At 56.5% G+C, this 57,168-nt stretch carries 53 protein-coding genes and 2 pseudogenes (1 of these 55 only partly in view); 19 read left to right on the top strand and 36 right to left on the bottom strand.

Annotated elements, in window-relative coordinates; translation table 11 throughout:
• Positions 1-982, top strand: the 3' portion of a protein-coding gene (locus VGM55_RS21890) for an acyltransferase (protein ID WP_154187331.1). The gene continues 14 nt to the left of window position 1, outside the view; the window shows 982 of its 996 coding nt (coding positions 15-996); the start codon falls outside the window, past its left edge; it ends in the stop codon at positions 980-982.
• Here the strand turns inward: VGM55_RS21890 and VGM55_RS21885 are convergent.
• The 5 genes and pseudogenes from VGM55_RS21885 to VGM55_RS21865 all read right to left on the bottom strand — a co-directional run bounded on the left by VGM55_RS21885 (position 979) and on the right by VGM55_RS21865 (position 5,391).
• A complete protein-coding gene (locus VGM55_RS21885; RefSeq protein ID WP_331636685.1) occupies positions 979-1,902 on the bottom strand; it encodes a GlxA family transcriptional regulator in 924 nt (307 codons plus the stop codon). The genes VGM55_RS21890 and VGM55_RS21885 overlap by 4 nt on opposite strands.
• Positions 1,899-2,441, bottom strand: a complete 543-nt coding sequence (locus tag VGM55_RS21880) for an isochorismatase family protein (protein WP_331636684.1) — start codon at positions 2,439-2,441, stop codon at positions 1,899-1,901. Before VGM55_RS21880 ends, VGM55_RS21885 begins: the two co-directional genes overlap by 4 nt.
• A 213-nt stretch (positions 2,442-2,654) precedes the next feature.
• On the bottom strand, positions 2,655-4,109 hold the full coding sequence (xylB, locus tag VGM55_RS21875; protein ID WP_331636682.1) for a xylulokinase: 1,455 nt from the start codon (positions 4,107-4,109) through the stop codon (positions 2,655-2,657).
• 45 nt (positions 4,110-4,154) lie between these two features.
• Positions 4,155-4,352 (bottom strand): annotated as a pseudogene (locus VGM55_RS21870) (xylose isomerase); the annotation flags it as partial.
• A 202-nt stretch (positions 4,353-4,554) separates the two neighbouring features.
• Positions 4,555-5,391: a protein bax gene (locus tag VGM55_RS21865; RefSeq protein ID WP_154187327.1), complete on the bottom strand. Its 837-nt coding sequence runs from the start codon at positions 5,389-5,391 to the stop codon at positions 4,555-4,557.
• Positions 5,392-5,738: 347 nt separating this feature from the next.
• Between VGM55_RS21865 and VGM55_RS21860 the strand changes: the two genes are divergently transcribed.
• From VGM55_RS21860 to avtA, 4 genes are all read left to right on the top strand, one after another.
• Positions 5,739-6,494 carry a hypothetical protein gene (locus VGM55_RS21860; RefSeq protein WP_154187326.1) on the top strand — a complete coding sequence of 252 codons (756 nt, stop codon included), beginning with the start codon at positions 5,739-5,741 and terminating at the stop codon, positions 6,492-6,494.
• A 118-nt stretch (positions 6,495-6,612) separates the two neighbouring features.
• Entirely contained in the window at positions 6,613-8,643 is a 2,031-nt protein-coding gene (locus tag VGM55_RS21855) for an alpha-amylase (RefSeq protein ID WP_331636681.1), read from the top strand.
• A 325-nt stretch (positions 8,644-8,968) separates the two neighbouring features.
• Positions 8,969-9,172 carry a hypothetical protein gene (locus VGM55_RS21850; protein ID WP_331636679.1) on the top strand — a complete coding sequence of 68 codons (204 nt, stop codon included), beginning with the start codon at positions 8,969-8,971 and terminating at the stop codon, positions 9,170-9,172.
• Positions 9,173-9,418: 246 nt separating this feature from the next.
• The gene (gene avtA / locus VGM55_RS21845; protein WP_154187324.1) at positions 9,419-10,672 is read left to right on the top strand and encodes a valine--pyruvate transaminase; all 1,254 of its coding nucleotides are present in this window, start codon (positions 9,419-9,421) and stop codon (positions 10,670-10,672) included.
• 40 nt (positions 10,673-10,712) lie between these two features.
• Here the strand turns inward: avtA and VGM55_RS21840 are convergent, their stop codons facing one another.
• The 13 genes from VGM55_RS21840 to hycA all read right to left on the bottom strand — a co-directional run bounded on the left by VGM55_RS21840 (position 10,713) and on the right by hycA (position 24,846).
• Positions 10,713-11,735 carry a HoxN/HupN/NixA family nickel/cobalt transporter gene (locus VGM55_RS21840; protein ID WP_154187323.1) on the bottom strand — a complete coding sequence of 341 codons (1,023 nt, stop codon included), beginning with the start codon at positions 11,733-11,735 and terminating at the stop codon, positions 10,713-10,715.
• Complete coding sequence (hypF, locus tag VGM55_RS21835) at positions 11,713-13,971, bottom strand: carbamoyltransferase HypF (protein WP_331636678.1); 2,259 nt, start codon at positions 13,969-13,971, stop codon at positions 11,713-11,715. Before hypF ends, VGM55_RS21840 begins: the two co-directional genes overlap by 23 nt.
• Positions 13,972-14,024: 53 nt before the next feature.
• Entirely contained in the window at positions 14,025-16,175 is a 2,151-nt protein-coding gene (fdhF, locus tag VGM55_RS21830; protein ID WP_331636677.1) for a formate dehydrogenase subunit alpha, read from the bottom strand.
• Between the two features lie 37 nt (positions 16,176-16,212).
• Entirely contained in the window at positions 16,213-16,758 is a 546-nt protein-coding gene (gene hydN / locus VGM55_RS21825) for an electron transport protein HydN (RefSeq protein ID WP_154187514.1), read from the bottom strand.
• 145 nt (positions 16,759-16,903) lie between these two features.
• On the bottom strand, positions 16,904-17,383 hold the full coding sequence (gene hycI, locus VGM55_RS21820; RefSeq protein WP_154187321.1) for a hydrogenase maturation peptidase HycI: 480 nt from the start codon (positions 17,381-17,383) through the stop codon (positions 16,904-16,906).
• Positions 17,376-17,786: a formate hydrogenlyase maturation HycH family protein gene (locus tag VGM55_RS21815; protein WP_331636676.1), complete on the bottom strand. Its 411-nt coding sequence runs from the start codon at positions 17,784-17,786 to the stop codon at positions 17,376-17,378. Before VGM55_RS21815 ends, hycI begins: the two co-directional genes overlap by 8 nt.
• Positions 17,786-18,550, bottom strand: a complete 765-nt coding sequence (locus tag VGM55_RS21810) for an NADH-quinone oxidoreductase subunit B family protein (RefSeq protein WP_331636675.1) — start codon at positions 18,548-18,550, stop codon at positions 17,786-17,788. Before VGM55_RS21810 ends, VGM55_RS21815 begins: the two co-directional genes overlap by 1 nt.
• Complete coding sequence (locus tag VGM55_RS21805; RefSeq protein WP_038477388.1) at positions 18,550-19,092, bottom strand: formate hydrogenlyase complex iron-sulfur subunit; 543 nt, start codon at positions 19,090-19,092, stop codon at positions 18,550-18,552. The genes VGM55_RS21810 and VGM55_RS21805 overlap by 1 nt, the downstream gene beginning before the upstream one ends.
• Before the next feature lie 136 nt (positions 19,093-19,228).
• Positions 19,229-20,938, bottom strand: coding sequence for a hydrogenase large subunit (locus VGM55_RS21800; protein ID WP_331636674.1), 1,710 nt, complete (start codon positions 20,936-20,938; stop codon positions 19,229-19,231).
• Between the two features lie 17 nt (positions 20,939-20,955).
• Positions 20,956-21,882 (bottom strand): respiratory chain complex I subunit 1 family protein, encoded by a 927-nt coding sequence (locus VGM55_RS21795; protein WP_331636673.1) that lies wholly within the window; start codon positions 21,880-21,882, stop codon positions 20,956-20,958.
• A 9-nt stretch (positions 21,883-21,891) separates the two neighbouring features.
• Positions 21,892-23,700: a formate hydrogenlyase subunit 3 gene (gene hycC / locus VGM55_RS21790; protein ID WP_331636671.1), complete on the bottom strand. Its 1,809-nt coding sequence runs from the start codon at positions 23,698-23,700 to the stop codon at positions 21,892-21,894.
• The gene (locus VGM55_RS21785) at positions 23,697-24,302 is read right to left on the bottom strand and encodes a 4Fe-4S dicluster domain-containing protein (RefSeq protein ID WP_331636670.1); all 606 of its coding nucleotides are present in this window, start codon (positions 24,300-24,302) and stop codon (positions 23,697-23,699) included. The genes hycC and VGM55_RS21785 overlap by 4 nt, the downstream gene beginning before the upstream one ends.
• A gap of 88 nt (positions 24,303-24,390) precedes the next feature.
• Entirely contained in the window at positions 24,391-24,846 is a 456-nt protein-coding gene (gene hycA / locus VGM55_RS21780; protein ID WP_331636668.1) for a formate hydrogenlyase regulator HycA, read from the bottom strand.
• Between the two features lie 312 nt (positions 24,847-25,158).
• On the opposite strand from hycA, the gene hypA reads away from it, so the two are divergent.
• The 6 genes from hypA (at position 25,159) to flhA (ending at position 30,950) form a co-directional block, all read left to right on the top strand.
• Complete coding sequence (hypA, locus tag VGM55_RS21775; protein WP_331636667.1) at positions 25,159-25,521, top strand: hydrogenase maturation nickel metallochaperone HypA; 363 nt, start codon at positions 25,159-25,161, stop codon at positions 25,519-25,521.
• On the top strand, positions 25,514-26,377 hold the full coding sequence (gene hypB, locus VGM55_RS21770; RefSeq protein ID WP_154187315.1) for a hydrogenase nickel incorporation protein HypB: 864 nt from the start codon (positions 25,514-25,516) through the stop codon (positions 26,375-26,377). Before hypA ends, hypB begins: the two co-directional genes overlap by 8 nt.
• Positions 26,368-26,628 (top strand): HypC/HybG/HupF family hydrogenase formation chaperone, encoded by a 261-nt coding sequence (locus VGM55_RS21765; protein ID WP_038477365.1) that lies wholly within the window; start codon positions 26,368-26,370, stop codon positions 26,626-26,628. Before hypB ends, VGM55_RS21765 begins: the two co-directional genes overlap by 10 nt.
• Positions 26,628-27,749: a hydrogenase formation protein HypD gene (gene hypD / locus VGM55_RS21760; RefSeq protein ID WP_154187314.1), complete on the top strand. Its 1,122-nt coding sequence runs from the start codon at positions 26,628-26,630 to the stop codon at positions 27,747-27,749. The genes VGM55_RS21765 and hypD overlap by 1 nt, the downstream gene beginning before the upstream one ends.
• Positions 27,746-28,756 (top strand): hydrogenase expression/formation protein HypE, encoded by a 1,011-nt coding sequence (gene hypE / locus VGM55_RS21755; RefSeq protein WP_154187313.1) that lies wholly within the window; start codon positions 27,746-27,748, stop codon positions 28,754-28,756. Before hypD ends, hypE begins: the two co-directional genes overlap by 4 nt.
• Before the next feature lie 109 nt (positions 28,757-28,865).
• Positions 28,866-30,950, top strand: coding sequence for a formate hydrogenlyase transcriptional activator FlhA (flhA, locus tag VGM55_RS21750; RefSeq protein WP_331636666.1), 2,085 nt, complete (start codon positions 28,866-28,868; stop codon positions 30,948-30,950).
• 39 nt (positions 30,951-30,989) lie between these two features.
• Here flhA and VGM55_RS21745 read toward each other — a convergent pair whose 3' ends face one another.
• Positions 30,990-31,772, bottom strand: coding sequence for a metallophosphoesterase (locus VGM55_RS21745; protein ID WP_331636665.1), 783 nt, complete (start codon positions 31,770-31,772; stop codon positions 30,990-30,992).
• 79 nt (positions 31,773-31,851) lie between these two features.
• Between VGM55_RS21745 and VGM55_RS21740 the strand changes: the two genes are divergently transcribed.
• The 4 genes from VGM55_RS21740 to VGM55_RS21725 all read left to right on the top strand — a co-directional run bounded on the left by VGM55_RS21740 (position 31,852) and on the right by VGM55_RS21725 (position 35,169).
• A complete protein-coding gene (locus tag VGM55_RS21740) occupies positions 31,852-32,865 on the top strand; it encodes a type IV toxin-antitoxin system AbiEi family antitoxin (protein ID WP_331636664.1) in 1,014 nt (337 codons plus the stop codon).
• Positions 32,819-33,622: a nucleotidyl transferase AbiEii/AbiGii toxin family protein gene (locus VGM55_RS21735; protein ID WP_154187309.1), complete on the top strand. Its 804-nt coding sequence runs from the start codon at positions 32,819-32,821 to the stop codon at positions 33,620-33,622. Before VGM55_RS21740 ends, VGM55_RS21735 begins: the two co-directional genes overlap by 47 nt.
• An 81-nt stretch (positions 33,623-33,703) precedes the next feature.
• Positions 33,704-34,051 (top strand): HNH nuclease YajD, encoded by a 348-nt coding sequence (gene yajD / locus VGM55_RS21730; RefSeq protein ID WP_008457693.1) that lies wholly within the window; start codon positions 33,704-33,706, stop codon positions 34,049-34,051.
• 149 nt (positions 34,052-34,200) lie between these two features.
• Positions 34,201-35,169 (top strand): chemotaxis protein, encoded by a 969-nt coding sequence (locus VGM55_RS21725; RefSeq protein ID WP_154187308.1) that lies wholly within the window; start codon positions 34,201-34,203, stop codon positions 35,167-35,169.
• Positions 35,170-35,200: 31 nt separating this feature from the next.
• Here VGM55_RS21725 and rhaM read toward each other — a convergent pair whose 3' ends face one another.
• The 5 genes from rhaM to rhaB all read right to left on the bottom strand — a co-directional run bounded on the left by rhaM (position 35,201) and on the right by rhaB (position 40,303).
• On the bottom strand, positions 35,201-35,515 hold the full coding sequence (gene rhaM / locus VGM55_RS21720; protein ID WP_331636663.1) for an L-rhamnose mutarotase: 315 nt from the start codon (positions 35,513-35,515) through the stop codon (positions 35,201-35,203).
• A complete protein-coding gene (gene fucO, locus VGM55_RS21715) occupies positions 35,512-36,660 on the bottom strand; it encodes a lactaldehyde reductase (protein WP_154187307.1) in 1,149 nt (382 codons plus the stop codon). Before fucO ends, rhaM begins: the two co-directional genes overlap by 4 nt.
• Before the next feature lie 10 nt (positions 36,661-36,670).
• Complete coding sequence (gene rhaD / locus VGM55_RS21710) at positions 36,671-37,495, bottom strand: rhamnulose-1-phosphate aldolase (RefSeq protein ID WP_154187306.1); 825 nt, start codon at positions 37,493-37,495, stop codon at positions 36,671-36,673.
• An 82-nt stretch (positions 37,496-37,577) separates the two neighbouring features.
• Complete coding sequence (gene rhaA, locus VGM55_RS21705; RefSeq protein ID WP_331636662.1) at positions 37,578-38,834, bottom strand: L-rhamnose isomerase; 1,257 nt, start codon at positions 38,832-38,834, stop codon at positions 37,578-37,580.
• A complete protein-coding gene (rhaB, locus tag VGM55_RS21700) occupies positions 38,831-40,303 on the bottom strand; it encodes a rhamnulokinase (RefSeq protein WP_154187304.1) in 1,473 nt (490 codons plus the stop codon). Before rhaB ends, rhaA begins: the two co-directional genes overlap by 4 nt.
• Before the next feature lie 310 nt (positions 40,304-40,613).
• Between rhaB and rhaS the strand changes: the two genes are divergently transcribed.
• Positions 40,614-41,450, top strand: a complete 837-nt coding sequence (rhaS, locus tag VGM55_RS21695; RefSeq protein WP_154187303.1) for an HTH-type transcriptional activator RhaS — start codon at positions 40,614-40,616, stop codon at positions 41,448-41,450.
• 73 nt (positions 41,451-41,523) lie between these two features.
• Entirely contained in the window at positions 41,524-42,366 is an 843-nt protein-coding gene (rhaR, locus tag VGM55_RS21690) for an HTH-type transcriptional activator RhaR (protein ID WP_331636661.1), read from the top strand.
• Positions 42,367-42,374: 8 nt separating this feature from the next.
• Here rhaR and rhaT read toward each other — a convergent pair whose 3' ends face one another.
• Positions 42,375-43,409, bottom strand: a complete 1,035-nt coding sequence (rhaT, locus tag VGM55_RS21685; RefSeq protein WP_154187302.1) for an L-rhamnose/proton symporter RhaT — start codon at positions 43,407-43,409, stop codon at positions 42,375-42,377.
• A 408-nt stretch (positions 43,410-43,817) separates the two neighbouring features.
• Here rhaT and sodA point away from each other — a divergent pair, with 408 nt between their 5' ends.
• Together sodA and yiiM are read left to right on the top strand one after the other, a co-directional pair.
• On the top strand, positions 43,818-44,438 hold the full coding sequence (sodA, locus tag VGM55_RS21680; protein WP_038477349.1) for a superoxide dismutase [Mn]: 621 nt from the start codon (positions 43,818-43,820) through the stop codon (positions 44,436-44,438).
• A gap of 73 nt (positions 44,439-44,511) precedes the next feature.
• Entirely contained in the window at positions 44,512-45,189 is a 678-nt protein-coding gene (gene yiiM, locus VGM55_RS21675; protein ID WP_331636660.1) for a 6-hydroxyaminopurine reductase, read from the top strand.
• 98 nt (positions 45,190-45,287) lie between these two features.
• Here yiiM and phoU read toward each other — a convergent pair whose 3' ends face one another.
• The 11 genes and pseudogenes from phoU to VGM55_RS21620 all read right to left on the bottom strand — a co-directional run.
• Positions 45,288-46,013 carry a phosphate signaling complex protein PhoU gene (gene phoU / locus VGM55_RS21670; protein ID WP_008457720.1) on the bottom strand — a complete coding sequence of 242 codons (726 nt, stop codon included), beginning with the start codon at positions 46,011-46,013 and terminating at the stop codon, positions 45,288-45,290.
• Positions 46,014-46,025: 12 nt separating this feature from the next.
• On the bottom strand, positions 46,026-46,799 hold the full coding sequence (pstB, locus tag VGM55_RS21665) for a phosphate ABC transporter ATP-binding protein PstB (protein ID WP_008457722.1): 774 nt from the start codon (positions 46,797-46,799) through the stop codon (positions 46,026-46,028).
• 47 nt (positions 46,800-46,846) lie between these two features.
• Positions 46,847-47,737: a phosphate ABC transporter permease PstA gene (gene pstA / locus VGM55_RS21660; protein WP_038477343.1), complete on the bottom strand. Its 891-nt coding sequence runs from the start codon at positions 47,735-47,737 to the stop codon at positions 46,847-46,849.
• On the bottom strand, positions 47,734-48,696 hold the full coding sequence (pstC, locus tag VGM55_RS21655) for a phosphate ABC transporter permease PstC (RefSeq protein ID WP_038477339.1): 963 nt from the start codon (positions 48,694-48,696) through the stop codon (positions 47,734-47,736). The genes pstA and pstC overlap by 4 nt, the downstream gene beginning before the upstream one ends.
• Before the next feature lie 64 nt (positions 48,697-48,760).
• Positions 48,761-49,801 carry a phosphate ABC transporter substrate-binding protein PstS gene (gene pstS / locus VGM55_RS21650; RefSeq protein WP_016538819.1) on the bottom strand — a complete coding sequence of 347 codons (1,041 nt, stop codon included), beginning with the start codon at positions 49,799-49,801 and terminating at the stop codon, positions 48,761-48,763.
• Between the two features lie 239 nt (positions 49,802-50,040).
• Positions 50,041-51,870, bottom strand: coding sequence for a glutamine--fructose-6-phosphate transaminase (isomerizing) (gene glmS, locus VGM55_RS21645; RefSeq protein WP_154187298.1), 1,830 nt, complete (start codon positions 51,868-51,870; stop codon positions 50,041-50,043).
• Positions 51,871-52,239: 369 nt separating this feature from the next.
• Entirely contained in the window at positions 52,240-53,610 is a 1,371-nt protein-coding gene (gene glmU / locus VGM55_RS21640; protein WP_331636658.1) for a bifunctional UDP-N-acetylglucosamine diphosphorylase/glucosamine-1-phosphate N-acetyltransferase GlmU, read from the bottom strand.
• A 296-nt stretch (positions 53,611-53,906) separates the two neighbouring features.
• Positions 53,907-54,326: a F0F1 ATP synthase subunit epsilon gene (locus tag VGM55_RS21635; protein ID WP_154187296.1), complete on the bottom strand. Its 420-nt coding sequence runs from the start codon at positions 54,324-54,326 to the stop codon at positions 53,907-53,909.
• Between the two features lie 19 nt (positions 54,327-54,345).
• Positions 54,346-55,728: a F0F1 ATP synthase subunit beta gene (gene atpD / locus VGM55_RS21630; RefSeq protein ID WP_154187295.1), complete on the bottom strand. Its 1,383-nt coding sequence runs from the start codon at positions 55,726-55,728 to the stop codon at positions 54,346-54,348.
• Between the two features lie 156 nt (positions 55,729-55,884).
• Positions 55,885-56,748, bottom strand: a complete 864-nt coding sequence (gene atpG / locus VGM55_RS21625; protein ID WP_045784450.1) for a F0F1 ATP synthase subunit gamma — start codon at positions 56,746-56,748, stop codon at positions 55,885-55,887.
• A 51-nt stretch (positions 56,749-56,799) separates the two neighbouring features.
• Positions 56,800-57,168, bottom strand: a pseudogene (locus VGM55_RS21620) (F0F1 ATP synthase subunit alpha); the annotation flags it as partial.

Here is a 57,168-nt window from a genome sequence, read left to right as displayed (position 1 = left end):
TAACTGGATTGATAACCTTAGGGGCATTGCCTGCCTGATGGTCGTGATGATCCATACAACGACCTGGTACATCACCAATCCGCACAGCGTGACCGATTTTAGCTGGGATTTTTCAAACGTTTTGAACTCAGCCTCACGCGTCAGCGTACCGCTGTTTTTCATGATTTCCGGGTACCTGTTTTTTGGCGAGCGCAGCGCCCAGCAGCGCCACTTTCTTCGCATAGCCAGCTGCCTGCTGTTTTATAGCGCCATTGCGCTGCTCTATATCTGGCTGTTTACCCCGATAAGCGTCGGCCTTGCGCTGCGCTACATCCTGGTAAAACCGGTGTTCTATCACCTGTGGTTCTTCTTCGCGATTATGGTGATTTACCTGCTTTCGCCGCTGATACAGGTGAAAAAGGTCAGCGCCGTAACAATCCTTGGGCTGATGGTGCTGCTCGGCGTGGTGGCCAACCCCAACACGGTACCGCAGACGTTGGGCAATATGCGCTGGCTGCCCGTTAACCTCTATATTAATGGCGACACCTTCTATTACGTGCTTTACGGGCTTTTAGGCCGGGCGATTGGCATGCTCGATACCCAAAGAAAAGGCGTCAGTGGCCTGGCGGGCGGCCTGTTTGTGATTTGCGTTATTTCCATTGCGCTCGGCACTCATCGGCAATTGGAGATTAACCAGAACTTCGCCGAGACTTTCTACGTCTATTGTGGCCCGCTGGTGTTTATCGCCGCCATCAGCCTGCTGGTCGTCGCGAAGAACTGCCTGAACCAGCGTCCGCTGCCCGGCCTGACGTTTATCTCACGCTACTCGCTGGGTATTTATGGTTTTCATGCGCTGATTATCCATTACCTGCGCACCCATAATATTGAGCTGACCCACTGGCCGGTGCTGGATATTCTGTGGATCTTCGGCGCAACGCTGGCGGGAAGCCTGCTGCTGGCCGTTGCCGTTGGAAAGCTCGACCGCAAAAAACTGGTTAGCTAAGCGCCGCGCATTCTGCCCCGCGCCCGATGCAGCTGTCGCGGGGAGGAAAACCCGGCGGCGCTGGCCGCCTGCTCCAGCCGCTGCCCCTGCTGTAGCCGCTGTTCCGCTACCGCAAGCCGCAGCTGTTCCAGATAGTCGCGCACGGATATGCCCAGATGCTGCTGAAACAGGCGGGATAAATGCCGGGGGCTGACGTGAACCCGGTCGGCAATTTCCGGTACCGGCCAGGGCGCTTCAGGCGAGGCGGCAAGCAGATCCTGCGCACGGTGCACGGCAGGATGAATATGGTTCCGGTAGCGAAGCCAGGGCGATAGCTGCGGGTCGTCGCCGGAACGGCGGAACCAGACGACCATTTCTCGGGCCACTTCAAGCGCCACCCGCGGGCCGCAGTAGCGGTTAATCAAATGCAGGGAAAGATCGATCCCGGAGGTGATCCCGGCGCTGGTCCAAATCCCCCGGTCTTCAACAAAAATCCGGTTGTCTTTGACCTGCGCGCCGGGGGCCGCCGCTTTCAATCGCTCAAGGACGTCATGATGCGTTGTGCACTGAATGCCGTGCATCAGCCCAGCCCGCGCCGCCAGCAGCGCCCCGGAGCACACGCACATCAGATTAAGCTGTTGGCTGTGGATTTGCGGCTGTAGGCGGGTTAACCAGCGCCTGACCTCTTCCGCCTGGGGCGTGGCAAAAAATCGGTTTGAGTCGCATACCCCAGGCAGCACCAGCAGGCTCCCGGCGGGAAGCTGTTCCGGTAACGGCTGAATGCCGCTGAAGGTCAGGCCGATGGAGGTTTCAACCTGAGGGTCCGGGCCAATGTAGTGCAGGTCAAAAGCCTTCCCGGCCAGCCCCAGCGTTTCCGCCGGGCCGCTCAGGTCGAGGGACAAGACCCCCGGCAGCACCACAAACCAGACCCCTATACTCATTCCAGCGACTCCAGACATTCGGCTACGGTTTGTATTTCGGCGAACCGCCCGGCCAGCACGGTTTCAGTGCGGTGGCGCAGGGTGGCTGCGTCCAGCGTAACGCCTTTCCAGGTCATCGGGAAGGTGAGCATGGCTTCGCTCACGAAAGAAACCCGGTAACCCAGGTCAGAGGCAACGCGCGCGGTGGTCTCACAGCATTGCTCGGTGCGGATCCCACAGATAATCAGGTGGTTGATGTCACGGGCGCGAAGCCAGCGATCGAGCCCGGTATCGGTAAAGGCGTTATGAATGTGCTTCTGAAAACTGACCGCCGCCTGATGCTGTAAAAACGACATCGGCGTAACAAATCCGGAAGCCAGCGAAAAGACATCATCTTCATCCACGTGGAAGATATCCACCACCGGCACACCTTTCTGCTGGCAGCCCGTAATAAGCGTCAGCATCGCCTGCTGAAACGCAGGGACATCGTCCTCTTGCCAGTAATTCCGGTGGAAGAAAGACTGTTGGGTATCGATGTTAATCAGCGCCGTACGTGACATATTCGGACTCCTCATTGGTTTGCTTAAAACCATTCTGACAAGGGATTCCGCAGACGCTAATACCAAAAACGGACAGGATAGTGTTGGTTTGAGACGATGCCCTTCAGCCACAACGTCGCGGCTTGTTTTACCCTCACCCTGGCCCTCTCCCTAAAAGGAAGAGGGAATAAACAAGGTTCCCCGTCGCCTGTGTCTACCCTACTCTCACGGTCATCAGGACATCAGCGGCAACAGCTGCTGATAGAGTTGGTTGAATACCTGCCGTCTACCGGCATAGCGCTGGTGCAGCGCAAAATCCGGCCGATGCCGCTGCTCGAGAGGCAGCTGAGGCAGCAGCGCCTGCAAAGACTGACCCGGTGAAAGCGCTATTTGCGCCAGGCGAGCCGCACCGAGCGCGGGCCCAACGTCGCCGCCGGTGCGGTAGTCCAGCACCTGGCCGCTGATATCGGCCAGCATTTGCCGCCAGTACGGGCTACGGGCGCCACCGCCAATCAGCGTGACGCTGTCCGGCGTAATGCCGCATTCATGAACAATATCCATGCCGTCCGCCAGCGCATAACCCACGCCTTCCAGCACCGCACGGGCAAGCTCGGCGGGGCCATGTTGATGGGTCAGACCAAAAAAGGTGCCTTTAGCCTGTGGGTTGTTGTGCGGAGTCCGTTCACCGGAAAGATAGGGCAAAAACCAGACGACACCCGCATCCCGATCCGCCTGTTCAGCCGCAGCCAGCAGAGCCGGAACGCTGCCCAGGCCGGTGAGTTTTGCCGCCCAGTCAAGGCAAGAGGCCGCGCTTAGCATGACCGACATCAGGTGCCAACGGTTGGGTAACGCATGGCAAAAACTGTGTACCGCGCTTTCCGGCTTACTGCGAAAACCGTCGCTTACGGCGAAATAGACGCCGGAGGTGCCGAGCGAGAGCATGGCCTGCCCGGCGTCCACCATCCCGACGCCGATAGCCCCGGCGGCATTATCACCGCCGCCCGCCACCACGGGCACCGCAGGCATATTCCAGCTTTCGGCGACATCGCGCTTCAGCACGCCGGTGATTTCGCTGCCCTCAAACAATTCGGGCATATGCTGGCGAGAGAGGCGGCAGGCATCGAGCATGGTGTCGCTCCAGTCCCGGCGGGCCACATCCAGCCACATCGTACCCGCCGCGTCGGACATATCACTGGCAAATTCACCGGTCATCCTCAGGCGCAGGTAGTCCTTCGGCAGCAGCACTTTATCAATTTGCGCAAAAATATCGGGCTCGTGTCGCTCGACCCACAGCAGTTTCGGCGCGGTAAAGCCCGGCATCATCAGGTTGCCGGTTATCGCTCTGGACTCTTCGACATTACTTTCCAGCAGCGCACACTCCTCGCCGCTGCGGCCATCGTTCCAAAGAATGGCCGGGCGAAGCACGCGCTGTTTGCTGTCCAGTAACGTCGCGCCATGCATCTGGCCGGCAAGCCCAATCGCCTTTACGCCGCTAAAAGAGCGTTCCGCCCCTAGCGCACGCATCGCGCGGTCTGTGGCCTGCCACCAGTGTTCGGGATCCTGCTCGGACCAAAGGGAGTGAGGCCGGGAAACGGTCAGCGACTCGCTGTGTGCAGCCACCACCTCGCCTGCTTCACTCAGCAGGATTACCTTCACGCCCGACGTGCCAAGATCGATGCCGATATACATGGTAGCTCCTTAATATCGCGCCGCTTTTCGGCGGCGCAGGCAAGTTTAGTTATCGAACAAATAGTGGTTAATCAGGTTTTCTAAAAGCTCCTGATGCCCGCTCTGATGCTGCGGGGCCAGCTTGTGCTGCTCAGCGTACTGCGCGCGCTGCGCGAGGGATATCTGGCCTTTAAGAATTTGCTGGCCCAGCTCACTATTCCACCCGGCGTAACGTTTAGCGACACGTTTATCAAGCCTGAGGTCAGATAGGAGAATCGCTGATGTGATGGTTTTTTTACAAGAGAGTGTGATGCAGAATTAAGTGAAAAGACGGAGGAACCGATAATATCGATAACGTTAGTTTTTAATAAAAACCATCGCCGTAAAAATCAATTTGCGTTTAAAACCATAAATAACAATGCCCTCCGAAGAGGGCATTGAAATAAATGTACGATCAAAATCAGAATTAATTCGGCAGCATGAAACGCTGGTTACTCTGATACATCGCGAAAAGAAAATTATTATAGCTGGAGCCTTTGGTCGAATACCCTTTCAGCTTGTGGATCATATTGTTGGCCGTCACTTCCTGATCCGCTTTGCGCAGCTTGGCGCGCTCTTTACGGAACGAAGAATAGGCCGGATGGGTATTCAGATTAGCAACGTAGGCATTAACGCCTTCATTCAGAGAGCCGTAATGCAGGTAGCCTTTCACTTTACCCGGCTCGCTGTTGCAGTGGCGCTTCGTACACTTCATGCCAAACAGGTTGTTGTTGCTGCGGGCAAGCTTAGAGGTGCCCCAGCCGCTTTCCGCCGCCGCCATCGTCGCCACCATATTGGTAGGGATAATGTCGACTTTCTCCAGCAACGTGTTCCACGGCACACGATTAGTGTTGCCGCGCCATGCCACCTTATACCGCTGGGTGATTTCTTTCAGGCGCGTACGCTCGCTCGGCGACCAGCGTTTCTCGTACTGTTTTGAAATCAACCAGTTACGATCGGCGGTAATCGCGGCATTTTGGCGGGTAATATATGGCATGACCGTCCGGAGAAACGCTTTTTTCCTTGGTGTCCCGGAAGGGTATTTTCGCAAATCAGGAAGCGAACCATTTTCACTATTGCGAGAATACTCTTTTTTACTACTTGCCAGCTTACTACTTACCGCTTTTTTACTGCTTACTTTCGTTATATGGGCCTTGGTGTGCGATTTGGGCTCATGTTTACTGGCGAACGCGTGACTTGAAAAGCCCACGGTCAGCAGCATGAGTATCGCGGCCCCGAATCGTCGGAATGGGGGTGATATCATTAGCTCTCCTGGTCGGATCGATCGTTTCCAGTGCCTTATTTTATAAAAGGTTTTAGAAAAATAGACGCGAATTATACCAAAAATAACCGCTCAGAGCACCTTTAGAAATAGTACTATTCCGAAACAATGTCACCAATGAACTTCTTATGGTGGCAAAAAGTATTGTAAAATTCGGGGGTTAATCACAGTTCATGCGGCAGGAAAAAAATGAACTGCTGAGGGTTATTCCCGCGTTTAGAGAGTGAGATTATTGGTTATATTTTAGGATGGCGGCGGCGATGACCAGGGCGGGGTGTAACCGGGGTTAAGGCGCTCAGATAACATTTTAATACAGGAAAACTGGCAACATGAGCCTGGTGCAAAACCTGATAAAAAAAGCCTTTGCTACTGCGAACGCTAATGAAGCCGCAAGCTTCCTGGCCAGCGCCTGTAACCGAATGAAATTGCATAACAAAGAGCAAATTCAGGCCGAGGTCAGCGCAGCATTAGTGAACGTCAATCTTGTCCGCATCAGTGAAAAACCGCCGCAGACCAAAACGGTCTATCAGGACTCACCGGAAACCCTTCGTCGCCTGAAAGACGCCGAGTCACTCTCAGCCAGCCTGCTTATCCAACTGCGTGAAGCACAGCAACGTTACGCTCAGAGCGACACCGCGGAAACCACCACGCGCCTGCATAAATTTGAAAAACAGGTCACAGAGCTCCAGAAAGCGCTGAATATTAGCCAGGAAATGCACCTCAAAGAATCGGCATTGGTGCGCAGCGTGATGCAGCGAGAAATCGACGAGCTAAAAAGCCTGCTGAACCGGCAGAAAGAGTCTGGATCCGGGCTTGTTGAAATTCATCAGCGCGAAAAAGCCGAGCTGCATCAGCGCCTGGAAGCCGCAGACGAGCTGATAAAAACCCAGCAGGAAGCGCGCTACAAAGCAGAAGCGGAAGTCACCGTGCTACATGAAAAACTCGAAAGCCTGCGCGCCGACAACCACTACAGTTTTGAGCAATGCGAAACCCTGAACGCCCGTCTCACCAAAACTATTGATGAGCTGCTGGCCACCCGCAATACGTTGAGCGCCCACTTCGGCCACTGGCTGACGAATAAATAAAAACGTTAACGCCGTCACTCACCCCTGCGGCTCCACCCTGCATAACGTAGGCGCAGGATGAGCGAATCCCCCCGGGACGGTGGCAAACTGCGCAATAAATCCCCGCTGGATGATGCGTATGAAACGGCTTTCTCTCTGTCTTTTACTCACACCCTACCTCGCGTACGCGGGCTGGAGCACACCGGGACTGCCTCCTTTTCAGGAAACGGGCCCGGGCCTGTTCACCAGCGCCGCTCACCTCGATAAAGGCTCGCTGCCGCTTAATCTGAAGCTAGATAACCAATGCTGGCAGCCCTCAGAGGCCATCAAACTGAATCAGGTTCTGTCCCTTTCGCCTTGCGCCGGGGACGCCCCGGCGTGGCGGCTTTTCCGCGCCGGAGAGTACCAGGCGCAAATAGATACCCGCAGCGGGACGCCAACGCTGATGTTGAGCCTTCAGCCGGAGGCCAGCAGTCAGCCTCAGCAAACAGTGGCGCAGTGCCCGAAATGGGATGGAAAGCCGCTCATCGTCGACGTCAGCAGTACCTTCCCGGAAGGCTCACTGGTGCGGGATTTCTATAGTGGAAACACGGCCAAGGTTGAGCAAGGCCATATCACGCTGATGCCCGCGGCCGGAAGCGACGGTTTACTGCTGCTGGAGTCCGCAGCCGTAGAAAAGCCAGCCCCGTTTAGCTGGCAAAATGCGACGGTCTATTTCGTTCTCACCGACCGTTTTGAAAACGGCAACCCCGCAAACGACAACAGCTATGGCCGCCACAAAGACGGTATGCAAGAAATTGCCACCTTCCACGGCGGCGATCTCGCCGGGCTGACTAACAGGCTGGATTACCTGCAGCAGCTTGGCGTTAACGCGCTCTGGATAAGCTCCCCGCTGGAGCAAATTCACGGCTGGGTGGGCGGCGGCACCAAAGGCGACTTCCCGCATTACGCCTACCACGGTTACTACACCCAGGACTGGACGAAACTTGACGCCAACATGGGTAACGAAGCCGATCTCCGCCAACTGGTGGATGAAGCCCACAGGCGCGGGATCCGCATTCTGTTTGACGTTGTCATGAACCACGCCGGCTATGCGACGCTTGCCGACATGCAGGAATATCAGTTTGGCGCGCTGTATCTTAAAGGTGACGAACTCAGGAAAACGCTCGGCAAGAACTGGACGGACTGGAAGCCTGCGCCGGGCCAAAGCTGGCACAGCTTTAACGACTACATCAACTTTAGCGACAAAGCCGCATGGGATAAGTGGTGGGGCAAAGCCTGGATCCGAACGGACATTGGCGATTACGATAATCCAGGCTTCGACGACTTAACTATGTCGCTCGCCTTCTTGCCCGATTTAAAAACCGAAGCGACCGCTCCGGCAGAACTCCCGATATTTTACCGCCACAAGCCGGATACGGCCGCGAAAGCGATAGCAGGCTACACCGTTCGTGATTACCTGACCCACTGGCTTAGCCAATGGGTACGTGACTATGGCATCGACGGCTTCAGGGTTGATACCGCAAAACACGTTGAAAAAGCGGCCTGGCAGCAATTAAAAACGCAGTCCAGCGCGGCATTAGCCGAATGGAAACGGGCCAACCCGGACAAAAAAATCGATGACGCGCCGTTCTGGATGACGGGCGAAGCCTGGGGCCACGGCGTGATGAAAAGCGATTACTACGCCAGCGGCTTCGACGCGATGATCAACTTCGACTACCAGGAACAGGCGGCCAAAGCGGTGGAGTGCCTGGCCACGATTGACCCCACCTGGCAGCAAATGTCAGAGAAGCTTCAGCAATTCAACGTGCTGAGCTATTTATCCTCTCACGATACCCGCCTGTTCCGGGAGGGCGGGCAAAAAGCGGCAGAACTGCTGATGCTGACGCCGGGCGCGGTGCAGATTTTCTACGGCGATGAAACCCAGAGGCCGTTCGGCCCCACGGGTTCTGACCCGCTGCAGGGAACCCGCTCGGACATGAACTGGCAGGATGCCGCCGGGAAGGAAGCCGCCACGCTTGCCCACTGGCAGAAGCTGAGCCAGTTCCGCGCCCGCCATCAGGCCATCGGCGCAGGAAAACAAACGACGTTGAGCGTCGCACAGGGCTATGCTTTTAGCCGGGTCAGCGGCGATGACAAGGTGATGGTGGTGTGGGCGGGGAATCGATAGTCGTCATATCGACTATTTAAGTTCGGCTAAGGTTCCGTTCACTTCCAGTTCGGTTTCATATGTCACCACCGAACCGGTGAACGACTCGGGGAAGTCACCGTCACTTCCCCGAGAACCCGGACTCCCGGCCAAATAAATCGACCACTAAAGCGGCAGACCTCCGTTTTATCTCCCAGTCCTGGGTCGGCTGAGATGCGTTCCCGACGCTCTCAGCCTCCGGCCAGTCGGAGAGAAAACGGAGGCGATTTAAGCCGGAACCGAGCCTCGCTTCAAATCCGCAGCTACACAGAGCGTCACAGTCGCTGTAAGCCTCACAGCCACGCCCTTGTTCCCGGCTCTCATCGCCCCCGGTTATGACCCAACTCAGGCGGGGTGGAGCTGCCGGGAGCAGCGAAAGAGAGCGATCGTCGGGAACGAATCGCGAACGACCCCGAATGTTTGGGTGATGGCCGGTGGGTTTACCGCTTCAGCGGCGATGAGCTCGCCGGGCGCCGGGGGTCGTCAGGGGGCATGGCGTAATGCCACCTGACACGTTCACCGTCTCTGAACGTACAGAGAAAATAGATCTACAGGTGAACGGAACTTCATCCGTTTCCCCATAGAAAATATCATAAGAGCCAGCATCAATGATGCCGCCACCATTCAACATATCCTGCTACACCGCACAAATCCCACAGCATATTCGCCAATAGTGGCTATGCTTACCGGGTTTGCACGGCGTAATTTGTAGCGCTATGGTTAGCCTCTTTTCAAAAGTATTCAGCAGACCCACGTTATGACGTTTTCACTTTTCGGCGACAAATTCACCCGCCATGCAGGCATCACCCGCCTGATGGAGGATCTCAACGACGGCCTGCGCACGCCCGGTGCCATCATGCTTGGCGGCGGTAATCCTGCGCAAATCCCGGCGATGAACGACTACTTCCAGCAGCTGCTTTCCGAGATGCTGGCCAGCGGCAAACTGACCGACACGCTATGCAACTACGACGGTCCGCAGGGGAAAAGTGAACTGCTAAAATTGCTTGCCGGCATGCTGCGCAATGAACTGGGTTGGGACATCGAACCACAGAATATTGCACTGACAAACGGCAGTCAGAGCGCGTTTTTCTACTTGTTTAACCTTTTCGCCGGACGTCATGCGGATGGCCGCACCAAAAAGGTGCTTTTCCCACTGGCGCCGGAGTACATCGGCTACGCGGATGCCGGGCTTGAAGAAGATCTGTTTGTCTCCACTCGCCCGAACATCGAGCTGCTGCCGGAAGGCCAGTTTAAGTACCACGTTGACTTCGAACATCTGCATATCGGCGAAGATACCGGCATGATCTGCGTTTCACGCCCAACGAACCCGACGGGCAACGTGATAACCGATGAAGAGCTAATGAAGCTGGACGCGCTGGCCAACCAGCACGGTATTCCGCTGGTTATCGATAACGCTTACGGCGTACCGTTCCCCGGCATTATCTTTAGCGAAGCCCGCCCGCTGTGGAACCCGAACATCATCCTGTGCATGAGCCTGTCCAAGCTCGGCCTGCCGGGCAGCCGCTGCGGAATAATCATCGCTAACGAGAAAATCATCTCCGCCATCAGCAACATGAACGGCATCATTAGCCTGGCACCGGGCGGGATTGGCCCGGCGATGGCCTGCGAAATGATTAAGCGTAACGATCTGCTGCGCCTGTCCGAGACGGTTATCAAGCCGTTCTACTACCAGCGCGTGCATGAAACTATCGCCGTTATTCGCCGCTACCTGTCGCCGGAGCGCTGCCTGATTCACAAACCGGAAGGCGCTATCTTCCTGTGGCTGTGGTTTAAAGACCTGCCGATCACCACCGAACTGCTGTACCAGCGCCTGAAAAAGCGCGGCGTGCTGATGGTGCCGGGCGATTACTTCTTCCCCGGGCTGGACAAGCCGTGGCCGCACACGCACCAGTGCATGCGCATGAATTATGTGCCGGAGCCGGAAAAGATTGAGGCGGGGGTGAAAATCCTGGCCGAAGAGATTGAGCGAGCGTGGGCGGAAGCCGAGTAACAAGTAGCAATAGAAAACGGGGCTCAAGGCCCCGTTTTTTTTATCTCACCACTAAAGCGTCGTACCCTTTCCAGCGGTAGTTCAGCATCGAAATTCCCCAGCAGGCGATAAACAACCCGACGACGACAAATCCGGCATTGCCGAGGTTATCGTTGAGCGCGCCAACCCACTGCCAGATCCCGCCCTCAAGCCCGAACTTGTCCGCCAGCAGGCCCAGCGCCTCAAGGCCGCCGATAAACAGCGCCACTACCACAGACGTTCCGGTAATCGTCATGTTGTAGTAGAGCTTGCGCTGCGGCTTGTTAAACGCCCAGCCGTAAGCGCCAACCATGATCACGTTGTCGAGGGTATCCACCAGCGCCATGCCGCTGGCAAACAGCGCCGGGAACACCAGAATCGACCAGATCGACATCCCGCTGGAGGCGCTGGCGGCAGAAATGCCCAACACGCCAATTTCGGTCGCGGTATCAAAGCCCAGACCGAACAGGAAGCCGACCAGGTACATATGCCAGCTTTTGCCGATCAGGCGGAAAACCGAGTTAAACAGCCAGCTCATCATACCGCCGCCGGTCATTTCCGTCGCATCTGCGGACAGCGGCTCACCGCGCTTAAGCTGGCGGAAGTTACGCCACACGCCGCGCAAAATAACGAGGTTTACCAGCGCCATTGCCAGCAGGAAGCAGGCAGAGACGGCGGTACCGATAACGCCGCCAACGTCATGGAACCAGTCCATTTTTTGCTGGAAAGCCGCCGCCGTCGCCGCAATGGCGACCGAGGCCAGAATAACAATGCTTGAGTGGCCCAGCGAGAACCAGGCCCCCACGCCAAACGGGCGCTTTCCCTGCTGCATCATTTTGCGGGTCACGTTATCAATCGCGGCAATATGGTCGGCATCTACCGCGTGGCGCAGGCCATAGCACCAGGCCAGCAGGCTTGCTGCCATCAGCGCCGAGCTGTGGTTAAACGCCACCAGCGCCCAGGCCCATGCGGCAAAGTTAGCCGCCACTAAAACCGCCAGCAGCAGGCCGGCTCGTGGGTTGTCACGAAGAACACGCATTAACATCTTTTTTATCCTTGTGGTGATTCAAATAGCGGGCAGCGGCAACCACTGCCTGCCCCAGGGAAAGTGCCCCGTCGCCGGCCGGAAGCCGCATCGGGAAGAGAGTTTTAAAATCGGAGAGGTAGAACGCGAGGCGCTCACGCAGCAGGCGGTTGTGCAGTACGCCGCCACAGCAGGCCACGGTGGTCACACCGGTCAGCAACGCATGATGGCGAACCAGCTCAGCAAGGCCTTTCGCCAGCGCATCGTGGAACGCCCAGGCCCGCGCGCCGGCCTCGCTCTGCCAGCCAAACCACTGCCGCCAGAACGCCGCGAGATCGAGATGACCGTTCACCAACGGCAGCGTGACAGGATGTGAGCAGGGGCCAGCGTCCAGCGCCAGGGCTTCAAGGCGGCAGGCGGCTTCACCCTCATAGCTTTGTTGCCAGGGCGCGCAGTTAAGCGCGGCGGCAACCGCGTCAAACAGTCGCCCGCAGGAGGAAGCCAACGGAGCGTTAACCCGCCGCGCGACGGCTTTTGCCAGCGGCTGCCAGTTTTGCGCCCTGACAGCTTTCGTTTCGGGATAGCACTGCCAGCCGGGTACAAACGCCTCGCACTGCGCCAGCAGGTTGCGCCACGGCTGCACGGCCGCCAAATCGCCACCCGGTAGAGCCACGGCAGGCAACCCGCTAAGGTGTACGCTGCGCAGGTAGTTCACCAGCAGGCATTCCCCACCCCAAAGCTTGCCGTCCTCACCATAACCAATGCCGTCCAGCGCAAGGGCAATCACCTTGCCGCCGTTCAGCGGCCAGCCGTGTTCGGCCAGGCAGGCCGCCGCATGGGCGTGGTGATGCAGCACTTCGGTGACCGGCAGCGCCATGTCACGCCCCAGCTGCGAGCTGTGGTATCCGGGGTGAGCGTCGAGCGCGACATGTTCAGCTGTAAAGCCGTAGATCTCGCCCATCAGCGCCAGCGAACGCTGCCATTGAGCCTCCACGCCTTCCTGAGTCAGATCGCCAAGGTGCTGGCTGAGCACCGCCTGCCCGCCGCGAACCAGGCAGAAGGTATTTTTGAGATCGCCGCCCAGCGCCAGAATCGGCGGCAGGTCTTTAAAGCCCGCAGGCAAAGGCAGTGCATCGGGCACAAAGCCCCGTGCACGACGCAGCATTTCGCCGCTGGGGCGCACAACGGAGTCGTCCATGCGCTGAAGAATGTCGCGGTTATGCAGCAGAAAGCCGTCGGCAATAGCCTCAAGATCCTGAAGAGCCTGGGCATTATCAACAGCTGGCGGTCTGCCGTTCAGGTTGCCGGAGGTCATCACCAGCGGGCCGCTGAAGTCCTGCGCCAGCAGGTGCTGGAGGGGATTGGCGGGCAGCATCACGCCGATTTCATTCCGCCCCGGCGCCACGGCAGCACTCAGCCCATGCAGGCAGTTGCTTGCCACCAGCACTACCGGCGCAGCGGGAGTTGAAAGCAGCGCCACGGCCTGCTCGGGCAGTCCTTCGGTCGTGGCAATCATCACCGCCAGCGGTTTGGCAGGCCGCTGCTTACGCGCCCGGAGGCGTTCAACGGCGGCGTGATTACCGGCATCCACGGCAAGATGAAAACCGCCAAGGCCTTTCACCGCTACGATTTTACCCTCACGCAGCGCCGCGACGGCCTGTGCAAGCGCCAGCTCGCCCTCGAGTCGTTGTTCTCCCTGCTGCCAGAAGATCTGCGGCCCACAGCCCGGGCAGGCGACAGGCTGCGCGTGAAAACGCCTGTCCATCGGGTTGCGATACTCTTCATCGCAGGCGGCGCAAAGCGGAAACGCCGCCATCACCGTGGACGGGCGGTCATAAGGCATCGCCCGGATGATGGTGAAGCGCGGCCCACAGTGGGTACAGTTGATAAACGGGTAGCGATAGCGGCGGTCGGCAGGGTCGTTAAGCTCGCGCAGGCAGTCGGGGCAGGTGGCGGCATCCGGCACGATTTGGGTGTCCATCGCGCCGCTGCCGCTGTGGCGAATGCTGAAGTCCTCAGGCAGAGGATCCCAGTACATTGGCTGCTGCTCTACGCTGTCGATGCGAGCCAGCGGCGGACAGTGTTGGTAAAGCTCGCTCAGGAAGGCTTCCGGGCTGGTCGCCAGGCGAACCACAACGCCTTCGCCGTCGTTGCAGACATCGCCCACCAGCTTCAGCCGCTGTGCGATTTGCCAGACAAAGGGGCGGAAGCCAACGCCCTGCACTTTGCCGCGAATGCGCAGTTCGGTGCCCCTCACCCTAACCCTCTCCCCGGAGGGGCGAGGGGACAGATCGGGGGTGAGGGTAAAAATCACGCTTCCACCGCTTCGCGCAGCCGCGCCTTCATGTTGTTGTAGGTCGTTTGCGCGTAATTCTCGGCCCAGGCCTGATCCTCAATCGCGCTAACCTTCACCGCACAATACTTGGTTTCCGGCGTTTTGGAGATCGGGTCGAGATTGTCCTGCGTCAGCTCGTTACAGGCGCCAATCCACCACTGATAGGTCATGTAGACGGAGCCTTTGTTAATGCGCTCGCTCACGTCCGCGCGGCTGATAACCTTGCCGCGACGCGAACTTACCCAGACCAGCTGCCGGTCTTTGATGCCCAGCGCTTCCGCATCCAGCGGGTTGATTTGCATAAAGCCGGGCTCGTCGGCGAGAGTTTGCAGCGCGGCACAGTTACCGGTCATCGAGCGGCAGGAGTAATGCCCAACTTCACGCACGGTGCAAAGCACCAGCGGGTAGCTGTCGTCGGGAACTTCGGCTGGCGCGCGCCATGCGGCGGCAAACAGCTGACCTTTGCCTGTCGGCGTGTCGAATTTGCTCCCCTTGTAGAGATACGGCGTGCCGGGATGATCGAGCGTCGGGCAAGGCCACTGCACGTGCCCCATATCGCCCATTTTTTCGTAGGTCACGCCATAAAACAGCGGGCACAGCTCGCGCAGCTCATCCCAAATTTGCTGGTTGTTTTCGTAGTGCATCGGGTAGCCCATCGCCGTCGAAAGCAGGCTGATGATTTCCCAGTCGCGCTTCACGTTGTACTTCGGTTCAATGGCTTTCTCAAAACGCTGGAAGCCGCGATCGGCGCAGGTAAAGACGCCGCCGTGCTCGCCCCAGGAAGTCGCCGGCAGCAGTACATCCGCCACTTCGGCGGTTTTGGTCATGAAGATATCCTGCACCACCACAAAGTCGAGCGCCTCAAACCCTTTGCGCACCAGCCCCAAGTCCGCTTCGGTCTGGAGCGGATCTTCGCCCATGATGTAATAGGCTTTAACCTTGCCCTCTATCGCCAGGTGCGGCACTTCGGTAATACGCACGCCAACGTTGTCATCCATTACCGCCGGATCGATACCCCAGGCTTTAGCGAACTTCGCGCGAACCTCGGGATCAACCACATCCTGGTAACCGGGGAACTGATTAGGCAGCACGCCCATATCGCAGGCACCCTGCACGTTGTTCTGCCCGCGCACCGGGCCAACGCCGACGTTTTCACGCCCAAGGTTTCCGGTCAGCAGCGCCAGGCTGGACAGCCCTTTTACCACGTCTACGGCCTGGCCAAACTGGGTCACGCCCATGCCCCACATGATGGTGGCAGAAGGTGCCGCGGCGAAGGTGCGCATCGCCTGGCGAACCTGCTGAGCCGGAACGCCGGTTAGATGCTCGACGTCCTCCGGCGCATAGTCCTTCACGGTTTCACGGTAGGCATCCAGCCCTTCGGCATATTTGGCGACGTACTCTTTGTCGTACAGCTGCTCTTCCAGCAGCACGTAGCCAAAGGCGTTCACCAGCGCCATATTGCAGCCGTTTTTAATTTGCAGATGCTGGTCGGCAATGCGGGCGGTTTCGATGCGACGCGGGTCACAGACGATAATTTTGGCGCCGTTGCTTTTGGCCTTAATCACCCGGCGCGCCACGATAGGATGGGAGTCGGCGCAGTTATAGCCCACCACCAGCAGGCATTTGGAGTTTTCGATATCGCCGATAGAGTTGCTCATCGCCCCATTACCCAGCGTCGCCTGCAGCCCGGCAACGGAAGGGCCGTGGCACACGCGGGCGCAGCAGTCGACGTTGTTAGTGTTCAGCACCGCACGGGCGAATTTCTGCATCACGAAGTTGGTTTCGTTCCCCGTTCCGCGCGAGGAACCCGTGGTCATAATGGCGCGTGGGCCGAACTGCTCTTTGATCGCCTTCAGGCGTTGAGCGGTATAGCTAATCGCCTCTTCCCAGCTGACCGGCTGCAGCTTGCCGCCCTTCTTGTAGCGGATCATCGGCTGCGTAAGACGAGGGGTCAGCAGCCTGGTGTCGTTAAGAAAATCCCAGCCGTAGTAGCCTTTCAGGCAGAGTTCGTTTTGGTTAGTCACGCCCTCGGCCGCTTCGGCGCGAAGTATTTTATTGTTCTCAACGACCAGTTTCAGTTTGCAGCCCGCGCCACAGTAAGGGCAGACGCTGGTAATTTTTTTCATCAGTAACAGACCTGTTAAAAGTTGAAATTCAAAGGGATTAGAACGTCAGAGCCGCAGGGGCATCTAACGCGGCACGGCGGCGTTTTTCCGCGCTCATTTGTTCCAGCCGGTTGCGATCAACGCACAGAATCGCGTTGGTCGGGCAGGCTTCCAGGCAGGCCGGTCCAGCCTCGCGGTGGTAGCAGAGGTCACATTTGTTGGCCTCGGCTTTTTCCGCCATCACGTTCAGCCCGGCACCGCTGTTACGAATAACCGGGCGCACGACGACCTCCATCGCGCCATAAGGGCAGGCGACGACGCAGGTTTTGCAACCAATACAGCGTTCCTGCATCACATGGACAAAGCCTTTGTCTCTACTAATGGCACCGTTAGGGCAGACGTTCGCGCAGGGCGCGTCCTCGCACTGGCGGCACATGGTGGCCGTAGAGACGTTCACGCCTTTAATGACGTGAATGCGCGGTAAGAAAGTGTGTGGGGTCAGCGCCGAGCAGTCCTGGCTCTCCTGGTGGGAGACAACGCAGGCCACCTCGCAAGTCCGGCAGCCGATGCATTTGCTCGAATCGGTAATGATGAAGCGGTTCATCATAAACTCCTGCAATAAGTGTGTTATCGCGAAGGCTTATTCACAAACCGTGCCAAAAATTAAAAACCAATAATTTCAATGCATTGAATTAAAATGAGCAATGAAAGAAGATGACATCGACACTAATGACGATGTCATTAGTGACTTACAGGCCTTCTGTTTCTTCCGCCGTCAACTGGGCATACCCACCGTAACCGGACCACGTCGCCAGCCGCTGGTAAACCTGCTCCACCGCCGCTTTTACCACCTCCGTCATCGGGTAGTAAAAGCCGACGATATCCGGCTGAATACCGAGGAACACCACTTCACCGACATCTTCTTTAAGCTGATCGATAAGATAGTTGAGCGGCATGTTATGGGTGGTCATCATAAACATCTCGGCGATGTCGTCCGGGTCGATGACGCGAATCTCGCCGGGATTGAGCATCATGTCGGTGGCATCCACAATCAGCAGCAGTTCCGGGTGCAGCTCGCGGATAGCGACGACGTCGTTTTCAGGCGCGCTGCCGCCGTCAATAACGACCCAGTCGCCCTGCGGGGAGGCCTGGCATTTTTCGGCCAGCAGCGGGCCTGCGCCGTCGTCACCCATCATGCTATTGCCTACGCAAAGCAGCACCTTAGTCATAGCGTCTCCTTACCATCAGGTAGATGGCGGGTTCCTGTTGAATGGCCTGAAGCATATCGAGCAGCGCCTGGCTCCAGCCCTGCTGTTCAGCCGTTTGCGTCGGCTTTGCCGCATCAAACGCGCGGGCCAGCATCACCACGTGGTTCTGGTCGATAACGATTTCACCGTAGCGCGGCACGCCGTTCATTTTGCGCCGGGCCTCGCCGTCGGCCTCAAGCGTAGCTACCCACGCCTGATAAGCTTCAAGCGGGCAAACCAGGCTCTCTTTCAGGCAGTCGATCACCCCCAGATGGTGGCCAATCGCCAGGCTGTAGTAGACCACCTGCTGGGCGTCAGCCGGGGTATTGTCGTTTTCGTCGACAAACTTGCGGCTGAGCTGACAGAACACCACCGACTCGCTCATTACACGCGCTCCTGATGGACCAGATGCTCAAGATTAGTGACGATTTCCGTCAGGCGCGGATCGTTTTCCGCGCTCAGCCACTGCTGAACGGCGTCGCTTCCCGCCGTCAGGTTAGTCATGTAGCTGTCGGCGATCTGGCGTCCATAGCGGTAGCCCGCCAGGCGACGAGCGGCGCGGTCAATGCGCACGCGCAGCGGCTGCACCATCTCCGGATGCAGGATTTTTGCCGGTTCTACGTCCAGCTCGCTTGCCGGACGGGCGTGGATCTTTTGTTCCAGCAGGCCAAGCGCCATCGCGAAGCCGTACAGCGTGGCGGCAGGCGTTGGCGGGCAGCCGGGGATGTAAACGTCGACCGGCACGATTTTGTCGGTACCGCCCCAGACGCAGTAAAGATCGTGGAAAATCCCGCCGCTATTGCCGCAGGCACCGTAAGAGATGCAGATTTTAGGATCGGGAGCCGATTCCCAGGCACGCAGTGCCGGAGAGCGCATCGCGCGGGTTACCGCGCCGGTAAACAGCAAAATATCGGCATGGCGGGGGGACGGAACAACTTTAATGCCAAAGCGTTCTGCGTCGAACAGCGGTGAAAGCGTAGCGAAAATCTCGATTTCGCAGCCGTTACAGCCCCCACAGTCCACGCGGTAAACGTAGGCGGAGCGTTTGATGTTTTTCAGCAGCGATGCCTTCATGCTGGCGATAGATTCGTCCACCGTCATCGGCACCGGCATGCCGTTTTGGTCACGTGGCCCCAGTAGGTTACTCATTAGCTGGCCTCCCTCATCTGACGGCTAAAGTCGATCCGGTCGGAAGACACCAGGCTTTGCTGGCGCTTGCAGTCCGGGCAGGTTTCAAATGCCCCACGGCGGCTTTCCGCGCGGGAATCGCCGTTGTGCTCAAGCAGCGCAATGGCGTAGTCGATCTCTTTTTGCACGGCGAACGGGCGGCCACACTCGCGGCAGTTGCACAGCGGGAAGCTGGCCTGCTGCAGGAAGTCGGCTTTATTCCATACCGCCAGCTCGTACTGCTGCGAAAGCTTGATGGCGGCAGTCGGGCAAACCTCTTCGCAGCGCCCGCAGAAGATGCAGCGCCCGAGGTTAAAGCTCCACTGCAGTTGCCCGGCGGCAAGATCGGTCTCAACGCTCAGCGCATTGGACGGGCAGGCGTTAACGCAGGCGGCACAGCCGATGCACTGCTGCGGGTTGTGTTCGGGCTTGCCGCGAAAATTCGGGTCCACGGCAATGGGCTGGAGCGGATAAGACTCGGTTGCCACGCCGCCCTTGATGGCTTTTTTGATGAAGTTAAACATGCGTTTTCCTTGTTTGCCTGGTCTTAGTGATTGACCCTCTCCCTGAAAGGGAGAGGGGGAAAGCTAGCTCGATCCAGTTCCCTCTCCCCTTTGGGGAGAGGGTTAGGGGCTGCTCATCACCGACCAGACATCAAAATTATTTCAGCGGCGAATTGGTGCGCTCAATGCTGTAGCGCTCCAGCTCTTTGTACGGCACCACCTGGCTTTTCTTCTTGCGCACGTCCACCACCGTCATGCGGTCGGTGCAGGAGTAGCAAGGGTCAAGGCTGCCGATAATCAGCGGGGCATCTGACACCGTGTTGCCGCGCAGCATGTAGCGCAGCGTTGGCCAGTTGGCGTAGGTCGCCGCCCGGCAGCGCCAGCGGTAAAGCTTCTGGTTGTCGCCGGTCATGCTCCAGTGGATATCGTCCCCGCGCGGCGCTTCCGAAAAGCCCAGCGCAAAGCGGTTTGGAATGTAGGTAAAACCGTCCACGGCGAGCGGGCCGCCAGGCAGGTTATCCAGCCCGAAATCAATCATGTTTAGCGCGGTGAAGACTTCGTTGATGCGCACTTTCAGGCGGGAAAGCACGTCGCAGCCGTCGAGGCTATGCACTTCCATCGGCAGCAGGCCGTAGCCCACAAACGGATGGTCGGCGCGGGTATCGCGGGCGTGGCCACTGGCACGAACCATTGGGCCGACGTTGCTGAAGTCACGGGCGATTTGCGGGTCGAGGCGGCCAATGCCCACGGTGCGCTGCTCGATGTTCGGCGTGCTCAGCAGAATATCCACCAGGTCTTTCACTTCCCGGCGCATCTGCTGGGCGAGCTGGCGGGTCTGGATCATGTCGTCTTTCAGCAGGTCACGGCGGATGCCGCCGATCAGGTTCAGACCGTAGGTTTTACGCGCCCCGGTCAGGATCTCCGCCATCTTCATCGACATTTCGCGCACGCGGAAGAACTGCATAAAGCCGGAGTCGAAGCCCACGAAGTGACAGGCCAGGCCGAGGTTCAGCAGGTGGCTGTGCAGGCGCTCAACCTCCAGAAGGATGGCGCGAATCATCTGCGCGCGCTCCGGGACCACAATCCCCATCGCGTTTTCGACCGAGGTGGTATAGGCGGTGCTGTGGGCAAAGCCGCAAATGCCGCACACACGGTCGGACAGGAAGGTGACTTCGTTGTAGCCCATGCGGGTTTCCGCCAGCTTCTCCATGCCGCGGTGGACGTAGAACAGGCGATAATCGGCGTCGATAATGTTTTCGCCATCGACGAACAGGCGGAAGTGGCCCGGTTCGTCAGAAGTAACGTGCAGCGGGCCAATCGGCACCACGTTGTTCTTTTTCGTCCCCAGTTCGTTGATGAACTCGTAGGTCTCTTTGTCGGTGGTCGGTGCCGGGCGCTGGCGATAATCCATGCTGTCTTTACGCAGCGGATAGAGATCGTCAGGCCAGTCGTCCGGCAGCACCAGACGGCGTTCATCGGGCAGGCCAACCGGCTGCAGGCCGTACATATCGCGGACTTCGCGCTCGCCCCAAACGGCGGCAGGAACGCGCGGCGTCACGGACGGGAACTCCGGTTTGTCGGCGTCCACTTCCACACGCACGGTGATCCAGCACTTGACGCCGCTTTCCATCGACAGCACGTAATACACCGCATAGCTGCCGCACAGCTGGCGTTCATCGTTCCCAAACAGCACCGAAAGCCAGCCGCCCTGCTGGTAGTAAAGCCATTCCACCACGTCCGGCAGCATGTTGAGCTTCACGGTGACGGTGATTTGATCTTTCGTCTGCCAGGCTTCGTCGAGCACGGCATTCGGGAATTGCTGATGCAGCGCGGCAAGATACTGTTGACCCATTTTTTCTTCAGACATCGATAAATTCTCTTAAATCACGCCGCCAGCAAGGAGACGAAGGCTAAAAAGGCAAAGCCAAAACCGGCCCAGGTAATGCGCGAGGTTTCAAGCCAACGCAGGCGCGCCATGCTGTTTTCAAACAGCGCGATAATCAGTACGCCCGCCACCAGCTTGACGACGGCCAGCGCCACGGCGAGAACAAGTCCACCCCAGCTAAAGGCGCTCATTTGCCCCCACGGCAGGAACACGCCGACAAACATTTGCAGAACAACCAGCTGCTTGAGGGAAATACCCCACTTCAGCACCGCAAAACCCGCGCCGCTGTATTCAGACAGTGGCCCTTCCTGCAGCTCCTGTTCAGCTTCGGCGAGGTCAAACGGCAGCTTGCCCATTTCAATGAAGGTCGCAAAAGCGCAGGCGACGAAGGCCAGCCCCAGCGTCAGGCTTTGCGCCACCGGCCAGGCGTGAATAGCCCCGGCGATATTGCTGATGTGCGTGCTGCCCGCAACCTGAGCGGCCACCCACAGGCTAAGCAGCAGAATCGGCTCGACCAGCACGCCGAGCATCGCTTCACGGCTCGCGCCAATCCCGGTGAACGGGCTGCCGGTGTCTAACCCGGCGATGGCGAAGAAGAAGCGGGCGATGGCGAACAGGTAAATTAAGGTGATCAGGTCACCTAATGACGGCAGCGGCGAGGCAATCGTCACCACCGGCAGCGCGGTGGCGATGGTCAGCATCACGCCAACCATCACGAACGGCATCAGGCGGAAAACCCAGCCGGACGCGGCGGGCGCCACGCTCTGGCGACCCAGCAGCTTGAACAGATCCCGGTATTCCTGCAGCACGCCGGGGCCACGGCGGTTATGCAGGCGGGCTCGCGTCACGCGGGTAATGCCGGACAGCAGCGGCGCGGCAAAAAACAGCGCCAGCGCCTGGATCAGGGCAAATAAAAACGTAGTCATATCAGTTCCTCAGGCAACCATCGCCACCAGTAAGACCACCAGCTCAACCATCGCCAGGCGGCGGAACGTGCCGGACAGGCACTCGCACTGCCAGCCGGGCATCCATTTCCCTGGGTTCAGGGTGTGGCGCAGCTTAAGCAAAGGCGCGAACGCCGCTTTTACCGGCTGGGCAAAGCCCGTCGCGGTGATCACCATCGCCTGTTCGTGGTCGTAGCCGCAGACCCATGCCGAGCCGCGGGAGCGGTTTGGCAGGCGGTCGCCACGGAAAACAATCATCAAAATAAACGGCAACAGCGGAGAGGCGACCAGCAGCAGCGTCATCATCGGCTGAGAAACAGCGGTATGCGCCGTTTGCAGCGGCAGCGGCACGGCGTGCTGAAGCAAAGGCAGCAGCCACGGCGAAGCCACACCAGCCACAACGCAGCACGCGGCCAGTAACGCCACGCTCACGTTCATCAGCCACGGCGCAGAGGTGGCGTTTTCTGCTTCTTTGGTGCGCGGCGCACCCAGGAAGGTGACGCCATAAACCTTCGCCATGCACATCACCGCCAGCGCACCGGTAATCGCCAGCCCAACGGCCAGCAGCGGCCCGATAAAGCGGCCGACAAACAGCGGCAGGCTGCCGAGACGGAAGAACGACTGATAGATAACCCATTCCCCGGCAAAGCCGTTCAGCGGCGGCAGCGCGGCCATCGCCATCAGCCCGACCAGCATCGCCAGCGAGATAACCGGCATGCGTTTACCGATCCCGCCCAGTTTCTCGATGTCGCGGTGCCCGGTACGGAACCAAACCGCGCCAGCCCCGAGGAACAGGGTGGTTTTAAACAGGCTGTGGTTGAACAGATGATAAAGGCCGCCGGTCATGCCCAGCGCCACCAGCACCGGTTCATTCAGCGCAATGCCGATCAGGCCGCAGCCCAGGCCCAGTAAAATAATGCCGATGTTTTCAAGGGAGTGATAAGCCAGCAGGCGGTTGATGTTGTGCTCCATCAGCGCGTAAAGCCCGCCGATAAACGCGGTGATCATGCCGACCACCACCACCAACACGCCCCACCACAGCGGCAACACGTTGCTGATAAGCGAGAAGCACATGATGCCGTAAAGGCCAATCTTCAATATCACGGCGGAGAACAGCGCGGCTGCCGGAGCAGAGGCATTCGCATGCGCCTGCGGCACCCAGCCGTGCAGCGGGATAATCCCGGCAAGCAGCCCAAAGCCGAGCAGCGCGAGGATCAGCACCGATGTCGGCAGCGGCGCACCGGCAATAAGAGGACGCAGCTCACCGTAACCCAGCGTGCCGTAGCGCTGCCACAGCAGCCAGCAGGCTATCACCAGTAGCACCGTACCAAGCCGGCCAAGCACAAACCACAGCTGCCCGGATTTCTGGCATCCGGTCAGGAAGTAACCTGCCAGAGAGATGATTTCCGCCATCGCCACCAGGGTGACAAAGTTGTCGGCAACCAGCGCCGCAACGCTTGCCGCGAGAATTAAGTTAATCAGCAGGCCGTTGGCTTTTATCGCAGGGTGGCGGTGCCAGGAACAGTTAAACAGGGAGATAAACAGGCCGCTGAGCGCCACGGTGACCAGCCAGACGCCGTTAAAAGCGTTGAGCTGAAAATGCCAGCGCCAGATTTGCGTGTCGCCGCTGAAGCCCAGCAGCGCCTGAACGCCCGCGACAAGCAAAAGCACGGAGCTGATTGCGCCGCCAACGCCGGCGAAAAAGCCGCTCAGCGGCTTAGAAAATGCCAGAACTCCGGCTAACACGGCGCTAACGACAAACCCCAAAAGCGCCCAGTGAATCAGTAGAAAAGCATTCATTTTCTCGCCTCTGGCTGGGTAAACAGGGTCAGGTCGCCGAGCGTCGCACCGAGCGTCAGCTCGCGCTTACGCTTGCTGGCCTGGGCGATGTCTTTGTTGTCGATAAGCCGCAACGCCTTGGTCGGGCAGGTGCGAACGCAGGCCGGGCCGCTTTCATCAAAGCTGCACAGATCGCATTTCACCGCGATAGCGCGAACGCCGGGAACCCAGTCGAGCAGCGGGCTAACGCGAGCCGGCGCCGGAGGTGCAGGCGGCGCTTTCGGGCTATTAACGTTGGCGGGAATATGCAGCGGACGGCTACCGGAAAATTCAATGGCGCCGAACGGGCAGGCAATACCGCAAAGTTTGCAGCTTACACACAGGCTCTCATTCAGCTGCACGGCCCCGTCCACGCGGGTAATAGCGTTAACCGGGCAAACCCCGGCGCAGGGTGCGTCTTCGCAGTGGTGGCACATCTGCGGCGCAGATTCATTCAGGTTGCGCATGACTTTCAGGCGCGGCAGGGACTGCAGACCATGCAGACGGTGCGTCTCGGCGCAGGCCGCTTCGCAGGTATGGCAGCCCATACACAATTTTGAGTCAGCGATTACAAAACGGTTCACCAGCTCTTCCTCAGGTGACGATCGTCATTTTTGACGAAAATATGCCGAAAAGCTGCCGGTTCGACAGTTCTCGACACCCCAGATCTCTTCATGCCACGGTGGACTGCTGAAGCAGCGTCATGGACAGCGGGGTGTTTTGCTGCACGGCCAGATAAAGGCTGTCGTAGACCGGGCGGATTAGCTCCAGGTAGTGATCGAGTACTTTCGCGCGGTCGCGGTTGCTGATGGCGTTATCAATACGCCCGTCATCATCAATTGTTGCTTTTGCAATCAGTACCTTATCGCTACCGTCACGCAGCTCAATGGCGTACTCGATGGTGTGGCTGTTAAAGCCTTCGGCGAGGTTTATCTGAATCACGAAGTGATCAAATAAAAAGAAACGCAGACTCTCGTCCGGGTTACAGCCCACGGCGTGGTGCAGCTTCGCTTTCGATAAGGTGATCCCCTGAATCAAGGTGTTGCCGTACTGGTGCCACTGCGAAAGCAGGCGCTGGTGCTTGTCGGCGATATACTCGGCTTTTTCGCTCAGTTCCCAAATGTTCATGTTTTATTCACTCTGTTAGTGCTTGTCCCTCCGTAAGGCACATTTCGTGCCAAAGTTTTAACTATCTGTATTTAAATGTTTTTTTGTTAAATCAACGTCAGGATAGTGCCGAATGACATGTCATTTCGTCATCTTTGACTTTTTGTGACGGGATTTTTTTACCCTCACCCTGGGAGGGAGAGGGGATAAATCATTCCCTTTCCTTTAAAGAACTCCCCCTCGCCCCTTCGGGGAGAGGGCCGGGGTGAGGGGCAAAAAAAAAGCCTGGCACCGTCTTTGCATTACCTGCCCCAGTTAACCCCCGGAGGCCCCATGCACGAAATCACCCTTTGCCAGCGCGCAGTCGAACTTATCGAAAGCCACGCCCGCCAGAACAACGTCCGCCGCGTAACCGGCGTCTGGCTGGAAGTCGGCGCCTTCTCGTGCGTGGAAACCAGCGCCCTGGAGTTTTGCTTTGACCTGGTATGCCGCGGCACGCTGGCGGAAGGCTGCGAACTTCATATTCACCAGCAGGAAGCCGAATGCTGGTGTCATGACTGCCAGCGGTTCGTCACCCTGCTAACCCAACGCGTCAAGTGCTGCCCAAACTGCAGCGGCAGCAACCTGCGCATCGTGGCGGATGACGGCATGCAGATTAAGCGTCTGGAAATCGATCAGGAGATAGCTCATGTGTAGCACTTGCGGTTGCGGTGAAGGCAACCTGTATATAGAAGGGGACGAGCGTAATCCTCATTCAGGCTTTCGCAGCGCCCCGTTTGCTCCGGCGGCACGCCCGCTGCAAAAGATAACCGGCGTGAAGTTCGCCCCAACCGCCGACGAACAGGGCGACCTGCATTACGGCCACGGCGCGGCGGGCACCCACGCGCCGGGCATGACGCAGCGCAAAATGCTGGAGATTGAGTTGAACGTGCTGGATAAAAACAACCAGCTCGCCGCCCATAACCGCGAACGCTTCGCCAGCCAGAATCAGCTGGTGCTGAACCTGGTTTCCAGCCCAGGCTCCGGCAAAACCACCCTGCTCACCGAAACGCTAAAACGCCTGAATACCAAAGTGCCATGCGCGGTTATCGAAGGCGATCAGCAAACGGTGAATGATGCGGCGCGCATCCGTGAAACCGGGACGCCAGCCATTCAGGTCAATACCGGCAAAGGCTGCCACCTTGATGCCCAAATGATCCGCGATGCTATGCTGCGCCTGCCGCTTGAGCAGGACAGCGTGCTGTTTATCGAAAACGTCGGCAACCTGGTGTGTCCGGCGAGCTTTGATTTAGGGGAACGCCACAAGGTCGCGGTGCTGTCGGTGACGGAAGGGGAAGACAAGCCGCTGAAATACCCACATATGTTCGCCGCAGCGTCTTTGATGCTGCTGAACAAAATCGATTTGCTGCCGTACCTGCAGTTCGACGTAAACAAATGCCTGGCCTTTGCCCGAGAGGTTAATCCGGATATCAAAATTATTCTGGTTTCCGCGACCAGCGGGGAAGGAATGGACGAGTGGCTTAGCTGGCTGGAGGCGGAACGATGTGCATAGGCATTCCCGGCCAGATTGTCGAGCGGCTGGCCGACGGCAGCGCAAAAGTGGACGTCTGCGGCGTGCAGCGCGACGTGAATTTAACCCTGGTCGGCGACGCCGCCGTGGGGCAATGGGTTTTGGTTCACGTCGGTTTCGCCATGAGCATTATTGACGAAGCCGAAGCGCGCGACACGCTTGATGCCCTGCAAAATATGTTCGAGGTGGAGCCGGACGTCGGCGCCCTGCTCTACGGCGAGGAGCATCGCTGATGCGCTATGTCGACGAATATCGCGATCCAGACCGCGTGATGCAGCTGATTGAGACGCTGAAAGCACGCGCCCCGCTGCTGGACTACACGGCAACCCGCCCGTTGCGCATCATGGAGGTTTGCGGCGGCCATACCCACGCTATTTTTAAATTCGGCCTCGACCAGCTGCTGCCGGATAACATCGAGTTTATCCACGGCCCAGGCTGCCCGGTTTGCGTGCTGCCGATGGGGAGAATCGACAGCTGCATTGAGATAGCCAGCCACCCGGAAGTGATTTTCTGCACCTTTGGCGATGCGATGCGCGTGCCGGGAAAAAACGGTTCGCTGATGCAGGCCAAGTCGCGCGGCGCGGACGTCAGGGTGATTTACTCGCCAATGGACGCACTGACCCTGGCGCGCCAGAACCCGGATCGCAAAGTGGTGTTCTTCGGGCTCGGCTTTGAAACGACCATGCCCGCCACGGCGATAACCCTGCAGCAGGCAAAATCGCAGGGCATCGATAACTTTTATTTCTTCTGCCAGCACATCACGCTGATCCCGACGCTGCGCAGCCTGCTTTCCCAGCCTGATAACGGCATCGGCGCTTTTCTCGCACCGGGGCACGTCAGCATGGTGATTGGTACCGAAGCCTATGACTTTATCGCCTCTGAGCACCAGCGGCCGCTGGTCGTCGCCGGTTTTGAGCCGCTCGACCTGCTGCAGGGCGTGCTGATGCTGGTGGAGCAAAAAATCCAGCAGCACAGCCTGGTGGAAAACCAGTACCGCCGCGTAGTGCCGGAAGAAGGCAACGGGCTTGCGCAAAAGGCGATAAGCGAAGTGTTTACCGTGCGCGGTGAGGCCGAATGGCGAGGCCTGGGCGTTATCAGCGAATCCGGCGTGCAGCTAACCGAAGCGTACCACCAGTTTGACGCCGAAGACCATTTCCAGCCCGAACCTCAGCAAGTTTACGACGACCCGCAAGCACGCTGCGGCGACGTCCTTACCGGGCGCTGCAAACCGCAGCAATGCCCGCTGTTCGGCAGCGGCTGCAACCCGCAAAACGCCTTTGGCGCACTGATGGTCTCCTCCGAAGGAGCCTGCGCGGCATGGTATCAGTACCGTTCTCAGGAGTGTGAAGTATGAAAACCGTTGAGCTAGCCCACGGCAGCGGCGGCCAGGCGATGCAGCAGCTTATCGCCAGCCTGTTTATGCGGGCCTTCGATAACCCGTGGCTTGCGGAGCAGGAAGATCAGGCCCGACTTTCCCTGGCGGAGCTAACCGCCAGCGGCGACAGGCTTGCGTTTTCCACCGACAGCTACGTTATCGATCCGCTGTTTTTCCCCGGCGGCGATATCGGCAAGCTGGCCGTGTGCGGCACGGCGAATGACGTCGCGGTGAGCGGCGCTACGCCACGCTGGCTGTCGTGCGGTTTTATCCTTGAAGAAGGCTTGCCGTTTGAAACGCTTGAGCACGTGGTCACCAGCATGGCAAACGCCGCCCGCACGGCAGGTATCGCCATCGTGACTGGGGATACCAAAGTGGTACCGCGCGGTGCGGCAGACAAGCTGTTTATCAATACCGCCGGGATCGGTGTAATTCCGACTGGTGTTAACTGGGGCGCCGCTCAGATTGCCGCCGGAGATCGGCTCATCGTCAGCGGTACGCTCGGTGACCACGGCGCAACCATCCTCAATCTGCGCGAGAAACTGGGCCTGGACGGTGACCTGCAGAGCGACTGTGCGGTGCTGGCGCCGATGATTGCTCCGCTTCTTCAAATCTCCGGCGTAAAAGCGCTCCGGGATGCCACGCGCGGCGGCGTGAACGCCGTCCTGCATGAGTTTGCCGACGCCAGCGGCTGCGGCATGGAAATCACCGAAAACCAGCTACCTCTGAACCCGGCGGTGCGCGGCGTCTGCGAGCTGCTTGGGCTCGATGCGTTAAATTTTGCTAATGAAGGCAAGCTGGTCATCGCCGCGTCACCCGAGTCTGCTCCGGCCATTCTGCAGGCTTTGCAGCAGCATCCGTGCGGCAAACAGGCCGCGATCGTTGGTGAGGTCGTTGAGCGGAAAGGCGTGCGCGTGGCGGGGCTTTATGGCGTAAAACGGACCCTCGATTTGCCGCATTTCGAGCCCTTACCGCGCATTTGTTGACCTGCACCAGTACGTATTCACGCAACGCTGACTAAACTTAAACAATATTTATATTAATAATATCTTTTAGCCCTGCGCCCGCCGCAGGGTATTTCAATGGAAAGCAAAAATGTCATACACGCCGATGAGCGATCTCGGGCAGCAGGGGTTATTTGATATGACCCGAACGCTGCTGCAGCAGCCCGATCTCAACGAACTCGCCAGCAGCCTGACGCAGCTGGCGAAACAGGGCGCGCTGGCCGATCGCGTAAACATCCTGCTTTACCATCCCCTCCATCAGCGGGTGAGCTTTTATGGCAAGGATAAGCACGGCAAAGGACTGCACTACGAAGATGAAATGGCGCTGGCCAACGGCCCGGTTCGCCGCATACTGTCACGCCCGGAAGCGCTGGTTTGCAGCCAACAGGAGTTTGATGAAACCTGGCCGCAAATGGCGAGCCTCGATTTGTATGCCCCTTTTGGCCGTTATTGCCTTTTGCCGCTGGCTTCTGAAGGGAAAATTTTCGGCGGCTGTGAGTTTATCCGCGACAGCGCAGACGGCTGGACCGAAAAAGAACTAAACCGGCTGCATACTCTGGCGCAAATTGTGGGCCTGGTTACCGAACAGATTCAGAGCCGGCTCAATTCCAGCCACGACCACCAGCTGCTGTGCCGCGAGCGCGATGACTTCCGTATTCTGGTGGCCGTGACGAATGCGGTGCTGTCCAAGCTGGATCTGGACGAGCTGATAAGCGAGATCGCCCGCGAAATTCATTATCACTTCGCCATTGATTCCATCAGTATCGTGCTAAAAAGCAGCCGCAAAGCGCGGCTTACGCTTTATTCCACCCATTTTGTTGATGAAGCCTCGCCGATTCACGATCAAAGCGACGTCGTTGAGGACGGTACGCTTTCAGAGCGGGTCTTTAAAAGCGGTGAAATGCTGCTACTAAACCTCTGCCCTGGCGACAAGCTGGCACCGTATGAACGCATGCTGCTGGAGATGTGGGACAACAAGCCGCAAATGCTTTGCCTGCTACCGCTAAAGTTTGGCAACAATATGTTGGGCGTACTGAAACTGGCTAAATGCAGTGAACACGGCTTTACGCCAGCCAACCTGAAGCTGCTGCGCCAGATTGCCGAGCGCATCGCCATTGCGGTAGATAACGCTCTGGCCTATCAGGAAATTAATCGTCTAAAAGAAAACCTGGTCGATGAGAACCTCTACCTCACCGAACAGATTAATAACGTCGACAGCGATTTTGGTGAAATTATCGGGCGCGGCGAAGCCATGTCTATCGTACTTAAACAGGTAGAGATGGTCGCCAGCAGCGACAGTACCGTGCTGATCCTCGGCGAAACCGGGACAGGTAAAGAATTGATTGCCCGCGCGATCCATAACCTGAGCGAGCGCAACAGCCGCCGGATGGTGAAGATCAACTGCGCCGCAATGCCCGCCGGGCTGCTGGAGAGCGATTTATTCGGCCACGAGCGCGGCGCTTTTACCGGGGCGAATAATCAGCGCATCGGCCGCTTTGAACTGGCAGATAAAAGCTCGCTGTTCCTGGATGAAGTCGGCGATATGCCGATCGAGCTTCAGCCTAAACTACTGCGCGTACTCCAGGAGCAAGAGTTCGAACGCCTCGGCAGCAATAAAGTCCAGGAAGTGGACGTGCGCCTGATCGCCGCCACCAACCGCAACCTGAAAGCGATGGTGGCCGACCGCGAGTTCCGCAGCGACCTTTACTATCGGCTGAACGTTTTCCCTATCACCCTGCCGCCGCTGCGCGAGCGCCCGGAGGACATTCCTCTGTTGGTGAAATCCTTCACCTTTAAAATCGCCCGTCGCCTGAATCGCAACATAGATAGCATTCCGGCGGAAACGCTGCGCGCCCTGAGCCGCATGGAATGGCCGGGTAACGTGCGTGAGCTGGAAAACGTGATTGAGCGCGCCGTGCTGCTGACGCGCGGCAACGTGCTGCATCTTTCGCTGCCGGAGGTGGACTACCACCCGCCGGTTGAGCGAGTGCGCTCCGCCGTCGCCAGCGAAGAGATACGTGAAGACGAAGACGAGTATCAGCGCATTCTGCGCGTGCTGAAAGAGGCCAACGGTGTAGTCGCCGGACCTCGCGGAGCGGCTCAGCGCTTAGGGCTGAAGCGAACCACGTTACTTTCGCGGATGAAGCGTCTGGGGATTGATAAAGACGCACTTTAGCCGGAAACTACGAAAACAGCCCTGGTTTATCCAGGGCTGTCAGAGAAAAGCAGCGCCTTCATGCAAGATGATTTCACCCTGACGATGAAGATAAAGATGCTGTGTGGAAAGCTCCATCAACCCAAGAGCACTACCATAGCATTCTACTCCAGCGCCAAAATCAAGAATCAGTGAGTTACCGTAGCGTATCTTAGGAAATTGCGAGGGTGAATGTCCTGCCAGGATATAATCAATGCCGCTGACTACCGTCGTAGATCTGGCCAGTTTTCGCCGTCTTCCCCATAGGCATGAAGAAACCGCCTGCCTATCGACCTCTATCAGTCTGTCGATAAAATCATGAAAATCGTCCACTTCAGGTGGAATTTCCGCGTGCAAAATGGCGTACTGATAACCACCTGATTCAACAATAACCACCATCGGAAGTTGTTCAATTAATCGCACGCAACGGGATTGTTGTTCTGGGGGAAGAGAAAAGAACCATTCCCCACCTTCTTCACACCAGCGCTGTTCAATACTATGTCGTTGTTCTGTCGTTGCGAGATCCCACTCCTGCATCAAACCCTCATGATTCCCACGCACCGAATAAAACCATTCTGAATGAAGGAGCTCAAGGCAAAGCAGACTGTCTTTACCGCGATCGATAAGATCGCCAACAGCAATGACCCGATCATGATGTTCATCAAAACCAACATGCTGCAGTAAAGCGTTAAACGCTTCATAACTGCCATGGAGATCGCCAACAACAAAGTCACGACCAACCTTGTTCTCTTTCAAAGAGATAATCACAACTTGTTGCCTCTCCAGCCGCATATTCTTTTTCATCAGTATGTTGCACAACTACTGTGTTGTTCATAAAATAAAACTGTTCATACATCATGAACACTAAAAAGGTGTGAACACAATGTATAGAGAAGAACAACTATTCGAAGAACTATCCCAAAACCTTCCTGAAGGTTTAGCAATCACTGTACATACTAAGGCTAACTCATTGTCTGATGAAGGCTATGATGGCTTTATCGATATCAATATGCCCGACGGTCGGGCATTTCCTTTTGTGTTTCAAATACGCTTTCGTCCACGTAAAGAGCAGCTTCTTTTTTGGGAAGAGATACAGAATAAAAAAAATTTCTCACAGCCCGGGCTACTGGTTTGTGACCGCATGACTCCGGCTCTTGAAAAGTATTGCATCGAGAGGGGTATACATTTTCTCGATAGTGCCGGCAATGCCAGTATCACTGTACCTGGGTTGTTCCTGAGAGTCTCAGGCCGAAAAAACAACGCCTTTAATGAAGAACCCAGCAGGATGTCATCCGGCGTAATGAAGTTACTGTTTGTTTTGCTCTCCGAGCCCGGCACCATCAATACCAATTACCGCCAGTTAGCCACTTTAGCCGGAATATCTTTAGGAATGGTGAGCAAGGCTTTCGACTACCTGGAATCAAAGCGTTTATATCGCCAGTCAAAGCAGGGGCGCCGCCTCACCGACCCCGAAACCCTGACAGCACAGTGGATCCGTGAATACGCCGTTGAATTACGCCCTAAGTTAAAAACGCTGGTTCTGGAGGAAAATGACAACTGGCGTAAGCGCCATCTTGAACCCGGCGAGTGCTGGGGAGGAGAGGCCGCCGCCAACATATTAAGTGACAGCTATCTTCATCCTGAACACATACAACTCTTTACTCCTCTTCCGCTCTCTTACCGTAAAGAGAGTCTGGGTCTTCGATCCCATCCGAAGGGGAACTTTCATCTCACCTCCGCATTTTGGGGCGAAGACTTTACACCGACGACACGAGGCATTGTTTTGTTAAGTATCGCCGAATTAATGGCCTCGCAGGATGACCGAAATATTGAAACCGCAGGGCTACTGAATGACAGATATTTACAGCTTAAAACAGCCACTCTCTTCGGGCACTGAAACATTACTTGAACGCATAGCTCAGAGCTGTACTGAACCCAGGATTGAATTTTTCGTAGCTGGCGCAACGGCCAGAGAAGTGATTTTGACGCATCTACATGGCAGAAGAAGCGGTCGCCATACGCGGGACATCGATATTGCCATTTTCATCAAAGACTGGCAGCAGTTCTCAGCGCTTAAGCAGGTCATTCTCGCCCAAGGAGCAGAGGAAATTAAAGGTAACGCCCATCGACTGGTATGGGAAGGAAATGAACTGGATATCATTCCATTCGGTGAAATAGCCGAAGAAAATGCAATAGCATGGCCACCAGACAGAGATTTTGTTATGTCGGTAGACGGCTTCCAGGAAGCGTTTAAAAGCGCTATATCCATTCAGCTGAGTTCCGGTACTGTGATCAGATTTTGCTCTCTGCCGGGTTTGCTATTGCTGAAACTCTTTGCCTGGCGAGATCGAGGTGCAGAGGTATCAAGAGACGCTGTCGATATTTTTAACATTTTAAAAGAATATAGCGCGGTTGAAGAAGATCGCTTGTATGACAATGATAAATGGGGTGAACAAGTCGACTGGAACCCTGACAGGTTAGGTGCCAGACTTGCCGGAAGTGATACGGCCCTGATCTCATCACCAGAGCTTCGACAAGCGGTATTAGCCCTGGATAAAGAGCGGCTGAAGGATACCATTACACGACATACATCCGGCAGTACCTCGGAAGATATCGATATGATGATCGACGACTTCTGGGCAGCGTTCTCATAAGCACTGCCGTGGTAGTTGCTAAAGACGCGCTTTAGCCGGAAACTGGGGATAACCCTACATTTTTTGTCTGGAACCTGAATTATGGCGATTATTCCCAAAAACTATACGCGGCTGGAGAGCGGCTATCGCGAAAAGGCGCTGAAGCTTTTTCCGTGGGTGTGTGGACGCTGCTCGCGCGAGTTTGTGTATTCCAATCTGCGTGAGCTGACGGTTCACCATATGGATCACGATCATACCAATAATCCGGAAGATGGCAGCAATTGGGAGCTTTTATGCCTGTATTGCCACGATCATGAGCATTCGAAATACACCGAGGCGGACCAGTACGGCTCGACGGTGATTGCCGGTGAGGATGCGCAAAAGGACGTGGGGGAAGCGACTTACAATCCGTTTGCCGACTTAAAAGCGATGCTGAACAAGAAGAAGTAAGCGCTATCCGTTTAGAGGGAAATGGTTCCCTCTAAACGAAATCATTTCGCCTTCTCCCTTCATTTTTTCCTGTTGCTGCCGATAACTTATACAGAGCATTCACTCCGTACGGTTGGGTTCTGTAGGCCGGGTTATCACTTGAGGTTAAAATGGATAGTTTTCAAAAAGATATCGATGAAAGGGCCAACCTGGCGTTATCCAACAAGTTTGAACTTCTGCTGTTCCGCTTAGGCACGGGCCAGCACGACAGCAAGTCCGAGCTGTACGGTATCAACGTCTTTAAGCTACGTGAAATTGTGCCGATGCCGAAGATTAACCGCGCCGCAGGCATGGAGTCGCCGCTGCTGGGGATGGCCAATATTCGCGACCAGATTATCCCGGTCATCGACCTTCCCGCCGTGACCGGCTGCACGCCAACCACCGGCTTAAATTTATTACTGATCACCGAATATGCCCGCAGCACTCAGGCCTTTGCCGTGGAGTCGGTGGAAAACATTATTCGCCTCGACTGGAGCCAGGTACACGCCGCCGAAGCCGGGGTCAGCAGCCGCAATATTACCAGCATCGCCAATATTGACGATCCGCTGACCGGAAAAGACCTGGCGCTGGTATTGGACGTGGAGCAGATCCTTTATGACATCATCCCGTCCGGGAGAGATGTGAATATCGCGGCGATCGAAGAGAAAACCTACACCCTGAAGCCGGGCGCGGTGGCTATCGTTGCCGAAGATTCTAAAGTCGCACGTTCGATGCTGGAGCAGGGCCTGAAGGGGATGGGCATTCCGGCTATCATGCACGCGACCGGCCTGGAAGCCTGGGAAAAAATCAAACTTATTGCCGCCGATGCCAAAGCCTCCGGCACGCCGATCACCGATAAAATCGGCCTGGTACTGACCGACATCGAAATGCCAGAGATGGACGGTTTTACCCTCACCCGCAATATCAAAACCGAGCCAACGCTCAAGCATATCCCGGTGGTTATTCACTCCTCGCTTTCCGGCAGTGCCAACGAAGATCACGTACGCAAAGTCGGCGCCAACGGCTATGTCGCGAAGTTCGACGTGGCGGAGCTCTCTTCGGTTATCCACAAAGCGCTGGAAGACGCCGCCACCCGCTAAATAATAAGGCCCGGAAGCGGGCCCACTCACTCTATTTAAGCCAGAACACTTCTTTTAGCGCCTGGCTAACCGGGCTGCCGTCCGGGTTGCTCGGCATGATATCGCGCATATGTTGCCACCAGCGCTGGCAAACGTCGGTGTCAGCAACCGCATTCCAGCGTGCTTCGGACTCGATCTCCACCGTGGCAAACAGCAGGTGACGCTGTTCATCAAGATAGATCGCATAATGATGGGCTCCGTGCTGCTTAAGCACTTCTTCCAGCTCGGGCCAGATGGGCGTGTGGCGGCGCTGATACTCTTCGTGAGCATCCGGGTTAACCTGCATCACAAAAGCTTTTCTTATCACAGCGCCTCCAGATAAAGCTGACGGATCTCTTCGCGCGAGGCGGTTCTTGGGTTACACGGCGCGCACGGATCGGCCAGCGCCTTGTCTAGCCAGCCTTCAATATCGGCAGGCGCAACGCCAAGCTTACGAAAGCCGGACGGGATGCCAACCCTGGCGGACAACGCGCGAATCGCCTCAATGGCCTTGAAACTTGCCTGCTCTTCGCTGATTCCTTGAGTATTTACCCCCATCGCCTGCGCTACGCTTGCGAAGCGGGAAACCGCATTGGGCCGGTTAAAGGCTTCAACAACCGGCAGCAAAATCGCATTACAAACGCCGTGCGCCAGGTTATGCGTCGCCCCAGGCTGATGCGCCATCGCATGCACCAGACCCAGCCCTGCGCTGTTAAACGCCATACCCGCGAGATATTGCCCGTAGGCCATCATTTCACGCGCGTCGAGGTTATGCCCGTCGTCTACGGCTGCGGGTAGCCAGGTACTTATCAGACGGATTGCCTCGAGCGCATTAGCATCGGTCAGCGGATGAGCGCCGACGGAAACGTAGGCTTCAACGGCGTGCGTTAGCGCGTCCATTCCCGTTGCGGCGGTGACGGAGGGCGGGATGTTCAGCATCACGCTGGCATCATCGACGGCAATATCCGGAATAAGGTTGGTATCAATGATGACTTCTTTCACCTGCCGTTCGCTGTCGGTTATCACCGCATTGCACGTCATTTCTGCGGCCGTGCCCGCCGTGGTGTTAATCGCCACGAGAGGCACGCCGGCATTTTTCACTTTCCCCACCCCGGCGTAATGCACCGAGCGCCCCGGATTGGCGGTCAGTATTTTCACCGCTTTGGCCGTATCAATCGGGCTGCCGCCGCCGAAAGCGATAAGATAGTGACAGTCGGCCTGGCGAAACGTTTCTATCCCTTTTTGCACCAGCGCCTCGGTTGGGTTTGGGAAGACCTCGTCAAACAGTTCGTAAGGCTGGCTATGCGCGTCAAGCGCCGTAAGCAGGCTGTCCAGCAGCCCCATTTTCACCAGCTGTCCGTCGGTCACGACCAGCGCTTTGCCCCAGTTTTTCCCGGCAATCAGCCCGACCATATCGCCAATTGCGCCCGCCCCATGCAGGCTGATTTTGGGTAGTGCCAGCATAAAACTCATCTTTAGCTCCTCAATCCTTAAGTGCTTCTGCAAGAGGGGAAACGCCGAAACGCTCGCCAAGCGCAACCAGTTCCACGCGGGTGATAGTCTGCTTCATGCCGCCCATTGCATAGACTTTCACCAGGATCTCCGACGATTTCTCGGCGGTGTCTATTAGCCCAAAGGCGTCGTCGAGCGTCGGCCCGGTGCCAAAGATGCCGTGATGCGGCCACAGCACGAGGCTGTGAGAGCGCATTTGCTCTGCGGTGGCGCTGCCAATGTCGTCAGTGCCTGGCACCTTCCACGGCACGATGCCGATACCGTCCGGGAACACTACCAGGCACTCGGTACTGCCTTCCCAAAGCTTGCGGGTGAAGGTCGCGTTATCCAGCGGCAGGACGTAGCTCAGCGCAATCAGGTTGGTGGCGTGGCAATGCATGATGACCCGATCTTTTCCCTGGGAGACCTGCTTACGCACCGCGTGTGACTGGAAATGCGCCGCCAGTTCTGAGGTTGGCAGCCCGCCGTCTATCAGACCCCAGTGAATGCGGTAGGCCATACCATCGTCGCTTATCTGCAGCAGCGCCAGGTTATCCGCCGGATCAAGCTGGACGTTGCGGAAAAACTTGCCGGATCCGGTCACCAAAAACCAGCCTCCCGCCAGCGCTTCTGCAGGCTGACTTAACGCTACGAAGCGCGGCGTTTGGCTCAGTTCGCTGCGATAAGGCTCAACGTCTTCGGCATCCAGCCTCAGGCTGATATTGCCGCCGTTGCGCTCGTCCCAGCCTTTCAGCCACATATCGCCGGTGGCCTTCGCCATGCCCTGAATAAACCATGAGTTGAGGATGTTCTGCATTGTTTTGTGTTCCTTAGATTGCGGTGGGAATGGCCCCTAACCCTCTCCCCAAAGGGGCGAGGGGGTGGAATCCACCAGCCTTTTAGCGCCGGGTTAAAACGTGCTGTTCATACTGGCGAACGGCGGTCAGCCAGCCGGCATCGGCCGGCGTGTCGTGGCGCATGCAGTACATCTCCCAGACGGCCTGCCACGGCAGACATTTCTGCTCTTCGAGCAGCGCCAGGCGAGCGGTATAGTCCCCTTCAAGCTCCAACCGGCGAAGCTGTGCGGTTGGCTCGAGCAGCGCCCGCAGCAGGGCTTTCTTCATGTTGCGCGTGCCGATGACCCAGGCCGCGACGCGGTTAATTGAGGCATCAAAGAAATCGAGGCCGATATGGACGCGGTCGAACAGGTCATGGCGGATAATTTCGCTGGCGATAGCCTGGGTTTCGTCATCCAGCAGCACAACGTGGTCGCTGTCCCAGCGCACCGGGCGGCTGACGTGTAGCAGCAAGCGCGGGACATACAGCATGGCGCTGGAGATTTTGTCGGATATCACTTCGGTTGGATGGAAGTGACCAGCATCGAGACACAGCGCGGTCTGGCGGCTGGTGGCGTAGCCGAAGTAAAACTCATTGGAGCCGACGGTGTAGCTTTCCGCGCCGATGCCGAACAGTTTGCTTTCCACCGCATCAATGTGGTGTGCCGGGTTTAACTTTTCGGCAATGGCCTCATCCAACGCCGCCGCCAGACGCTGACGCGGGCCAAGGCGATCGACGGTGACATCCTTCATTCCGTCCGGGATCCAGATATTCATGACCGAAGGCGTTCCCAGCTGTTCGCCGAAATAAGCCGATATTTTGCGGCAGGCTTTCACATGATCGATCCAGAATTGGCGGATGTCGTCGTTGGCGTGCGAAAGCGTAAAGCCGTCCGCGCTTAGAGGATGAGAGAAACAGGAAGGATTAAAATCCAGCCCCATCTGGTGGCGCTTAGCCCATTCAACCCAGTTTTTGAAATGCTCCGGCTTGATGCGGTCACGCGAAACAGGTCCGTCAGACTCGAGATAAATCGCGTGCAGATTCAGTCTTTTTGGCCCAGGAATCAGGCTCAGAGCACGGTCCAGGTCAGCACGCAGCTCGACCGGATTACGCGCTTTTCCCGGATAATTACCCGTGGCCTGGATACCGCCGCTAAGTTCTCCTTCCGGGTTTTCAAACCCGGCTACGTCGTCGCCCTGCCAGCAGTGCATCGAGACGGGCAGGCGGTCGAGCTGACGTAAAGCTTCCTCCGCATCAACCCCTACCGCGGCAAAACGCTGTTTCGCCAGTTCCCAGGCCTTTTCGATTTGAGTCGTCATGCGTAAAACTCCTTACGTGTCTGAATGTTTTGCCGTAACTGCACGATATAGCGGCTAATTTCGCTATCGGGATCCGGCATGAAGGAAATGAGTTTGCTGTTCAGGCGCACCAGGCTGCGGAAGGCATCGACGTCCGGGATAACGTCCAGCGCCATCAGCTGGCAGCCAATATTGCCCAGCGTGGAAGCTTCTACTGGCCCGGCAACAACGGGGATCCCGCAGGCATCCGCACAAAGCTGGTTGAGGAAGTGGTTCTGGCTGCCGCCGCCGACGATATGCAGGCTGTCAAAAGGCTGCGTTCGCAGCGCCTCCAGCTCGCGAAGCACCCCGGCATAGAGCAGCGCCAGGCTGTCGAAAATGCAGCGAGCCAGTTCCGCGTCGCTCTCCGGTACAGGCTGATTCGCCTCGCGGCAGGCCGCCTGAATCTCAAGGCGCATGCTTTCGGGGTTAATAAAACGCTCGTCGTTTGGGTTGAAGATAAAACGGCATGCGGGGAGCTGCTGCGCCCGGCAAATAAGTCCGGGGAGATCTTTGACCGACATTTCCCGCGCGACACGCTGAAGCAGCCACAGCCCCATGATGTTTTTCAGGATCCGGTAGCGGCCTTCCGCCCCGCCTTCATTAGTGATGTTGGCGGCCAGCGCCGCCTCGCTGACGCAGGGTGCTTTACTTTCAAACCCCATTAACGACCAGGTGCCGGAGGAGAGATAAGCCGCATTTTCCCCAGCCAAAGGGGCTGCGATGACCGCGCTTGCCGTATCGTGCGTGGCGACGCTGACCACCGGGATCTTATTGCCTTCGCGGCATACCCATTTCCCGACCGCCACGCCGGGGTGCGTTGGCGTACCGAACCAGCGCTCGGGAACACCCGCCCACGCCAGGAGATGCTTATCCCAGCCGTCGGAGTGGATGTTTATCATCTGGGTTGTGGTGGCATTGGTGTATTCCCAGTTCAGCACGCCGGTAAGCCGAAAGCAGAAGTAGTCAGGGATAAGCAAAGCATGCGCCGTACGCTTAGCCCACTCAGGGCGTTGCTCAACCAGAGCACGAAGCTGATACAGCGTATTGAAGGGTAAGAACTGGATGCCGCTGCGGCGGTAAATCTCTTCGCGCCCAAGCTCGCTGACGGCTCGCGCCATCACGCCGTCCGTTCGGCTATCGCGATAGGACACAGGCAGGCCAACCCGGCTGCCGTTTTCGTCCATCAGTACAAAGTCCACGCCCCAGGTGTCGATGCCAATACTGTCGATACGCACGCCTTCGTCGCAGGCTTTTTGAAGCCCAAAGCGTATTTCGCCTTCAAGAGCATCGAGATCCCAGCAGTCATGGTCTTCAACACGAGTCAGGCTGTTGGCGAAGCGGTGAATTTCACGCAGGGAGAGTTGCCGGGAAGCTTTATCGAAGCAGGCCAGCATCACGCGGCCGCTGGAAGCACCGAGGTCAACGGCAACGCTGTGGCGAAAGGTCATGATGGGAATCCTTATTGGAGTCATTACCCATCAGTCTAAAAATACCGGCCTGCCCCCACCTTCGCCCCACTGACAGCGTCCAGCCCCGCCTGGCAAAGAGGCAAAGGTGAACGAGAGGCAGTTCACATTTTTAATTTACCTGTCTCAAAACGGCCAGTATTCAGGCCTGTGACCGCACACACATTTCCCGACAAAGCCCGTCTCATCTTCAAAAATGAACGCTTTTTGCGCGATTCTGCGTCGAAAACTTAAGGTGATGCCGGGTGCTGTTCTCTACTATCGACCCATATTTAGCACGATGGAGGCAATAATGACGGTATTACACAGCGTGGATTTTTTTCCGAATGCCGCATTGTCGGTGACGATTGAACCTCGCCAACCCCAGCCGGATTTCCCTGAACATCACCATGATTTCAATGAAATTATCATCGTTGAGCATGGCACCGGCTCCCATATTTTCAACGGGCAGCCCTATACCCTGAGCGGCGGCTCCCTCTGTTTTGTTCGCGACCACGATCGTCACCTGTTTGAGCATACCGAAAACCTTTGCCTGACAAACATCCTCTATAGGGAACCCGAAGCTTTCTGTTTTCTTTCCGGACTCGAAAAGCTACTGCCGCAGGAGCAGGATGGCAATTATCCTGCCCACTGGCGCGTTAACCAGGGCGTACTTCGCCAGGTTAAAGGATTTATTGATCGACTGGAGAGCCTGGGTGCCGAAAACAACGCTTACGCCGTTGCCAACCGGGAGCTTGTCTTTATGCAGCTGCTGGTGCTGCTGCGCCAGGCAGATCAGGCAGAAAACAGGTGGGGAGCGGACGGGCGCTTAAATCAGCTTATCCTCTGGCTTGACGATCACTATTCCGAGGATGTCTGCTGGGAGCAGCTGGCAGAGACTTTTACGCTTTCTCTGAGAACTCTGCACCGCCTGCTCAAGCAGAAAACCGGGCTCACACCGCAGCGCTATCTCAACCGCCTGCGCTTGATTAAGGCACGTTATTTACTGCGACACAGCGAAGAGAGCGTGACGAATATCGCCTTCCAGTGCGGCTTTGGCGACAGCAACCATTTCTCCACGCTGTTTAAACGAGAGTTTTCCTGCTCCCCACGGGCGGTACGCCAGGGGCTGGATATCAAGCTTGCGTAACGCGGGAACCATCACCGTTTTTTAGACCAAAAAAATCAATAATTTCAGGTTATTCAGTCACGGAGCTACGCCTGTGCCAGACCAGCTAATGCTAAAAAAAGAGGATTTTTTTGTTTCCGATACGCAGCCGGTAGCGGTGGCCGACCGCTATCCACAAAACGTCTTTGCCGAACATACTCATGACTTTTGTGAGCTGGTGGTGGTATGGCGCGGCAACGGGCTGCATATGCTTAACGGCAGGCCCTGGCGCATCACCTGCGGCGATTTGTTCTATATTCGGGCGGAAGACCGGCATGGCTACGAGTCGGTTCACGATCTGGTCTTGCATAACATTATTTATTGCCCGGAAAGGCTGGCGCTAAACGTTGACTGGGCCGATCTGCTGCACAACCCTCCCATGGCCAACGGCAGCGATCCACGCTGGCGACTGAGCAGTCAGGGTATGGCTCAGGTGCGCCAGATTATCGGACAGCTCGAACACGAGAGCCCAAAAGCGGATCCTCTGTCACGCTGCCTGTCTGAAAGCCTGTTTTTACAGCTGCTGATTACGCTTCGCCGCCACCGCTACCGCGCGGTAGATACCGCAAACCTGTGTGAAGGTGAAACGCTGGATTTGCTGATGGCCGCACTGGGAAGCAGCCTCGATGAGCCGTTCGATTTCGCTCATTTTTGCCGCGCTCATCAGGTTACAGAGCGGCAAATGCGCCAGCTGTTTCGCCAGCAAACCGGCATGACGTTAAGTCAGTATCTGCGCCAGCTACGCATTTGCCAGGCCCAGTATCTGCTGCGCCACAGCGAGCTACTTATCAGCGAAATTGCCACGCGGTGCGGCTTCGAGGACAGCAACTATTTCTCGGTGGTTTTTACCAAAGAGACGGGTGTGACGCCACGGCTATGGCGCCAGCGCTTTCAATAAGAGGCCCGTCAATTCGCCATTCCCATGCCCACAATATTGGCGGCGAGAATAATCACCAGACAGCCAATAGCCAGCACGCCAACCGGCCTGCGCCCCGCGGACTTCCACTCTTTCATGATTAAGCCCACGAGTCCGCCACAGAGCACATAGAAGCTCATGTGCAGCATCCAGCTCATGTAATCATACTGCGCCGGAATTCTGGCGTGCCCCCAGGCGTAGAAGAAGAACTGCAGGTACCACATCAGGCCACCAAGAGCGGATAACAACAGGTTGGCGATAATCAGCGATTTTGATAGCGAGAAATCGGCTTTTACCGACAAGGTTTTCACTCTTAACAGCCGAATAAAGCAGAAGCCCAGATTGACGATGGCCCCGCCGCCCATGATAACGACATAGCTTGGCAGGGCGATATAGAGGGGGTCTACGCCCAGGCTCGCCGCCGCCTGATGCATGGGTTTGGCGGCGTCCATCGCGAAAGACATACCGGCGGAGAAAATACCGCACATCACCGCCAGCACCAGCCCCTTTTTCAGGTTAAATTCTTCGGCTTTAATGCCCATCTGGCGCTCTTTAAGCTGCCCGGCGCGGGTGACGATAGCCACACCGATAACCGCCACCAGCACGCCCAGCAGCGTCATGCGTCCACCGGGTGTGCCCGTCAGCATGGCGAACTTACCATTGATTACCGGGGTCAACAATGTCCCGACAATCAGCGTGATACCTATCGCGATACCGATACCCATCGACATCCCCAGGTAGCGCATGGTCAGGCCATAGTTGATGTTACCGATGCCCCACATAGCGCCAAACAAAAATACCGGCAGCAGCGTGGACGCGCTAAACGACCCGTAATAGCCCCAAAAATTTGGCAGCAGCAAGGCGCTTACCGCCCACGGCAGAAGGATCCAGGAAACAATCCCGCCCACCGACCACATGGTTTCCCACGACCAGTGCCGCACTTTTTTAAACGGGGCATAAAAACAGGCTGCGCTGGCAGCACCAATCAGATGCCACAGGATCCCCATCGTAATTGCGTTACTCATTCTCTGTCCCTCATTGCTTTCGGCCGTCGAATTCCCGACATGGCCGCCAATATCAACGAGTCTAAAGAGTGAGCAACCGGTTAACCTTTAGGGGAGTGCCGCCCGCCCGGTGAAGCTGGCAAAAACCAGCAAATGCTGCCGATGCCGATCACAGTTTGTTATCCCCCTTTCCCTTGCCAAACCTTAACGTCACGGGCGGGTAACACTCCGGTGCTATCCTGCGAAGAGGCGTTTTTTACCCGCTGCGTTATAGCCGTAACCCGTGGTTTCCTGAAGAAAAGTTATAACCATACGCTAAGTACGGCATTGATAAACATTTTCAATATCATTTAATTAACTATAATGAACCGACTGATTACGCGGCGTTAACAGCACGACAGCCGCTCTACGTTAATGGAGACGATGAATATGAGCTATACACTGCCATCCCTGCCTTACGCTTACGACGCGCTGGAACCGCATTTCGACAAAGAAACCATGGAAATCCACCACAGCAAACACCACCAGGCCTACGTTAACAACGCGAACGCCGCGCTGGAATCCCTGCCTGAGTTTGCCAGCCTGTCTGCTGAAGAGCTGATTACCAAACTGGATCAGCTGCCTGCTGATAAGAAAACCGCGCTGCGTAACAACGCCGGCGGCCACGCTAACCACAGCTTCTTCTGGAAAGGCCTGAAAAAAGGCACCGAGCTGAAAGGTGACCTGAAAGCCGCTATCGAGCGCGATTTCGGCAGCGTTGACGCGTTCAAAGCTGAGTTCGAAAAAGCTGCAGCTACCCGCTTCGGCTCCGGCTGGGCGTGGCTGGTGCTGAAAGGCGACAAACTGGCTGTGGTTTCTACTGCAAACCAGGACAGCCCGCTGATGGGCGAAGCTATCTCCGGCGCTTCCGGCTTCCCAATTGTGGGCCTGGACGTTTGGGAACACGCTTACTACCTGAAATTCCAGAACCGTCGCCCGGACTACGCGAAAGAGTTCTGGAACGTGGTTAACTGGGACGAAGCAGCTGCCCGTTTCGCCGCTAAAAAATAAGGTTGCAATACAACCGTAGAGAAGCGAGCCTGAGGGCTCGCTTTTTTTATGTCTATTTCGCAGGGAGTTGCTTATGCATCGCTATCCGCTTCAGGTTTACGCAGGCCAGATTCGTGATTACGAAGGGAGCCGGCCCAGCGCCATCGCCAAGATTCAGGTGGACGGTGAGCTTCGCCTGACCGAGCTTGGGCTTGAGGGCGATGAACAGGCGGAGAAGGTAATTCACGGCGGGCCGGACAGGGCGCTGTGCCACTATCCCCGCGAGCATTATCAGCACTGGGCGCAAATCTTCCCGGATAAAGCGGAGCTGTTTAGCGCCCCGGCCTTCGGCGAAAACCTGTCTACAGCAGGGATGACGGAAAAGAACGTCTATATGGGCGATATCTACCGCTGGGGTGAAGCGCTGATTCAGGTGACCCAGCCTCGCTCGCCGTGCTTTAAGCTTAACTACCATTTTGGCGTAGAGGATATGGCGGCGAGGATGCAGGAAGCGGGCTACTGCGGCTGGCTTTACCGCGTGATTCTGGCGGGGAATGTTTCTGCCGATGCGCCGCTGGAGCTGGCTTCACGCGTTAGCGACGTGACGGTGGCAGAAGCTATCGCCATCGCCTGGCATATGCCGTTTGATGATTCACAGTATCACCGGCTTTTGTCAGCGGCGGGATTATCGGTAAGCTGGAGTAGAACGATGCAGAGGCGTAGGATTTCAGGGAAGATCGAGGATAATTCGCGGCGTTTGTTCGGGAAGTAACTGCCCCTCACCCCGGCCCTCTCCCCAAAGGGGCGAAGGAGAAAAAAATGTGCCGGCCCTCTCCCCAAAGGCGAGAGGGCGACAGAGAAGAAGTGCACTTACTCTTTCGGATCTTTACCCGCCAGCAGCTTGTCCAGCTCATCGCCGCCCACGTGACGGAAGTCCTGCCCCTTCACGAAGTAGAAGATGTATTCGCAGATGTTCTGGCAACGGTCACCGATACGCTCGATAGAACGGGCACAGAACAGCGCGGTCAGCACGCTTGGAATGGTGCGGGAGTCTTCCATCATGTAGGTCATCAGCTGACGCACGATGCCTTCATATTCCTGGTCAACTTTCTTGTCTTCACGGTAGATACGCACCGCTTCATCCAGATCCATACGCGCGAAAGCGTCCAGCACGTCATGCAGCATTTGCACGGTGTGGCGCCCCAGCGACTCGAGGCTGACCAGCAGCGGCTGGTGCTGCTGGGAGAATTTCTCCAGCGCGGTGCGGCAGATTTTATCCGCTACGTCACCAATACGTTCCAGCTCGGCGATAGTTTTGATGATCGCCATCACCAGGCGCAGGTCGCTGGCGGTTGGCTGGCGTTTGGCGATGATGCGCACGCAGGCTTCATCGATCGCCACTTCCATCATGTTGACCTTCTGGTCACCGGCGATAACGCGCTTCGCCAGCTCGCTGTCCTGGTTGTGCATCGCGGTAATCGCGTCGGAGAGCTGTTGTTCCACCAGCCCGCCCATCGTCATCACCTGAGTACGGATGTACTCCAGCTCGGCGTTGAACTGGCCAGAAATGTGTTTGTTTAAGTTGAGGTTATCCATCGCGCTCTCCAATCAACCGTAGCGGCCAGTAATGTAATCTTCGGTTTGTTTCTTCGCTGGCGTAGTAAACAGCGTATCGGTTTCGCTGAATTCGATCAGCTCGCCGAGGTACATAAACGCCGTGTGGTCAGAACAACGCGCCGCCTGCTGCATGTTGTGGGTCACGATCACTACGGTATAGTCTTCTTTCAGCTCGGTGATCAGCTCTTCAATACGCCCGGTTGAAATCGGGTCAAGCGCCGAACACGGCTCGTCCAGCAGCAACACTTCCGGGCGAATCGCGATACCGCGAGCGATGCACAGACGCTGCTGCTGACCACCGGAGAGGCTGTAGCCGCTCTGGTGCAGTTTATCTTTAGTTTCGTTCCACAGCGCGGCTTTCGTCAACGCCCACTGCACGCGTTCATCCATGTCGCTACGGGACAGCTTTTCGAACAGACGCACGCCAAAAGCGATGTTGTCATAGATGGACATCGGGAACGGCGTCGGTTTCTGGAAGACCATGCCGACTTTGGCACGCAGCAGGGCGATGTCCTGGCTCTGGGTAAGGATATTTTCCCCATCCAGCAGGATTTCGCCTTCTGCACGCTGCTCAGGGTAGAGCGAGTACATTTTGTTAAAGGTACGCAGCAGGGTGGATTTACCACAGCCTGACGGCCCAATGAAGGCGGTAACCTGGTTCTTCGCGATATCCAGATTGATGTTCTTCAGCGCGTGGAACTTACCGTAGTAGAAGTTCAGGTCACGAACCTGGATTTTGCCTGGGGCTAAATCAACCTTACTCATCTGTGTCTTAATCTCCGTCCGGCGCCGCGAGGGCCGCGCCGTAAAATTTAACCGTGTTTACTCTTCGAGAAAATCACGCGCGCCAGAATGTTCAGCAGCAGTACGCAGAGGGTAATGATCAGCACCCCTGCCCAGGCCAGCTGTTGCCACTCGGCAAACGGGCTCATAGCAAATTTGAAAATGGTCACCGGCAGGTTGGCGATAGGCTGCATCATGTCCGTGCTCCAGAACTGGTTGGAGAGGGAGGTGAAGAGCAGCGGTGCGGTTTCGCCCGCGATACGGGCAATAGCCAACAACACGCCGGTGATAATCCCGGAGACGGACGCTTTCAGCGTAATCGCGGAGATCATCTTCCATTTTGGTGTTCCCAGCGCGTAGGCCGCTTCGCGCAGGCTGTCCGGCACCAGTTTCAGCATGTTTTCAGTGGTACGAATGACGATAGGTACCTGCAGCAGCGCCAGCGCAATCACGCCCGCCCAGCCGGAGAAGTGTTCCATTTTCGCCACCACGATGGTGTAAACGAACAGGCCGACCACAATCGACGGTGCGGACAGAAGAATGTCGTTAATAAAACGAATCACTTCGGCCAGCGCAGATTTACGGCCGTATTCGGCCAGATAAATCCCGGCCATAATGCCCAGCGGCGTGCCGATAACCGTCGCCCACAGGATAAGCAGGCCGCTGCCCGCCAGGGCGTTCGCCAGGCCGCCGCCCGCGGTATTTGGCGGAGGCGTCATTTCGGTAAACAGCGCCAGCGACATGCCGTCGATGCCACGGGTCACCGTGGAAAACAGGATCCACACCAGCCAGAAAAGACCGAACGCCATCGTCGCCATAGAGAGCGTCAGGGCGATGCGGTTTTTCATGCGGCGGCGAGCCTGCATTTTACGGCGCGATTCAGCCAGCGCCGCGCTGCTTTGCATTTCCATCGTGGTCATGAGCGAGCCCCTTCGTTTTTCGCCAGGCGCATAATCATGAACTTAGAGATAGCCAGTACGATAAAGGTAATCACAAACAGGATTAAGCCAAGCTCCATCAGCGCGGCGGTATGCAGGCCAGATTCCGCTTCGGCGAATTCGTTAGCCAGCGCGGAGGTAATGCTGTTGCCCGGCATATACAGCGAGGCGCTGTCGAGCTGGTAGGTGTTACCGATAATAAAGGTCACCGCCATGGTTTCACCCAGCGCACGGCCAAGGCCGAGCATCACGCCGCCGATCACGCCATTTTTGGTGAACGGTAGAACGATGCGCCAGATAACTTCCCAGGTGGTGCAACCGATGCCGTAGGCCGACTCTTTCATCATCACCGGCGTTTGCTCGAAAACATCGCGCATTACGGAGGCGATGTACGGGATGATCATAATCGCAAGGATCACACCGGCGGCAAGAATACCGATACCAAACGCAGGGCCAGAGAACAGCGCGCCAACGATAGGTACGGCAGACAGCACGTCGCCTACCGGCTGCTGGAAGTAAGTCGCGAACAGCGGCGCAAAGATAAACAGGCCCCACATGCCGTACACGATACTTGGAATGGCCGCCAGCAGCTCAATGGCGATACCCAGCGGGCGCTTCAGCCAGCCAGGCGCAAGTTCTGTCAGGAACAGGGCGATACCAAAGCTCACCGGCACCGCAATCAGCAGCGCGATAAACGAGGTCACGAGGGTTCCGTAAATCGGCACCAGCGCGCCGAAGACTTCATTAGGGGCATCCCACTCTTTGGACCAGAGGAAGGAGAAGCCAAACTTCTCAATGCTCGGCAGCGAGGAGATAAACAGCGAGATGATAATCCCACCCAGCAGAAATAGCACAATCAGCGCAGCCAGTCTTACCAGCGCACTGAAAATTACATCGCCTTGTTTACCGGGGGCTTTAAACGTCGGCTTAGTCACAGCCATAGCGTACTCTTCGTGGTTGCTGAATAAACCGGGGTAACATACCTGTTACCCCAGATTTTTGCACTTAGTACAGCGCCTTACCGGAGCTGTCTTTTACATTGGTCTTCCATGCCGCGCGAACTTGCTCAACCACAGAGGCCGGCAGCGTTGCGTAATCCAGGGCGTTAGCTTCTTTCGCGCCAGATTTGTATGCCCAGTCAAAGAACTTCAGCACTTCTGCGCCCTGCTCAGGGTTTTTCTGCTCTTTGTGGACCAGGATGAAGGTGGTGGAAGTGATTGGCCACGCTTCGTCACCTTTCTGGTTAGTCAGATCCTGTGCGAAGGATTTGCTCCAGTCGGCGCCTTTAGCCGCGTTAGCAAAGTTTGCTTCGGTCGGGCTAACCGGCTTGCCGTCAGCGGACAGCAGCTTGGTGTAGGTCAGGTTGTTTTGCTTAGCGTAAGCGTATTCAACGTAACCGATGGAGCCTGGCAAACGCTGTACGAAGGCCGCGATGCCGTCGTTACCTTTACCGCCCAGACCGGTTGGCCAGTTAACGGTAGAGCCTGCGCCGATTTTGGTTTTCCACTCTTCGTTCACTTTAGCCAGATAGCTGGTGAACACGAAGGAAGTACCAGAGCCGTCAGCACGACGAACAACCGCGATGTTCTGATCCGGCAGTTTGTGGCCTGGGTTCAGCTTAGCAATCGCCGGGTCATTCCATTTTTTGATGGTGCCCAGGTAGATGTCGCCCAGGGTTTTGCCGTCCAGCACCAGCTCGCCAGACTTGAAGCCCGGCAGGTTAACCGCCAGCACCACGCCACCGATCACGGTAGGGAACTGGAACAGGCCTTCTTGCTGTAATTTGTCATCCGCCAGAGGGGCGTCAGAAGCGCCGAAGTCAACGGTGTTAGCAATGATTTGCTTCACGCCGCCGGAGGAACCGATACCCTGGTAGTTCACCTTGTTACCCGTTTCTTTCTGGTAGGTATCTGCCCACTTGGCATACACCGGCGCAGGGAAAGTTGCACCAGCGCCAGTCAGGCTTGCAGCTGCAAACGCAGTAGAAGCGCTCAGAGATAAGGTCGCGGCGACAACAGTTGCGACAGTGGTACGCATAACGTTCATAATGTCTCCTGCCAGATGTTCGTAAATTGTTGTTTAATTAAATACAGGGTAGAAAATAGGACAGTTTGGTGACAGTTAAATGTACGAATTATGACGGTTTTATGACAATGCAGGCCGACAATAACACCTAAGCCAAACCCACTCACTATCCAAATAAAAATCAAATAGTTACATTCAACAGACGGGCAATAAAAAAGCTGCCCGTAGGCAGCTTATTCTTCAACATTTATGACAACAGCTTATTCCACCGTTACCGATTTCGCCAGGTTACGCGGCTGGTCCACGTCGGTGCCTTTGATCAGCGCCACGTGATAAGAGAGCAGCTGCAGCGGCACGGTGTAGAAGATTGGGGCAATCACCTCTTCCACATGCGGCATCTCGATGATGTGCATGTTGTCGCTGCTGGTAAAGCCAGCGTCACGGTCGGCAAAGACATACAGCTGGCCGCCGCGGGCACGAACTTCTTCGATGTTAGATTTCAGTTTTTCCAACAGCTCGTTGTTCGGTGCCACAACGATGACCGGCATGTCCGCGTCGATCAGCGCCAGCGGGCCGTGCTTCAGCTCGCCGGCCGCATAGGCTTCAGCGTGAATATAGGAGATCTCTTTGAGCTTCAGCGCGCCTTCCATCGCGATCGGATACTGATCGCCACGGCCAAGGAACAGCGCATGGTGCTTATCGGAGAAATCTTCCGCCAGCGCTTCGATACGCTTATCTTGAGACAACATCTGCTCGATACGGCTTGGCAGCGCCTGCAGGCCGTGCACGATATCGTGCTCGATCTGTGCGTCAGCGCCTTTCAGGCGGCTCAGCTTCGCCACCAGCATCAGCAGCACGGTGAGCTGGGTGGTGAACGCTTTGGTTGAAGCCACGCCGATTTCCGTGCCGGCATTGGTCATCAGCGCCAGGTCGGATTCGCGCACCAGAGAAGAGCCAGCCACGTTGCAAATCGCCAGTGAACCAAGATAGCCCAGCTCTTTGGAGAGGCGCAGCGCCGCCAGGGTGTCCGCCGTTTCGCCAGACTGGGAAAGGGTGATCATCAGGCTGTTGCGGCGCACGGCAGATTTGCGGTAGCGGAATTCAGAGGCGATTTCGACATCACAAGGCACGCCGGCCAGCGCTTCAAACCAGTAGCGGGAAACCATTCCGGAGTTATAAGAGGTGCCGCAGGCTACGATTTGAATATGCTCGACCTGAGAGAGCATTTCATTGGCTTTTGGCCCCAGCTCCGTCAGATCAACCTCGCCGTGGCTGATACGCCCGGCAAGGGTGTTTTTGATGGCGTTCGGCTGCTCGTAGATCTCTTTCTGCATGTAGTGACGATAAATACCTTTATCGCCCGCGTCATACTGCAGATTAGATTCGATGTCCGGGCGCTTAACCTGCTCGCCTTTGGTATCAAAAACAGTGACCGCGCGGCGAGTCACTTCGGCGATATCGCCCTCTTCAAGGAAGATGAAGCGACGGGTTACCGGCAGCAGCGCCAGCTGATCGGAGGCGATAAAGTTTTCACCCATGCCCAGGCCGATAACCATCGGGCTACCGGAACGTGCGGCCAGCAGAACATCCGGGTTACGGGTATCCATAATAACGGTACCGTAAGCGCCGCGGAGCTGAGGAATAGCACGAAGAACCGCCTCACGCAGCGTACCGCCCTGCTCCAGCTCCCAGTGAACCAGGTGAGCGATAACTTCAGTATCCGTCTGAGAGACAAACGTGTAGCCGCGCGCCTGCAGCGCTTCGCGCAGCGGCTCGTGGTTTTCGATGATACCGTTGTGTACCACGACGATGTGGTCGGAAACATGTGGGTGAGCATTAACCTCTGAAGGTTCACCGTGCGTTGCCCAGCGAGTGTGAGCGATACCGGTGCCACCATGCAGAGCGGTTTCTTGCGCCGCTTCTGCCAGCTTCTGTACTTTACCCAGACGACGCAAGCGGGTCATCTGACCTTTGTCGTCCACAACCGCCAGGCCCGCAGAGTCATACCCGCGGTATTCCAGACGACGTAGTCCTTCAAGAAGGATTTCAGCGATATCACGTTGCGCTACTGCGCCAACAATTCCACACATAATTTAAAGTCCTGATAATGGCGTTAGCCATGTGTTGTCGCTGACCTGTTGTCTACCCGTCGTCTTTCGCACTGTGGGTGCGTTGTCTGCGCTTGCGCACCCCGGTCACTTACTTGATGTAAGCTCCCGGGGATTTACAAGCTTGCTGCCTTTCCACAGCACGAAATCCATAGGGTATTATTCCGGTGTTTCCGGAGCCCCGAGCCTTGTAGAGAGTGGGGTTATTTTTATGGTTACTGCTTTTGGGGGGAGGATTATGTTATCCCCTCACCCCGGCCCTCTCCCCAAAGGGGCGAGGGAGAAAAACACCGCACCGAACGATCCTCTCTCCCCTGTGGGGAGAGGGTTAGGGTGAGGGGTATAAATCCGTTATTTTTTCTTCACCGGACGCTGCCAGCCCTGAATGTGTTTTTGTTTTACGCGACTGATCACCAATTCATTTTCAGCCACGTCGCGGGTGACGGTCGTCCCGGCACCAATCGTAACGCCACGCGCCACGGTAACCGGCGCCACCAGCTGAGTATCAGAACCCACAAACACGTCATCACCAATAATGGTTTTATGTTTGTTCGCGCCATCGTAGTTACAGGTAATGGTGCCCGCGCCAATATTCACGTTATCGCCAATCTCAGCATCGCCAAGATAGCTAAGGTGGCCGGCTTTGGAGCCTTTACCCAGGCGCGCTTTCTTCATCTCAACGAAGTTGCCTACGTGAGCGCCCTCAGCGAGTTCCGCACCAGGGCGCAGGCGGGCAAATGGCCCGATGGTGCAGGCGGCTTCAAGCGTCGCATTTTCGATAACCGTATACGGGCTGATTTCGCAGTTATCGCCGATAACCGCGTTTTTAATCACGCAGCCGGTGCCGATCTTTACGCGGTTACCCAGCGTAACGCGGCCTTCGACAATGACATTAGTATCAATTTCGACATCGCGCCCATGAGTTAACTCACCGCGCAGATCGAAACGGGCCGGATCGCGTAGCATCACGCCTGCCAGCAGCAGCTTATCGGCCTGCTCGGTTTGGTAAACACGCTCCAGGCGAGAAAGCTGCAGGCGGTTGTTCACACCTTCAACTTCGCTCAGGCGATCCGGGTGAACGGCGGCGATTTCACGCCCTTCCCGGTGAGCCAGCGCAATGATGTCGGTAATATAAAACTCACCTTGCGCGTTGTTATTATCAAGCTTGCCTAGCCAACGCTTCAGGTCTGCGCCGTTAGCGACCAGAATACCGGTGTTGATTTCGTTGATTTTGCGCTGCTCTTCGCTCGCGTCTTTATGTTCAACGATACCGACAACCTTGTCGTTTTCACGCGCAATGCGGCCATAGCCGGTAGGATCATCAAGCTTAACGGTCAGCAAACCAATGCCGCCCTGAGGTTTAGCTTCGCGCAGGCGCTGTAATGTCTCGACGGAGATCAGCGGCACGTCGCCGTACAGCATCAGAATGTCTTCGTCATCGGCAAAGAACGGGGCCGCCATCTGCATTGCATGCCCGGTTCCCAGCTGCTCAGCCTGCAATACCCAGTTGAGGGTGTTATCGCTCAAGGTTTGCTTAAGCAATTCTCCGCCGTGCCCGTACACCAGGTTAACCCGCTGGGCGCCTAGTTTATTAGCTGCATCAATAACATGCTGAACCATTGGCTTCCCGGCCAGCGTGTGCAGCACCTTTGGAAGATCTGAATACATGCGGGTTCCTTTACCGGCGGCAAGGATAACCACGCTCATTGCGCTGTTTGACATACGTGTCCTGAATCTGTTTAGTGTGTGAAGTAAAGCGATTTAGCCTTGAAAATTCTACATATTTTGCACTAAAAAATACGCTGCTGCTAATTTAACCGCCACAAGACTATTTGAGTCCTTTATAGCAGTAACGGCGGCAGAATCCATGGGGTTAGAGGCCAAAAGATTGCTCAAAAAACTCATGAATAGCGCTATCCTGTTGGTTTTACAATTATTTTTGGAGTGAAATAAAGCTGAGGAATAAAAAAATGCCAGTCAGGTTTCCCGGACTGGCATTTGTCTTTTCAAGCAGGTAGTTACATCGCTTTTTTGGTTAACTCGATAACGCGCAGTTTGGCGATCGCTTTAGCCAGTTCAGCAGAAGCCTGAGCGTAGTCCACATCACCGTGGGAGCTGTGCATGTGCTCTTCAGCTTTGCGTTTCGCTTCCAGGGCTCGTGCTTCGTCGAGATCCTGGCCGCGAATCGCGGTGTCAGCCAGGACGGTTACGTTACCCGGCTGCACTTCCAGAACACCACCGGACAGGTAGATAAACTCTTCATGTCCGTGCTGCTTCACGATGCGGATCATACCAGGCTTAATGGCGGTGAGCAGCGGGGCGTGGCCCGGGAAAATACCCAGTTCACCTTCGCTACCCGTTACCTGGATCTTCTCGACCAGACCGGAGAACATTTGGCTCTCCGCGCTGACGACGTCCAGGTGATAAGTCAAAGCCATGTCACCCTCCGATTAGGCGTTAAAGTTTTTTCGCTTTCTCAACGGCTTCGTCGATGGAGCCAACCATGTAGAACGCCTGCTCTGGCAGATGGTCGTATTCGCCGTCCATGATGCCTTTAAAGCCACGGATGGTATCTTTCAGCGAAACGTATTTGCCTGGAGAACCGGTAAAGACTTCTGCTACGAAGAATGGCTGAGACAGGAAGCGCTGAATCTTACGCGCACGTGCTACAACCAGTTTGTCTTCTTCGGACAGTTCGTCCATACCCAGGATAGCGATGATGTCTTTCAGTTCCTGGTAACGCTGCAGGATGGACTGAACGCCACGCGCGGTGTCGTAGTGTTCCTGACCAACAACCAGCGGATCCAGCTGACGGCTGGTGGAGTCCAGCGGGTCTACTGCCGGGTAAATACCCAGAGAAGCGATCTGGCGGCTCAGCGTAACGGTTGAGTCCAGGTGCGCAAAGGTGGTCGCCGGAGATGGGTCAGTCAAGTCATCCGCAGGAACGTAAACGGCCTGTACGGAGGTGATTGAACCGGTCTTGGTGGAGGTAATACGCTCCTGAAGAACACCCATCTCTTCTGCAAGCGTTGGCTGATAACCTACCGCAGAAGGCATACGACCCAGCAGTGCGGATACTTCCGTACCGGCCAGGGTATAACGGTAGATGTTATCAACGAACAGCAGAACGTCACGGCCTTCGTCACGGAATTTCTCCGCGATGGTCAGACCGGTCAGCGCTACGCGCAGACGGTTGCCTGGTGGCTCGTTCATCTGGCCATAAACCAGAGCAACTTTGTCCAGAACGTTGGAGTCGGTCATTTCGTGGTAGAAGTCGTTACCTTCACGAGTACGCTCACCCACGCCCGCAAACACGGAATAACCGGAGTGCTCGATCGCGATGTTACGGATCAGCTCCATCATGTTTACGGTTTTACCTACACCCGCACCACCGAACAGACCTACTTTACCGCCCTTAGCGAACGGACAAATCAGGTCGATAACTTTGATACCGGTTTCCAGCAGTTCCTGAGAGCTGGACAGCTCTTCATAGGAAGGTGCTGCGCGGTGAATCGCCCAACGGTCTTCTTCGCCGATGTCGCCTTTCATATCGATCGGCTGACCCAGCACGTTCATGATACGGCCAAGGGTCGCTTTACCTACCGGGACTTCGATCGGGTGCTCGAGATCTTTAACGACCAGACCACGACGCAGACCGTCGGAAGAACCCATTGCGATCGTACGCACGATACCACCGCCGAGCTGCTGCTGAACTTCCAGCACCAGATTCTCATTATTGTTCTGTACCTCAAGCGCGTCATAAACGCGCGGTACGCCGTCCTGAGGGAACTCGACGTCCACCACGGCGCCGATTACCTGGACAATCTTTCCAGTAGCCATCTTGAATCCTCTACGTAATTCGTTTACCCGTCATATTTCAATTTGCAGATGCGTTGACTGCCTTCCCTCACCTCAGTCACTTACTTAAGTAAGCGCTTGAGGATTCGCTCAGTTGCCGCCTTTCTGCAAACCGAACTATTTAGGGTAATAACCTGGTTAAACCGCGGACGCGCCACCGACGATTTCGGTAAGTTCCTGAGTAATGCTTGCCTGACGAGCTTTGTTGTAGACCAACCGCAGCTCTTTAATCAGGCTACCGCCGTTATCGGTTGCGGCTTTCATCGCCACCATACGCGCGGCCTGCTCGCTGGCCAGGTTTTCTACGACGCCCTGATAAACCTGTGATTCGACATAACGACGCAGCAGGGTGTCCAGCAGCGCTTTCGGATCCGGTTCGTACAGGTAGTCCCAGGATTTACGCTTCAGCTCCTCATCTTCTGATGCCGGTAACGGCAGCAGCTGAGTGATGGTCGGAACCTGAGACATGGTGTTGACAAATTTGTTGCTGACAACGTACAGCTTGTCCAGACGACCTTCGTCGTAGGCTTGCAGCATCACTTTCACCGGGCCGATCAGCTCGGACAGGGAAGGGGTATCTCCCATGCCAGTAACCTGAGCAACCACGTTGCCGCCAACGGAGTTGAAGAAAGAAACGCCTTTAGAGCCGATCATCGCGAGTTCGCTCTGAACGCCCTTATCGGACCACTCTTTCATATCCGCCAGCACTTTTTTGAACAAGTTAATGTTCAAACCGCCGCACAAACCACGATCGGTCGACACCACCAGGTAGCCCACGCGCTTAACGTCGCGTTCTTCCAGGTATGGGTGCTTATATTCCAGATTACCGTTAGCAAGGTGACCAATCACTTTGCGCATGGTATCTGCATAAGGACGGCTGGCCGCCATGCGATCCTGCGATTTACGCATTTTGGAAGCGGCGACCATTTCCATCGCTTTGGTGATCTTCTGCGTGTTCTGGACGCTTGCGATCTTACTACGTATCTCTTTTGCGCCGGCCATGAGCTTCTCCTCAATGCCTTGCGGCCTGCCCTAAGGCAAGCCGCCAAGACGTTACCAGGACTGGGTTGCTTTAAAGGAGTCGAGGATGCCTTTCAGCTTGCCTTCGATCTCATCGTTATAGCCACCGGTCTGGTTAATTTCTTGCATCAGCGGAGCGTGATCACGGTCAGCGTAAGCCAGCAGTGCGGCTTCAAAGCTACCGATTTTCGCCAGTTCCACGTCTTCGAGGTAACCGCGTTCAGCTGCGAACAGCACCAGGCCCTGCTGTGCAACAGACATTGGGGCATACTGTTTCTGTTTCAGCAGCTCGGTCACTTTCTGACCGTGGCTCAGCTGTTTACGGGTTGCTTCGTCCAGATCGGATGCGAACTGAGAGAACGCAGCCAGTTCACGATACTGTGCCAGCGCGGTACGGATACC

It is taken from the genome of Cedecea sp., from assembly GCF_036500665.1.
Lineage (GTDB): Bacteria > Pseudomonadota > Gammaproteobacteria > Enterobacterales > Enterobacteriaceae > Cedecea.
The sequence above is the reverse complement of the archived record's forward strand: the minus strand, read 5'-3'. Positions and strand labels throughout refer to the sequence as shown.

Excerpts from the sequence above, each read along its gene's own strand:
- xylB (WP_331636682.1), bottom strand. The coding sequence starts at position 4,109 with ATGTATATCGGCATCGATCTTGGCACGTCGGGCGTGAAGGTAATCCTG.
- flhA (WP_331636666.1), top strand. The coding sequence starts at position 28,866 with ATGTCATACACGCCGATGAGCGATCTCGGGCAGCAGGGGTTATTTGAT.
- VGM55_RS21810 (WP_331636675.1), bottom strand. The coding sequence starts at position 18,550 with ATGAGTAACCTACTGGGGCCACGTGACCAAAACGGCATGCCGGTGCCG.
- VGM55_RS21725 (WP_154187308.1), top strand. The coding sequence starts at position 34,201 with ATGGATAGTTTTCAAAAAGATATCGATGAAAGGGCCAACCTGGCGTTA.
- hydN (WP_154187514.1), bottom strand. The coding sequence starts at position 16,758 with ATGAACCGCTTCATCATTACCGATTCGAGCAAATGCATCGGCTGCCGG.
- VGM55_RS21880 (WP_331636684.1), bottom strand. The coding sequence starts at position 2,441 with ATGTCACGTACGGCGCTGATTAACATCGATACCCAACAGTCTTTCTTC.
- fdhF (WP_331636677.1), bottom strand. The coding sequence starts at position 16,175 with ATGAAAAAAATTACCAGCGTCTGCCCTTACTGTGGCGCGGGCTGCAAA.
- rhaD (WP_154187306.1), bottom strand. The coding sequence starts at position 37,495 with ATGCAGAACATCCTCAACTCATGGTTTATTCAGGGCATGGCGAAGGCC.
- rhaT (WP_154187302.1), bottom strand. The coding sequence starts at position 43,409 with ATGAGTAACGCAATTACGATGGGGATCCTGTGGCATCTGATTGGTGCT.
- glmS (WP_154187298.1), bottom strand. The coding sequence starts at position 51,870 with ATGTGTGGAATTGTTGGCGCAGTAGCGCAACGTGATATCGCTGAAATC.
- rhaS (WP_154187303.1), top strand. The coding sequence starts at position 40,614 with ATGACGGTATTACACAGCGTGGATTTTTTTCCGAATGCCGCATTGTCG.
- VGM55_RS21805 (WP_038477388.1), bottom strand. The coding sequence starts at position 19,092 with ATGTTTAACTTCATCAAAAAAGCCATCAAGGGCGGCGTGGCAACCGAG.
- VGM55_RS21855 (WP_331636681.1), top strand. The coding sequence starts at position 6,613 with ATGAAACGGCTTTCTCTCTGTCTTTTACTCACACCCTACCTCGCGTAC.
- hypE (WP_154187313.1), top strand. The coding sequence starts at position 27,746 with ATGAAAACCGTTGAGCTAGCCCACGGCAGCGGCGGCCAGGCGATGCAG.
- atpD (WP_154187295.1), bottom strand. The coding sequence starts at position 55,728 with ATGGCTACTGGAAAGATTGTCCAGGTAATCGGCGCCGTGGTGGACGTC.
- fucO (WP_154187307.1), bottom strand. The coding sequence starts at position 36,660 with ATGAGTTTTATGCTGGCACTACCCAAAATCAGCCTGCATGGGGCGGGC.
- VGM55_RS21860 (WP_154187326.1), top strand. The coding sequence starts at position 5,739 with ATGAGCCTGGTGCAAAACCTGATAAAAAAAGCCTTTGCTACTGCGAAC.
- atpG (WP_045784450.1), bottom strand. The coding sequence starts at position 56,748 with ATGGCCGGCGCAAAAGAGATACGTAGTAAGATCGCAAGCGTCCAGAAC.
- VGM55_RS21745 (WP_331636665.1), bottom strand. The coding sequence starts at position 31,772 with ATGAAAAAGAATATGCGGCTGGAGAGGCAACAAGTTGTGATTATCTCT.
- VGM55_RS21800 (WP_331636674.1), bottom strand. The coding sequence starts at position 20,938 with ATGTCTGAAGAAAAAATGGGTCAACAGTATCTTGCCGCGCTGCATCAG.
- VGM55_RS21865 (WP_154187327.1), bottom strand. The coding sequence starts at position 5,391 with ATGATATCACCCCCATTCCGACGATTCGGGGCCGCGATACTCATGCTG.
- pstS (WP_016538819.1), bottom strand. The coding sequence starts at position 49,801 with ATGAACGTTATGCGTACCACTGTCGCAACTGTTGTCGCCGCGACCTTA.
- pstC (WP_038477339.1), bottom strand. The coding sequence starts at position 48,696 with ATGGCTGTGACTAAGCCGACGTTTAAAGCCCCCGGTAAACAAGGCGAT.
- hycC (WP_331636671.1), bottom strand. The coding sequence starts at position 23,700 with ATGAATGCTTTTCTACTGATTCACTGGGCGCTTTTGGGGTTTGTCGTT.
- hypB (WP_154187315.1), top strand. The coding sequence starts at position 25,514 with ATGTGTAGCACTTGCGGTTGCGGTGAAGGCAACCTGTATATAGAAGGG.
- sodA (WP_038477349.1), top strand. The coding sequence starts at position 43,818 with ATGAGCTATACACTGCCATCCCTGCCTTACGCTTACGACGCGCTGGAA.
- pstA (WP_038477343.1), bottom strand. The coding sequence starts at position 47,737 with ATGACCACGATGGAAATGCAAAGCAGCGCGGCGCTGGCTGAATCGCGC.
- glmU (WP_331636658.1), bottom strand. The coding sequence starts at position 53,610 with ATGTCAAACAGCGCAATGAGCGTGGTTATCCTTGCCGCCGGTAAAGGA.
- VGM55_RS21815 (WP_331636676.1), bottom strand. The coding sequence starts at position 17,786 with ATGAGCGAGTCGGTGGTGTTCTGTCAGCTCAGCCGCAAGTTTGTCGAC.
- rhaA (WP_331636662.1), bottom strand. The coding sequence starts at position 38,834 with ATGACGACTCAAATCGAAAAGGCCTGGGAACTGGCGAAACAGCGTTTT.
- VGM55_RS21765 (WP_038477365.1), top strand. The coding sequence starts at position 26,368 with ATGTGCATAGGCATTCCCGGCCAGATTGTCGAGCGGCTGGCCGACGGC.
- hypD (WP_154187314.1), top strand. The coding sequence starts at position 26,628 with ATGCGCTATGTCGACGAATATCGCGATCCAGACCGCGTGATGCAGCTG.
- VGM55_RS21735 (WP_154187309.1), top strand. The coding sequence starts at position 32,819 with ATGACAGATATTTACAGCTTAAAACAGCCACTCTCTTCGGGCACTGAA.
- rhaB (WP_154187304.1), bottom strand. The coding sequence starts at position 40,303 with ATGACCTTTCGCCACAGCGTTGCCGTTGACCTCGGTGCTTCCAGCGGC.
- VGM55_RS21740 (WP_331636664.1), top strand. The coding sequence starts at position 31,852 with ATGTATAGAGAAGAACAACTATTCGAAGAACTATCCCAAAACCTTCCT.
- VGM55_RS21840 (WP_154187323.1), bottom strand. The coding sequence starts at position 11,735 with ATGTTAATGCGTGTTCTTCGTGACAACCCACGAGCCGGCCTGCTGCTG.
- VGM55_RS21795 (WP_331636673.1), bottom strand. The coding sequence starts at position 21,882 with ATGACTACGTTTTTATTTGCCCTGATCCAGGCGCTGGCGCTGTTTTTT.
- yiiM (WP_331636660.1), top strand. The coding sequence starts at position 44,512 with ATGCATCGCTATCCGCTTCAGGTTTACGCAGGCCAGATTCGTGATTAC.
- avtA (WP_154187324.1), top strand. The coding sequence starts at position 9,419 with ATGACGTTTTCACTTTTCGGCGACAAATTCACCCGCCATGCAGGCATC.
- hycI (WP_154187321.1), bottom strand. The coding sequence starts at position 17,383 with ATGACTAAGGTGCTGCTTTGCGTAGGCAATAGCATGATGGGTGACGAC.
- hypA (WP_331636667.1), top strand. The coding sequence starts at position 25,159 with ATGCACGAAATCACCCTTTGCCAGCGCGCAGTCGAACTTATCGAAAGC.
- VGM55_RS21635 (WP_154187296.1), bottom strand. The coding sequence starts at position 54,326 with ATGGCTTTGACTTATCACCTGGACGTCGTCAGCGCGGAGAGCCAAATG.
- pstB (WP_008457722.1), bottom strand. The coding sequence starts at position 46,799 with ATGAGTAAGGTTGATTTAGCCCCAGGCAAAATCCAGGTTCGTGACCTG.
- yajD (WP_008457693.1), top strand. The coding sequence starts at position 33,704 with ATGGCGATTATTCCCAAAAACTATACGCGGCTGGAGAGCGGCTATCGC.
- hycA (WP_331636668.1), bottom strand. The coding sequence starts at position 24,846 with ATGAACATTTGGGAACTGAGCGAAAAAGCCGAGTATATCGCCGACAAG.
- phoU (WP_008457720.1), bottom strand. The coding sequence starts at position 46,013 with ATGGATAACCTCAACTTAAACAAACACATTTCTGGCCAGTTCAACGCC.
- VGM55_RS21885 (WP_331636685.1), bottom strand. The coding sequence starts at position 1,902 with ATGAGTATAGGGGTCTGGTTTGTGGTGCTGCCGGGGGTCTTGTCCCTC.